The sequence below is a fragment of the Waterburya agarophytonicola KI4 genome, from assembly GCF_020640915.1.
GTDB lineage: Bacteria > Cyanobacteriota > Cyanobacteriia > Cyanobacteriales > Xenococcaceae > Waterburya > Waterburya agarophytonicola.
Genome location: NZ_JADWDC010000042.1, coordinates 1 through 41374 on the forward strand (window position 1 = coordinate 1; position 41374 = coordinate 41374).

At 40.7% G+C, this 41374-nt stretch carries 40 protein-coding genes and 5 pseudogenes; 14 read left to right on the forward strand and 31 right to left on the reverse strand.

Annotated elements, in window-relative coordinates; translation table 11 throughout:
* Positions 1-53 precede the first annotated feature (53 nt).
* From I4641_RS15455 to I4641_RS15470, 4 genes and pseudogenes are all read left to right on the forward strand, one after another.
* Positions 54-830, forward strand: a pseudogene (locus tag I4641_RS15455) (MFS transporter); the annotation flags it as partial.
* Between the two features lie 151 nt (positions 831-981).
* Positions 982-2586: an iron uptake porin gene (locus tag I4641_RS15460; protein ID WP_229641447.1), complete on the forward strand. Its 1605-nt coding sequence runs from the start codon at positions 982-984 to the stop codon at positions 2584-2586.
* A gap of 154 nt (positions 2587-2740) precedes the next feature.
* Positions 2741-4051 carry an L-fucose:H+ symporter permease gene (gene fucP / locus I4641_RS15465; protein ID WP_229641448.1) on the forward strand — a complete coding sequence of 437 codons (1311 nt, stop codon included), beginning with the start codon at positions 2741-2743 and terminating at the stop codon, positions 4049-4051.
* Positions 4052-4167: 116 nt separating this feature from the next.
* Positions 4168-4509, forward strand: a pseudogene (locus tag I4641_RS15470) (PfkB family carbohydrate kinase); the annotation flags it as partial.
* Here I4641_RS15470 and I4641_RS15475 read toward each other — a convergent pair.
* The 10 genes and pseudogenes from I4641_RS15475 to I4641_RS15515 all read right to left on the reverse strand — a co-directional run bounded on the left by I4641_RS15475 (position 4463) and on the right by I4641_RS15515 (position 11163).
* Positions 4463-4906: a hypothetical protein gene (locus I4641_RS15475; protein WP_229641451.1), complete on the reverse strand. Its 444-nt coding sequence runs from the start codon at positions 4904-4906 to the stop codon at positions 4463-4465. The pseudogene I4641_RS15470 and the gene I4641_RS15475 sit on opposite strands and share 47 nt — an antisense overlap.
* Positions 4907-5166: 260 nt before the next feature.
* Positions 5167-5520 carry a CBS domain-containing protein gene (locus I4641_RS15480; protein ID WP_229641452.1) on the reverse strand — a complete coding sequence of 118 codons (354 nt, stop codon included), beginning with the start codon at positions 5518-5520 and terminating at the stop codon, positions 5167-5169.
* Between the two features lie 161 nt (positions 5521-5681).
* Positions 5682-6101 (reverse strand): hypothetical protein, encoded by a 420-nt coding sequence (locus I4641_RS15485; protein WP_229641453.1) that lies wholly within the window; start codon positions 6099-6101, stop codon positions 5682-5684.
* A gap of 94 nt (positions 6102-6195) precedes the next feature.
* A complete protein-coding gene (locus I4641_RS15490) occupies positions 6196-7179 on the reverse strand; it encodes a DnaJ C-terminal domain-containing protein (RefSeq protein WP_369426816.1) in 984 nt (327 codons plus the stop codon).
* Between the two features lie 85 nt (positions 7180-7264).
* Complete coding sequence (locus I4641_RS15495; RefSeq protein ID WP_229641455.1) at positions 7265-7702, reverse strand: Hsp20/alpha crystallin family protein; 438 nt, start codon at positions 7700-7702, stop codon at positions 7265-7267.
* A gap of 237 nt (positions 7703-7939) precedes the next feature.
* Positions 7940-8059: pseudogene (locus I4641_RS24205) on the reverse strand (transposase); the annotation flags it as partial.
* A 55-nt stretch (positions 8060-8114) separates the two neighbouring features.
* Positions 8115-8345, reverse strand: a pseudogene (locus tag I4641_RS15500) (PIN-like domain-containing protein); the annotation flags it as partial.
* Positions 8346-8555: 210 nt separating this feature from the next.
* On the reverse strand, positions 8556-10187 hold the full coding sequence (gene groL, locus I4641_RS15505) for a chaperonin GroEL (protein ID WP_229641457.1): 1632 nt from the start codon (positions 10185-10187) through the stop codon (positions 8556-8558).
* Between the two features lie 74 nt (positions 10188-10261).
* Entirely contained in the window at positions 10262-10573 is a 312-nt protein-coding gene (gene groES, locus I4641_RS15510) for a co-chaperone GroES (protein ID WP_229641458.1), read from the reverse strand.
* 95 nt (positions 10574-10668) lie between these two features.
* Positions 10669-11163 (reverse strand): Hsp20/alpha crystallin family protein, encoded by a 495-nt coding sequence (locus I4641_RS15515; RefSeq protein ID WP_229641459.1) that lies wholly within the window; start codon positions 11161-11163, stop codon positions 10669-10671.
* Positions 11164-11384: 221 nt separating this feature from the next.
* Here I4641_RS15515 and I4641_RS15520 point away from each other — a divergent pair, with 221 nt between their 5' ends.
* Positions 11385-11588, forward strand: coding sequence for a hypothetical protein (locus I4641_RS15520; RefSeq protein ID WP_229641460.1), 204 nt, complete (start codon positions 11385-11387; stop codon positions 11586-11588).
* A gap of 6 nt (positions 11589-11594) precedes the next feature.
* Here I4641_RS15520 and I4641_RS15525 read toward each other — a convergent pair whose 3' ends face one another.
* Genes I4641_RS15525 through hemF form a run of 4 tightly spaced genes read right to left on the reverse strand, consistent with a single transcriptional unit; the run spans position 11595 to position 14628 of the window.
* Positions 11595-12587: a 2-hydroxyacid dehydrogenase gene (locus I4641_RS15525; protein WP_229641461.1), complete on the reverse strand. Its 993-nt coding sequence runs from the start codon at positions 12585-12587 to the stop codon at positions 11595-11597.
* Positions 12588-12630: 43 nt separating this feature from the next.
* Entirely contained in the window at positions 12631-13323 is a 693-nt protein-coding gene (locus tag I4641_RS15530; protein ID WP_229641462.1) for a biliverdin-producing heme oxygenase, read from the reverse strand.
* 28 nt (positions 13324-13351) lie between these two features.
* Entirely contained in the window at positions 13352-13573 is a 222-nt protein-coding gene (locus I4641_RS15535; protein WP_229641463.1) for a hypothetical protein, read from the reverse strand.
* Positions 13574-13599: 26 nt separating this feature from the next.
* On the reverse strand, positions 13600-14628 hold the full coding sequence (gene hemF / locus I4641_RS15540) for an oxygen-dependent coproporphyrinogen oxidase (RefSeq protein ID WP_229641464.1): 1029 nt from the start codon (positions 14626-14628) through the stop codon (positions 13600-13602).
* Positions 14629-14864: 236 nt separating this feature from the next.
* On the opposite strand from hemF, the pseudogene I4641_RS15545 reads away from it, so the two are divergent.
* Positions 14865-15065 (forward strand): annotated as a pseudogene (locus I4641_RS15545) (magnesium-protoporphyrin IX monomethyl ester (oxidative) cyclase); the annotation flags it as partial.
* 29 nt (positions 15066-15094) lie between these two features.
* On the opposite strand, the gene I4641_RS15550 reads toward I4641_RS15545, so the two are convergent.
* Both I4641_RS15550 and I4641_RS15555 read right to left on the reverse strand, forming a co-directional pair.
* The gene (locus I4641_RS15550) at positions 15095-17344 is read right to left on the reverse strand and encodes a sensor histidine kinase (protein ID WP_229641466.1); all 2250 of its coding nucleotides are present in this window, start codon (positions 17342-17344) and stop codon (positions 15095-15097) included.
* Between the two features lie 91 nt (positions 17345-17435).
* Positions 17436-18185: a phycobilisome rod-core linker polypeptide gene (locus tag I4641_RS15555; RefSeq protein WP_229641467.1), complete on the reverse strand. Its 750-nt coding sequence runs from the start codon at positions 18183-18185 to the stop codon at positions 17436-17438.
* Positions 18186-18450: 265 nt separating this feature from the next.
* Here I4641_RS15555 and I4641_RS15560 point away from each other — a divergent pair, with 265 nt between their 5' ends.
* Both I4641_RS15560 and I4641_RS15565 read left to right on the forward strand, forming a co-directional pair.
* A complete protein-coding gene (locus tag I4641_RS15560; protein ID WP_229641469.1) occupies positions 18451-19653 on the forward strand; it encodes an RNA-guided endonuclease InsQ/TnpB family protein in 1203 nt (400 codons plus the stop codon).
* 80 nt (positions 19654-19733) lie between these two features.
* Positions 19734-20414: a response regulator transcription factor gene (locus I4641_RS15565; protein ID WP_229641470.1), complete on the forward strand. Its 681-nt coding sequence runs from the start codon at positions 19734-19736 to the stop codon at positions 20412-20414.
* 55 nt (positions 20415-20469) lie between these two features.
* Here the strand turns inward: I4641_RS15565 and I4641_RS15570 are convergent, their stop codons facing one another.
* The 12 genes from I4641_RS15570 to I4641_RS15625 all read right to left on the reverse strand — a co-directional run bounded on the left by I4641_RS15570 (position 20470) and on the right by I4641_RS15625 (position 30291).
* Entirely contained in the window at positions 20470-21960 is a 1491-nt protein-coding gene (locus I4641_RS15570) for a GMC oxidoreductase (protein WP_229641471.1), read from the reverse strand.
* 34 nt (positions 21961-21994) lie between these two features.
* On the reverse strand, positions 21995-22255 hold the full coding sequence (locus tag I4641_RS15575) for a Txe/YoeB family addiction module toxin (RefSeq protein ID WP_229641496.1): 261 nt from the start codon (positions 22253-22255) through the stop codon (positions 21995-21997).
* On the reverse strand, positions 22252-22506 hold the full coding sequence (locus tag I4641_RS15580; protein ID WP_229641472.1) for a type II toxin-antitoxin system Phd/YefM family antitoxin: 255 nt from the start codon (positions 22504-22506) through the stop codon (positions 22252-22254). The genes I4641_RS15575 and I4641_RS15580 overlap by 4 nt, the downstream gene beginning before the upstream one ends.
* 118 nt (positions 22507-22624) lie before the next feature.
* Complete coding sequence (locus tag I4641_RS15585) at positions 22625-22999, reverse strand: hypothetical protein (protein WP_229641473.1); 375 nt, start codon at positions 22997-22999, stop codon at positions 22625-22627.
* Between the two features lie 188 nt (positions 23000-23187).
* Complete coding sequence (locus I4641_RS15590; protein WP_229641474.1) at positions 23188-23802, reverse strand: cytochrome c oxidase subunit 3; 615 nt, start codon at positions 23800-23802, stop codon at positions 23188-23190.
* Between the two features lie 72 nt (positions 23803-23874).
* On the reverse strand, positions 23875-25518 hold the full coding sequence (gene ctaD, locus I4641_RS15595; RefSeq protein WP_229641476.1) for a cytochrome c oxidase subunit I: 1644 nt from the start codon (positions 25516-25518) through the stop codon (positions 23875-23877).
* Positions 25519-25537: 19 nt separating this feature from the next.
* Positions 25538-26434, reverse strand: a complete 897-nt coding sequence (locus I4641_RS15600; RefSeq protein WP_229641477.1) for a cytochrome c oxidase subunit II — start codon at positions 26432-26434, stop codon at positions 25538-25540.
* Between the two features lie 9 nt (positions 26435-26443).
* On the reverse strand, positions 26444-27043 hold the full coding sequence (locus I4641_RS15605) for a DUF2231 domain-containing protein (RefSeq protein ID WP_229641478.1): 600 nt from the start codon (positions 27041-27043) through the stop codon (positions 26444-26446).
* A 27-nt stretch (positions 27044-27070) separates the two neighbouring features.
* Positions 27071-27571, reverse strand: a complete 501-nt coding sequence (locus I4641_RS15610; RefSeq protein WP_229641480.1) for a DUF2231 domain-containing protein — start codon at positions 27569-27571, stop codon at positions 27071-27073.
* Positions 27572-27847: 276 nt separating this feature from the next.
* Positions 27848-28567: a heterocyst differentiation pentapeptide repeat protein HetL gene (gene hetL / locus I4641_RS15615; protein WP_229641481.1), complete on the reverse strand. Its 720-nt coding sequence runs from the start codon at positions 28565-28567 to the stop codon at positions 27848-27850.
* Between the two features lie 120 nt (positions 28568-28687).
* Entirely contained in the window at positions 28688-29854 is a 1167-nt protein-coding gene (locus I4641_RS15620; RefSeq protein ID WP_229641482.1) for an LptF/LptG family permease, read from the reverse strand.
* A gap of 65 nt (positions 29855-29919) precedes the next feature.
* Positions 29920-30291 carry a winged helix-turn-helix transcriptional regulator gene (locus tag I4641_RS15625; protein WP_229641483.1) on the reverse strand — a complete coding sequence of 124 codons (372 nt, stop codon included), beginning with the start codon at positions 30289-30291 and terminating at the stop codon, positions 29920-29922.
* Positions 30292-30384: 93 nt separating this feature from the next.
* Here I4641_RS15625 and I4641_RS15630 point away from each other — a divergent pair, with 93 nt between their 5' ends.
* The 6 genes from I4641_RS15630 (at position 30385) to nblB (ending at position 39268) form a co-directional block, all read left to right on the forward strand.
* Positions 30385-31722, forward strand: a complete 1338-nt coding sequence (locus I4641_RS15630; RefSeq protein ID WP_229641484.1) for an efflux RND transporter periplasmic adaptor subunit — start codon at positions 30385-30387, stop codon at positions 31720-31722.
* A gap of 91 nt (positions 31723-31813) precedes the next feature.
* Positions 31814-35083, forward strand: a complete 3270-nt coding sequence (locus I4641_RS15635) for an efflux RND transporter permease subunit (protein WP_229641486.1) — start codon at positions 31814-31816, stop codon at positions 35081-35083.
* A gap of 80 nt (positions 35084-35163) precedes the next feature.
* A complete protein-coding gene (locus I4641_RS15640) occupies positions 35164-36933 on the forward strand; it encodes a M61 family metallopeptidase (protein WP_229641487.1) in 1770 nt (589 codons plus the stop codon).
* A 69-nt stretch (positions 36934-37002) separates the two neighbouring features.
* The gene (locus tag I4641_RS15645; protein ID WP_229641488.1) at positions 37003-37914 is read left to right on the forward strand and encodes a branched-chain amino acid transaminase; all 912 of its coding nucleotides are present in this window, start codon (positions 37003-37005) and stop codon (positions 37912-37914) included.
* 175 nt (positions 37915-38089) lie between these two features.
* Positions 38090-38548: a CBS domain-containing protein gene (locus I4641_RS15650; RefSeq protein ID WP_229641489.1), complete on the forward strand. Its 459-nt coding sequence runs from the start codon at positions 38090-38092 to the stop codon at positions 38546-38548.
* Between the two features lie 60 nt (positions 38549-38608).
* On the forward strand, positions 38609-39268 hold the full coding sequence (nblB, locus tag I4641_RS15655; protein WP_229641491.1) for a phycobilisome degradation protein NblB: 660 nt from the start codon (positions 38609-38611) through the stop codon (positions 39266-39268).
* Positions 39269-39283: 15 nt separating this feature from the next.
* Here the strand turns inward: nblB and I4641_RS15660 are convergent, their stop codons facing one another.
* The 3 genes from I4641_RS15660 to I4641_RS15670 form a co-directional block, all read right to left on the reverse strand.
* Positions 39284-39868 (reverse strand): TIGR04376 family protein, encoded by a 585-nt coding sequence (locus I4641_RS15660; protein ID WP_229641492.1) that lies wholly within the window; start codon positions 39866-39868, stop codon positions 39284-39286.
* 39 nt (positions 39869-39907) lie between these two features.
* Complete coding sequence (locus I4641_RS15665; RefSeq protein ID WP_229641493.1) at positions 39908-40945, reverse strand: hypothetical protein; 1038 nt, start codon at positions 40943-40945, stop codon at positions 39908-39910.
* Between the two features lie 107 nt (positions 40946-41052).
* The gene (locus tag I4641_RS15670) at positions 41053-41214 is read right to left on the reverse strand and encodes a hypothetical protein (RefSeq protein WP_229641494.1); all 162 of its coding nucleotides are present in this window, start codon (positions 41212-41214) and stop codon (positions 41053-41055) included.
* Positions 41215-41374: the final 160 nt, after the last annotated feature.

The following is a 41374-nucleotide window of genomic DNA, read 5'->3' on the forward strand; positions in this document are numbered from 1 at the left end:
TATCCCACTAATAACACACTCATTCTTAGTGTAATTAATTTTGCCTAAGTACTTACCTAGTCGCTCAGGGACGAGAACAAGAGGCAACTACAGTTCTCACCAAAATTTTAAAAGGTAACGTTCGGGAAAAAATCGAAGAAATTCGGCAGACGGTTTTACGCGAACGTCAACCTAAGTTTTCTGACCTTTTAACTAGAAGTGGCGGACTCCTCCCTATCGTTTGGGTCGGTATTGGCTTATCCCTACTCCAACAATTTATTGGGATTAACGTCATCTTTTACTACAGCAGTATTTTGTGGCGTGCCGTTGGTTTTTCCGAGCAGGATTCTTTAACTATTACGGTAATTACAGGAGCGGTAAATATTGTTACGACCCTGATTGCGATCGCCTTTGTCGATAAATTTGGTCGTAAACCCTTGCTGGTTTTAGGATCGATTGGCATGACCATAACCTTGGGAACATTAGCGGTGATTTTTGGTAATGCACCTGTAAATGCTGCTGGTAGTCCCACTCTGAGCGGAACTGCTGGTATTGCTGCTCTTTTGGCAGCGAATCTTTATGTGTTTTGCTTTGGATTCTCCTGGGGTCCTGTAGTCTGGGTACTGCTAGGAGAAATGTTTAATAACAAAATTCGCGGGGCTGCTCTTTCCATTGCTGCATCGATGCAATGGGTCGCCAACTTCGCCGTTTCTACTACCTTTCCACCAATACTGCAATATTTTGGACTGGGTACTGCCTATGGTCTTTACACGATTGCAGCAGCTATTTCCTTATTCTTCGTGATCTTTTTCATCAAGGAAACCAACGGCATGGAGCTAGAACATATGTAGGTATTTAACAATGAACAATTGATAATTAAAATACTAAAGATTTTTTTTTCCTGCACCATGCCCCTCTACAAACACTACCAGGCTCACTGGTATCGGTTCGTGCTGTGTCAACAGCATTATTTTCTCATCGTTTCAAATCGGATTTAAAGCAATGTTAAAAAGTTTTTTCTACAGCGTTCCTATTTTATTGTTCATCTCTACCGCCACCTCGGCAGTACCTGTTGGCGATCGCTATTTACTAGAACAGAGCGACCACAACTTGTACGGACAAGTCCCCTCGGTCAGACAACTATCGGATGTACAACCGACAGATTGGGCTTATGAAGCTCTACAATCGCTAGTACAACGTTACGGCTGCATCTCTGGTTATCCCGACTCAACCTTTCGCGGCGATCGCCCTTTGACTCGTTACGAGTTTGCTGTCAGTTTAAATTCCTGTCTCAATCAAATTGCTGACTTGGTTACTAATAATTCTGTCGAGTCAGGGGACTTATCTACAATACAAAGATTACAGTCTGACTTTGAAGCAGAATTAGCTAGCTTGGAGGGACGAGTTGATGAATTAGAGGGACGTACAGCAACCTTAGAAGACAATCAGTTTTCTACTACGACCAGACTTAGGGCTGAAATTATCACCGCCGTTACTGATAGCTTCGGTAATGGAGTTGGTAGCGACGGCGATCCCACCGAAACCTTCTTTGCCTATCGTGGTCGTCTTAACTTTGAAAGTAGCTTTACGGGAGAAGATCTGCTACGAGTCCGCCTGCAATTTGGCAACTTTTTTGATGAAGATAACAACAGTAAAATTGGTTTAGCTACGGGTACGGGAATGACCCGCCTTAATTTTGATGATAATAAAGTTAATGAGCTTAGTGTTCCTCATATCCGCTACTACTTTCCCGTAAGTGATTCTCTCTCCTTTGCAGTTGGTCCAGTCGGTATTGGCTACACCGATATAACAACTACCGTCACTCCTGCCGTAATTGCCGATGACGGAAATGGAGTTCCGTCACTGTTTGGTTCTTATAGTCCGATTTTTCGTAGAGGTGGCGGTGGTGTAGGTGCTAACTGGGAGTTTTCTGATGAATTGACCTTAACAGTCGGTTACTTGGCAGATAATCCCGATTCTCCCTTATCAGGAAACGGTTTATTTAACGGCGGTTACAATGCCCTGGCGCATTTAGTATATTTAGGCGATCGCGGAGGGGCGGGTTTGGCATACTCTCATGGTTACAGTCCCGAAGGTGGAGTTAATCTTACTGGTGGAACGGGTAGTGACTTAGCTAGTTCTCCCTTTGGAGATAATATCGCCACTTCTAACAACATTGTTGGCGCGCAGGGATTCTATCGCTTGGGCGATCGCTTCCAAATTCACGGTTGGGGTGGCTATATCTGGGCAAATGCGGAAAACTCTGGTTTGAGTGCTATTTCTGATGGTTTGGATGGCACTGATGCTCTTTTGGTTAACGCAGGCGATAATGCTAATAGTTGGTATGGGGCAATTGGTCTTTCTTTTCCCGATGTGGGAGGCGAGGGTAATCTACCAGGAATCCTCTTTGGCATACCACCCCATGTTACCTCCAGTGATGTTCGCGAAGAAGGTGATAATGCCTACCACCTCGAAGCATTTTATCGTATGAAGGTTAATGATAATATCTCAGTGACTCCAGGTGCTTGGGTAGTTTTGAATCCAGAAAACAATAGCGATAATGACACCCAGTATGTAGGAGTATTGCGTACCACCTTTAATTTTTAGCGATATACGAAGTTGAAGGAGATGTTACAAAACTTTTAAGTAACAGGATCTAGTTAATTAGAAAATAGTTGAGGTAGGAAACAAAAAACCCAAAATAGGAAATACCAGCGAATTTTATCTTGTTTTGGGTTTTTAAAAAGACGATCTAAAAACGATGAAATTTGAAAAATCTGAACGCCAACGATCGACGAAAGCCAAGTTTGTTTATTCAAACATGAGAATTACTTTCGTACTAATGCTCGCTTGTTTTGCAGCCTGGGGAGTTGCTGCGAATATGACCGATCCATTAGTCAAGGTTTTTAGCAAAATTTTCACCATGAGTACATTTCAAGCTGCTCTGGTTCAGTCTTGTTACTACGGTGCTTACTTTTGTTTGGCGTTACCTGCTGCATTCATTAGTAAAAGATATTCCTATAAAGTTGGAGTTCTTACTGGTCTTGGTTTAGCAACTATCGGTGCTTTTGCATTTTATCCAGCCAGCTTAATGATGACCTATGGCTTTTTCCTAGCAGCTTTATTTATCTTAGCAGCAGGTCTATCGATTTTAGAAACATCCGCTAATCCCTTTGTGATGTCGATGGGACCAGAGAAGAGCGCAACCCGCAGACTAAATCTGGCTCAGGCGTTTAATCCTCTTGGCACCAATTTGGGTGTTTTACTAGCTGCAACTTTAATTCTGCCTAACCTCAACCCCGCCACAGCAGCGCAGAGAGCAGCTATGTCCCCCGACGCATTATCTGCCGTTCGAGCAGCGGAACTCAAGGCGGTGATGACTCCCTATGTGGGAATGGCTTTTGCGCTACTAATTATTTGGGTAGCGATCGCCTTGATTAAAGTTCCCAGGTCTAATGAGCCGAAAGTACAGGATGCCCCAAACACCAATTTTCGTTCTACTCTAAGACGACTCCTTGCCAATCGCCACTATAGTTGGGGAGTTGTGGCTCAATTTTTTAACGTTGCAGCACAAACTTGTGTTTGGACATTCACGATTCAGTACGTCCAAGAGGCTATAGGGGGCAGCGAAGCGAATGCAGGGCAATATCTTCAATATAGCCTGCTGGTTTTTCTGGCTTCTCGTTTTGTTATGACTTGGGTAATGGGGTTTGTTCGACCAACTATTTTGTTAACAGCTCTAGCATTCTTGGGCAATATTCTCTGTGTCTATGCAATACTCAGTCCTGACATATCTGGGGTTTGGGCGGTTGTGTCTATCTCAGCTTGTTTGTCCCTAATGTTCCCCACCATTTATGGTGTAGCCCTATACGGTCTGGGGGAAGATACTAAATTTGGTGCTGCTGGATTGGTCATGGCAATTTTGGGAGGTGCGGTTATGCCACTCGTTCAGGGAGCATTAATGGATGCCTTTGGAGCTGCTTTTTCTTACATTACCCCAGCAATTTGTTTTCTGATTGTTGCTGGTTATGGTTTGTTCAACCTCAGAACTGTAAGAGCAGTAAGAATGTAAAAATGGCAAAACAGATAACGTTACCGTTACCCGAGCGGAAAAATAGACAAGGTTAAAACTGCCTATTATCTTTGATTTTTAATTCTAATACCAATTAAACGGAACTAAAATATATGATGAAAACAGCAAACCGCCCTACAAAAGTTATCTGTCTTGGGGAAGTATTATTTGATTGTCTTGCCGACCAAACTGGCAAAACAATATCGAATGTTACATCTTGGACTCCCTATCCAGGAGGCGCACCAGCAAATGTTGCCTGTGCCTTAGCAAAGCTAGGAACTCCTTCAGCGTTTATTGGTCGTGTGGGCAAAGATCGGCAGGGAGAACAATTGGTTCAACTCTTAGAATCAATTGGAGTAGATATTTCTGGAGTCCAATATGACGAACAAGCACCTACCAGAAAAGTATACGTTACTCGTTCTGTAGAAGGCGATCGCACTTTTGCAGGCTTTGGCGAGCGACTACTGGTTCACAGGCTATCCCTGCTTCTCTGATACAACGGTCAATTGTCCCAACACTAAGTTCTATCCCCAACCAATCAAAGAGAAATTCTAAGATTTTGCTTCTGCTTAATCGATAACGTACTCCCAGACTGGCGATGAAAGTGGCAAAAGCATTTCCTACCAAGACATATTCCGTCAGTTTCAAGTTACGAGTTCGACCTTTAACAGTCGAAGTAATTCCTTCTCCTGGCTGAGACTGAGATTGATGTCCACAACTGCAACTGGCTTGATAGTAGTGATGTAGCTGACAGACTATTTTCAATCCTCCTTCGGTTGTTTCTAGTTCCAGAACGTGATGTCCCATATAAGGAAGGAGTCGAGTTATTAACCAGCTTTGCCTGATTACAAGCACTACACTGACTTGGGGAATGAGAGATTATTTCATCTATCTTCAGTATTTGACTGCGCCCAAACCCCTTTGCACCTTTCTGTTTTCCTGCTTTTCTTTTCGCTATGGAATTCTTTTTCTGTTTCTCTTGAAGGCTACTTGTTCTTGAGGACTTGGCTGATTTTGCTTGATTCTGAAACGGATTATCCAGAGATGGTGGTTGAGAACTATTATTTGAATCTAAATTATTTTTCTCCCATTGTTCAACGGCATAGAGATGTAGATTATCTGCTACTTCTACCAATCTTTCCTTGGACAAAGATTGGAAGTAATCCCGATTCATTTGAGCTAAATCTTCTTTGCTTAGTCGAGCCAGGGTTGATTAGCTTACAGCAATATGAGCGCAGCAAATTACTTTTTTTTTGAGGGGGGGAGTGAACGCTTACGCCCAACCAGCGTAAATCTCGTTCGGAAACAATTCCCACGAGGCGATCGCCCTGCTTAATGGGTAGGTGACGAATTTGATGCTCGTCCATCATATTTATGATGCGAGATACTGAGGTTTCAGGATCGGCAAAATAAGGAAAGGGACGCATCACAGCCGAGACAGAAGGCATTTGCTTGTAATCTAATAGCATGGCTATCGAGCTAAATACAACAGCCCCAGTTTAAACATTTTGTAGCCGAGGATCTCAAATAAATCTTAAAAAAAGATAAATAAACAGACGAATACAGAGAGAGACAATGATAAAACTAACTACTTAAGCAAAGCGGTACTAGCAGTGAAATATTTGAGGCTCTATTTTCCCGTATGGTTATTGTTATTTCCCATTAAAATTTCCCAGGCTGCCTGGGCAGCTTCTTGTAGGCGATCGCCCAAACTAGCAATCTCATCTACAGTTTTCTGCCAATTTGTCTCAACATCTTTTTGAATCATCGTTACAGAATGTTCAATTCTTTTGGGATCAAGTAGTTGATTCTGCTCTAATGCCTCTCTCGCACTACGGACAGCATTTAGATAGGCATCTTGTGTAATGGTTTGAGCGTTTTCAATTTCCGACTGCGCTCTAGTTTTAATTGCTTCTACCAAAGCTTTTGTTTCGGCTTTAATTTTGTCATCTTGTCCCGCCATTTCTTGTTCTACTAAATCATTCGTTTCGGGACTTACGCGAACTATCTCGGTTTCTTTGTTGTTAGGATTAGGTTGCTCGACGCTCATGATTTATGCTCCGAATTATTGGGTATTGCTATTTTAATCTTAATGAATTAATTCTGGTAAAGCGATCGCTTTAAAAATACTGGTCGATAACGTTTTATAAGCGGGTATTTTCCAAACTACGACGAGGATTAAAATTACTTCCTTGACGCAGCTTCTCGTAATACTCTCGCTCTTGAGTAGTCAAGTTTTTGGGGGTGACAATTTTGAGCTTAACGATTTGGTCGCCGCGCTCGCTTTTTGCCGATTTCCAACCTTTATTTTTCAACCGTAGAGACTGTCCTGAATTTACACCTGGTGGTACTTTCATAGTGACGCTACCGTCAGGAGAGGGGACTTTAATTTCTGTTCCCAATACTGCCTCTACTGGGGTAATAGGCACTTCGCAGATAAGATTATTTCCCTCTAGGGTAAATATGGGATGGGGTTGCAAGCTGACTTTTAAATATAAATCTCCCCGTTGTTGACTATAAGGGTTAGGCTGTCCTTTACCTTTGAGACGAATCCGAGTCCCTGGTTTTGCCCCTGGGGGAATCCGCACCTTAATGGTTTCTCCATTTAATTGCAGATGTTGCTGACTGCCATGAAAAGCCTCGGAGAAAGTCAGAGTAATAGCCGCTTCACTATCGGCAACAGGCATATTGGAAAATCCACCGCCAAAAGCAGACTCGAAACCGCCAAAACCTCCAGGGCTGCCAGTGCGATAACTGTAGGTTTTACTACCCGTACCCATTCCGCCAGACATACCCCCAAAACGCCCTAGTAGTTCGTTAATAAAGTCATCAAACCCAGCGTATTGAGAAAAGTCTGCACCCATACCAGCCCCAGGAGGTGTTCCCGCAGCAGCCTGTTGCCAATATTGACCGTATTGATCGTATTTAGCTCGCTTTTCTGGGTCGGACAGCACTTCTTGGGCTTCGTTAACTTCCTTAAACCGTTGTTCGGCTTGTTTATCTCCTTGATTGAGATCGGGATGATATTTTCTGGCTAGTTTACGATAGGCTTTTTTAATTTCTTCAGGAGATGCGCTTTTGCTAACTCCTAGAATTTTGTAATAGTCTTTAAAATCCGTTGCTGGCACTTTTGCATTCACCTCCTGAATTTGTGTAATTTTTTGCTAAGGGCGAATGACTATCCGCCCCTACGAGATGTGTATCTTAATCAAATCAGCTAAGATTGACTTTGACGACTTTGTTTTTTTCTGCTTCTGCTTTGGGTAAAGTTAAGTGCAAAATACCGTCTTTATATTCAGCATTCACTTCATTATTTTTTACCCTGGCTGGTAAAGGAATTACCCGACGGAAGCTACCATAGCGAAATTCACTGCGAGTCATGCCATCTGCTTCGGTTTTAGTTTCGGATTTGCGTTCTCCACTAATAGAAATAGATTCGGCTGCCACTTGAATATCAATATCCTTGGCATCCATGCCAGGAATTTCTAGCTTTAGCTGTACTGCTTCTGGAGTTTCAGACATTTCCGCAGCAGGAGCAAAACCTGCGCTTTTGATATTAGAAGTTGTCGGAACTAAACTATCAAACAGACTGTTCATTTCCTTTTGCAAGCTGTCAATTTCAGTGAAAGGTTGCCAACGAATCAAAGACATGGTTAATACCTCCAAAACTTGGTAGATTGAATTGAATTGTGACTGATAATCAAACTGTGAGTCATTTGTTGTTATCTGTTATGTTCTTTGCTCACAGTTATAAGTATAAAAGAAGTCTTTAAAACAAAGGTTCGGTTTTATGTCCCCTATAGGTAGGGATTTTTCTATTTTCCATCGTCCGCACACCGTTCGCCCTTACTATTTTGACGGATTATTGGGATGCAATTGGTCAATTGCCTAAGACAAGGGATTATTAATAATGTATTGGCATTGGCGAATTTTGTTGAGTGCTGCTTCATTACGGATAATGTGTTCGTAATAATTTCGTTGCCATATTTTTGTTCCTGGCGCGTTGCGATGCTTGTAAACCAGTGACTAAAGCTGGTGTAGAAAGCTTATTCCAGTCAGGATTTGAAAACCGATTCAAAGATTCAATAATAACTTTTTGCCTGTTCTTTTTGTACTCCATTTCAACTTGAGAGCCTATTATCAATCGCTCTTTACAAGCGGTTAATGCTTGAAGATACTTCATACTTATGTCTGATTTCCGAATTCTATAAAAATCTAGTAGTATATTGGTATTTACAAAAAGCAGGGCATCTAATTCTTGTTCTTGACCTTGTTTTGATTTGTGGTTTAGCACACTTAAATCTGCTTATTGGGAATTTTTTTATCAGTTATATTTATACGGCACAAAAATCCACTAAGCTTGGGGTTTTATAGAACTTTTGACTAAGATTATCCTGCTAATCATAACTTGCAGTTCTTCAAACGTCATTTTAGATGCAAAAAAGCCACAACCTAGTCAAAGATTGTGGCTAAAAACTTAAGAGGGATTTAAATTGTCATCAGATTAATAATCAAAATCTCCCCCCATACCTGCGCCAGTAGGAGATGCTGACTTAGGTTCTGGTTTATCAGAAACAATACATTCAGTAGTCAAGACCATCCCTGCAATAGAAGCAGCATTTTGCACCACTGCGCGGGTAACTTTGGCAGGATCGACTACCCCCGCCTCAAACAGATCGACAAATTCGTCAGTCGCAGCGTTATAACCGACATTAAACTCTAGTTCTCTAACTCGCTCGGCAATTACCGATCCGTTTTGTCCTGCATTATCAGCAATGCGCTTGAGGGGTGCAGCTAGGGCGCGGGCAACAATACTCGCACCAATTAATTCTTCGCCCATTAAGTTATCTGCCGACCATGCTTCTAGTTCGGGAATAAGGTGCACCAGGGTAGTACCGCCTCCAGGGACAATCCCTTCTTCCACTGCTGCTTTGGTGGCGTTGATAGCATCTTCTAAGCGTAGCTTACGGTCTTTCATTTCGGTTTCGGTTGCAGCACCGACTTTGATTACTGCTACCCCACCCGCTAGTTTGGCTAAACGCTCTTGCAGTTTTTCTTTGTCATAGGAAGAGTCAGTTTCCGACATCTGACGGCGAATTTGTTCGCAACGAGCTTTTACCGCAAACTCGTTACCCTCTGCCACTATAGTTGTATGATCTTTGGTAATCGTGACGCGACGGGCTTTACCTAAGAAATCTAGCTCGACTTTTTCGAGGGTTAATCCTGCATCTTCAGTAATAACTTTACCGCCAGTGAGGGTGGCAATATCTTCCAGCATCGCTTTACGGCGATCGCCAAAACCAGGAGCTTTAACCGCAGCAATGTTTACTACTCCACGCATTCTGTTAACTACTAGAGTAGCCAAGGCTTCTTTCTCAATATCTTCAGCGATAATTAATAGGGGTTTGCCAGCGCGGGCGACTTTTTCGAGGATGGGTACGAGATCCTGAATTAAGGAGATTTTTTTATCGGTAATGAGGATACTAGGCTCATCTAATACTGCCTCCATCCTCTCTGTATCGGTGGCAAAGTAGGGAGAAATGTAGCCTTTATCAAAGCGCATCCCCTCGGTAATTTCTAATTCTGTGGTCATGGACTTACCTTCTTCTAAAGAGATAACCCCTTCTTGACCCACTTTTTCCATTGCTTCGGCGATCATCTTGCCGACTTCCTCATCATTACCTGCGGAAATTGCGCCGACTTGGGCGATCGCTTTTGAATCATTGACAGGACGAGAGCGATCGCTAATTTTATCCAGCAAATAGTTAGCAGCCTTATCAATACCTCGTTTTAGGTTAATCGGATTTGTCCCTGCTGCCACATTACGCAATCCTTCTTTCACCATCGCGTGAGCCAGCACAGTGGCGGTAGTTGTGCCATCCCCTGCTGCATCGTTAGTTTTTGCAGCAGCCTGACGAATTAAAGCCACACCAGTATTTTCGATATGGTCTTCTAGCTCAATTTCTTTAGCAATGGTTACACCATCATTGACAATTTGGGGTGCGCCATAGCTTTTCTCTAAAACTACATTGCGTCCTTTGGGTCCAATAGTGACGGCTACTGCTTCGGCTAAAGTATCAATGCCTCGCTCTAAAGCTTTACGTGCTTCATCGTTAAAACGAAGTTGTTTTGCCATGGTTCATTTACTCCTTAGATATGTGTAAAATTGAAGTTCAAAAATAAACGACTATATTTGCATGGGTGCGAAGATTAAATTACGGTGGCTAAAATATCTTTTTCTGACAGTAATACATAGTTCTCACTGCCCAACTTAATATCTGTGCCAGCGTATTTTGAGTAAAGTACCTTATCCCCTACTTTTACTTCGATAGGAGTACGACTACCATCATCATTTCTTTTACCGTCTCCAACCTCAACTACTTCACCAATTTGGGGCTTTTCTTTGGCTGAGTCGGGTAATAGAATTCCCCCCGCTGTCTTTTCTTCTGCTGCTTGAACTCTGAGAAAAATGCGATCGCCTAAAGGCTTAACTGTAGATGTTTGTAGGGCTAAAGTTGCCATGAAAAAATTCTCCTAACTATTAAATACAGGAATTAACAGAATATTTATCAATAATTTAGAGGAAATGAATTTTAAACCCACTTCCTCTAAATTATTTATGCCGAAGCTAACTCTAGATTCTCTTCAGAATCAGCTTTTGGTAAAGAACTGGCTGGGTTCGTCTGTTCGAGATTAATCTTGACTACTTTTTGCTTGGCTTCTTCTACTTTAGGTAATATTAAAGTCAAGATACCGTCTGTATAATCTGCTTTGACTTCAGTATTAACTACTGCCACGGGTAAAGAAATTTGGCGGTAGAATTTGCCGTAATTAAATTCTGAATATGAATATCGAGATGATTCTGTTTCTAAAGCACGACGTTCTCCAGAAACGGTTACAGATTTTCTCCTTGCTTCAATATCAATATTTTGGCGATCGACTCCAGCCAGAGACAGGCGCACAATCAACTTGTCATCATGGTCTAATAGTTCGACTGGGGGTTGCCAAGAATTATAATTTTGACTCCCTCCCTCCATTTCGTTAAAGACGCGATCAATTTGATTGCGTAAAGAATCCATTTGCTCAAAGGGTGAAAAGCTCACAATTTTCATAACGAAATTTCCTCCGTTGTATATGCAACTCAACAAACCGTTGAATAAATAAAATTAACTAGTGAAAAATTTCCTAAGCTTAACTAAATCACTGTTTAGAGTGTGATTAGTACTCCCGCTTGGTTATTGCTAATATAGCAAAGCTATTTTTTGGTTGACAACTATTTTCCAAGTAGGGTTTCCCGAACTAGTCTTTTATATAAATATAAAAATATACAACAATGCCTAATGTAACTAAGTCCGACCATCCATCTAAGTATCACTGCTGTTTTTGCCATCACTTTAATTTGGAAGGACATCGTTGGGGCTATTGTGAATTGCTTAATGTCTATGTCAAAGGAAATATAGATGCTTGTCAGCTTTCTGTTCCACCTTTTGTTTCCATTAAGGAATTGCCAGACAATCAGATAGCTAAATCTAAATAGTAAAAATTAAATACTAATTTGATTTGGGCAAACTTTTCCTTGCTCGATTTGGGCAATGTTGGACAGGGTGGTTTCGGCAATATTTTCTAAAGCATCGGTGGTAAAAAATGCCTGGTGTCCTGTAATAATTACATTAGGGAAGGTGAGTAGCCTTTGAAAGATATCGTCTTGAATAATTTCTGCGGATAAATCTTCAAAAAACATATTGCTTTCCCGTTCGTAAACATCTAAGGCTAAATGGCCGATCTGAGAAGATTTCAAGCCTTTGATAACTGCTTGGGTGTCTATCAAAGCACCACGACTAGTATTAATCAACATCACTCCTGGCTTCATTAGGGCGATCGCCTTATCGTCAATTAGATGATGATTTTCAGCAGTTAAAGGGCAATGAAGACTGATAATATCCGACACCGTAAGCAAGTCTTTTAAGTCCACATAGTTCCCATAGCGATCGCCAAATTCTCGATCAGGATAGGGATCGTAGGCGAGTACCTGACAGCCAAAACCGTGGAGTATTTGACCTGTAATGCGCCCGATTTTCCCCGTACCAATAATACCAACCACACGGTTATGCAGATCGAAACCTAAGAGTCCTTCCAGGGCAAAATTACCTTCCCGCACGCGGTTATAAGCTTTATGAGTCTTGCGATTGAGGGTGAGAATTAAAGCGATCGCGTGTTCTGCAACAGCATAGGGAGAATAGGCAGGAACTCTGACTACACTCAGCCCCAATTCTTGAGCTACTTTTAGATCGACGTTGTCATATCCCGCACATCGCAGGGCAATTAGTTTTACTCCTTGGTCAGCTAAAATCTCTAGTACAGGGCGATCGAGGATATCGTTAACGAAAACGCATATCGCAGGAAATTCCTTGGCTAAAGCTGCCGTGACTAAATCTAAATTTGGGGTAATGAAATAGAGATCGTGATCGTATTTCTGATTGACTTTTTCTAAAAATAGGCGATCGTAGGATTTAGAACCAAATACAGCAACTTTCATTAATGAAATTCTTCTCCCAGAAGATAGTATTTATCGTTGTTAGCTATACTAGACTAAGAATTTTTGTGTATACATCTTCCCCAATACTTGCCCGAACTGCTGGTTCTAGAGAGTGAAGTAAATCACAGTTGAGACGAAAAGCATAGTTAGCTTCATTAACGATCTCAGTAGCTAATTCTTCATCTATGGGGAGAGAGTTTAGAGCATCTCGATATTGTAACTTAAATTCTTTTATTGCACCTATAGAAAGTAGAGTATCAAATTCATAAAACCGAGTCCCTACTTCTTCGGGCAAATCGAAGGCGTTACGAATAATGTTTTTTAAGCCTTGCCCCCCAGAGAGATCCCCTAAATAGCGAACATAAGCATGGGCAACCAGCAGAATCGGTTCGGTCGCGGAAATTTGATGCAAACGGGATACATAATCTCTGGCTGCTTCTGAGGGAGAAATTTCCACGTTCCAGCGATCGCCATAGTAATATGCTAAATCTGCTTCTAAATTTTCCTTGCGGTTGAGTTGGGGAAAATAGATCGAGTTAATAACTATATGGTCGCGATGCTTTAATAGTTCCTCTTCTAAAACACTATAAACAAAATATAAATTACTTAATAGTTGGCGAAAAGGCTCTTGTTCGATCGCACCTTGCAAAAAACATTGCATATATGCCGTATCTTCTGCCAGGCGATGAGATTTCTGTGTTCCTTGTCTGAGTTGGGTGGCTAAGTTGTTTGTCATGTTAATAGGGAAGTAGGAGAATATATTGTTATTGATCTTGAGGATAAGCTTTGTAATATGCTGCCATTTCAGGTTCGGAAACTAGGCGTTTGAGTGATTCTTGGCGAGAAAGCATTAATATTTGCGCAATTTTGCCAATTTCGCCATCTGTGAGATCGGTTTGCGACAATTCGTCTAATAATTGATGGTAGGTTGCGTCTAGCTGATGATAAAGCTTAAACCGTACTGCTTGAGGTTTGGATTTGGTCATGATTTTCATTTTTTCTGTCTTCTTTATTATTTTGCGTTAACCCAGTCTTGAGGTTTAAGAAAGAAATCTGTTAATTCTGCTTCGGGGCTTCCTGGTTCGGGGGTATAGCCATACTCATAACGCACTAAGGGAGGTAAAGACATGAGAATTGATTCGGTACGTCCGTTAGTTTGTAGACCAAAAATAGTGCCGCGATCGTATACTAAATTGAACTCTACATAGCGTCCCCGTCGATATAGCTGGAAGTTTCTTTCTTTTTCTCCATATTCATTATCTTTTCTGGCTTTCACGATGGGGGCATAGGCTGGCAAGAATGAATTACCGCAACTCTGAATAAAGGCAAATATCTCAGACCAACTACGATTTACCTGACCGACTTTATTACTATGAACCGCAGCAGGGCTATCGCTTTCGGAACCGCAGTATAGATTACTTTTGCCGTCTTGATAATCAAAGAAGATTCCACCGATGCCCCTAGCTTCCTGGCGATGTTTGAGATAGAAATAGCGATCGCACCATAGTTTAAAAGTAGAGTAGTATTCTGGGTGATGCTTGTCGCAAGCTTGCTTAATGGTTTGATGAAAATGTACCGCATCTTCAGTGAAAGCATAGTAGGGAGTCAAATCTACTCCACCGCCAAACCACCAGACGTTACCCGCCTCAAAATAGCGATAATTAAGATGCACCGTTGGTACATAAGGATTGCGGGGATGCAGCACCATTGAGGTTCCCGTCGCGTAAAAACCTTGACCTGCTGCTTCAGGATGCTGTACTAAAATCGAAGGAGGAAGACTATCTCCCCATACCTCGGAAAAGTTTACTCCTCCCTGTTCAAAGACTCCCCCATCTTTAATGACGCGAGAACGTCCACCTCCCCCTTCTTCCCGCTCCCACTTGTCTTCGATGAACTTAGCTTGACCATCTAGCTGTTCTAAACCCTGACAAATATTATCTTGCAATTGCTGTAAAAACTGTTTAACTTGTTCCCGTGAATTGGCAGGAGGCAAGTTAGATGTACTAGCGACAGTGGATTTGGTGGCGGTTTGACTATTCATTGGCTGACTTGTTTCTTGTTTTTATCTCTTCTCTATACATAACTATATAGCAATATAGCTAGCCTTAATTTTTTGTTTACAAAACTCTAAATAGCAGAAGATCGCAGTCAGTATGCAATACTACGGCATTTTCAAATATTAGACAGGCTATAAATTACAAAATAATAACTACCCGATAAAGCACATTTATTTGTGTATGCTATTTATATAGCCAATTAGTCATATAGATATTTAAGATGGTTGCCACTACACCCCAGCCTACAGTCAAAACTTCTACCGAAGAAACTCTACTCTCTCCTCGTTTCTACACGACAGATTTTGATGCGATCGCTAATATGGATATTTCTGATCAGGAAGAAGAATTAAAAGCGATGATTACAGAGATGCAGACGGACTATAACCGCTATCATTTTGTTCGGGATGAAGAGTTCAATAAAGTTCAATAAGAAAAAGTCGAGGTCAAACTCTAATGCCAATTTTTCTGAGGCAAAGTAACTTTTACTGTCGTGCCAACATCTATCTCGCTGGTTAAATTAATCTGACCATGATGAAGATCAACGAACTTTTTGACGATTAGTAGTCCTAGTCCAGTACCAGGAATGCGACGGACATTTTGACCCCGATGAAAAGGCTCAAATAACTGTTTCAAATAATCTGAAGGAATACCAATACCTTGGTCTGTAATTTGTATTTGAACTTCACCTGTCAAAAATTTTAATGTAACTTTGACTTCTCCTCCTTGAGGCGAATATTTGATGGCATTAGATAATAGATTAGCCATAATAGATCGCATTAATTTTTCATCCAAATTAACTCTGACTTTTTGTTGAGAACAATCAAAAGTAATCTGATGTTTATTTTCTGCACTAAGCTGTATTTCTTCAACACATTGACGACACAGTTTTTCTAAGCAGATGAGTTGGGGATTAAATTCCAATTTGCCTGTCTCGGCTCGATTGATAGTTAAAATATCGTCGAGCAACTGCACCATATTTTTGACCGAATTTTGAATTCTACTAAGATTGCGCGATCGCTTATGAGGATTTTGCCAAACACTAGGAGAATTTTCCATTAGCTGTGCTGCTGCTAACACAGTGCTTAGAGGAGTCCGAAATTCGTGGGAAGCCATGGAGAAAAAACGAGTTTTAATGGCACTGAGTTCTTTTTCTCTTTCTAATGCCAGACTTATTTCTGACAAACGTTTGCGTTCGGTAATATCTCGCTGTACGGAAATCCAGTGAGTGTATAAACCTCGTTTATTTGCTACTGCCACAATACTAAACTCGACCCAAAATTCTGAACCATCCTTACGATAATTAATCGTCTCTACAGTGATAGGTTGCCATGTAGCTAGAGCTGCTCTAACTTTAGCTAAAGCTTGGCGGTTAGTTTTTGGTCCTTGGAGAATACGGGGGGTTTTGCCGATAACTTCTTTAAGGGTATAGCCTGTAGTGCGGGTAAATGCTTCATTGACATAAATAATTCTCGGTCCTGGTTCGTCAATAGGTTCTGCTTCGGTGATCAATACGGCATCGTTGGTATTGATTACTACGGATTGCAATAAACGTAATTGCTCTGCTTGTTCCTTTTGTTCGCTAATATCCGCCACTACCGCCACAATGCCATTAACTCGATTCTCGCTATCAGTTAAAGGTGCAGCCGAAAAAACGATATCAATTTCTGTACCATCTTTTTTTTGTCGTCTTATTTCTAAACTCGGGGGAGTAGTTCCCTGGAGTATTTTTTGTTTAATAGCATGATATTGATGAACTTCGGTAGTGTCGATCACAGGATTAGGTTGACCAAATATTTCTGCTTCTTGCCAACCAAACATCTTTTCCGCAGCAGGATTCCAGATGCTAACTCGTTCCTCTAGATCGACAGTAAAAATAGCCCGAGGAGAAGCTGCAATAAGAGACTGAAGAGTTTGATTAGTATGTCTTAAAGCCTGTTCTGTACGTTGTCGCTCTAGTATTTCATTTTTTAATGCTTGGTTAGTTTGAGCTAATTCTTGGGTACGGCATTTGACTCTATTTTCCAAATCGGTATTGAGTTGTTTTAGTCGAGTATAAAGTTCGGACTGTTGGATTGCGATCGCAACTTGAGTGGCTAATTGTTTCATTAGTTCCACTTCTAAAGGTTGCCATTGTCGAGTTTTACTACATTGGTGGGCAATTAGTAGTCCCCAGAGATAGGGACTTGCAGCTTGAGATGCTGGAGATTGAGATATATTCCTGGTTTCTTGGATTATTGGCACAACTAACTTTGCCTGGACTCCAAATTGTTTGACAAAGTCAACCAAACACTCTTCTACATCATCCTTTTCAATATTTGTAATGGTGCGAATTTTACCCTGAACATAAGCTTGATGAGATTCTCTCGGAAAAACTTCTGCGGGAAATATTTGTCCCAAAATATGAGGATAGGGAGATATTACTGTTTCGGTAATCGCACTACCTGTCCCATCTTCCCCGATACGATAAATTAAAACGCGATCGCAATCTAAAAATTCTCGAACTTTCGTCACCGTTGTGTTTAAGACATCATTCAAATTCAAAGATTTGCCAATTTGTTGAGCAATTTGATTAATTAATCTTTCTCTCTCGCTTTGTTTCCAGAGATTGATTTCTGCTTGGCGACGACGAATGATTTCTCGACAAATCAGATAATAAAACAGTAATAAAATAATTAAGAACAATATTGATAATAGTTGCATATATCAAACTAACTATCTCTAAAAAAAAGCAGGACTGTTTAGTCACGTACAGCCCTGGGGAGGAATCTAGTTGAATACTGGCTCAAAATTGTTAAATAGTAATCCAGCCAAAAGCTGCTAAAGCTACTGCCAAGGTTAATAAACCGAGTAAACCTGCACCAGCGAAAGTTAAAATTTTAGCAACCAGTAATACTGGTGCGGGGGGCAAGTATGGTTGACTACTAGACCAAGCATAATCTCCTTCTTGGTGGGCAAAATAACCCATGTCCTCTAATTTAGAACGATAATCTGCTCCATAACGGGGCATTCTCGCAAAAGGAGTTTCGCCTTCAATACGCTGAGGTAAGATACGTCTTCTTTGATAGGGAACAATATCATCACCGAAGTTATCAAGATACTCTTCACTATCTAATAGATCATCAATAAAACCTGCTAGTCCTTTGGTTGCTAACACAATTGACCAGGCAAGTTTTTCGCGATCGCTATAAACATTTCGTCCTAAAACCCGCTGAATGCACATTTCCACAAAGCGATAATTACTGTTGGGTTCGTAATTGCGTCTTCTAAAAGTATCGGAAAGCAATAAACCACGAATAAATTCCCTTACAGTAATCTGACCAGCCCGTAGCTGTGATTCTAAGCTTTTTTCGCGATTGCTAGCTAAAATCTGCTGTTCATTAAAGATTTGTCGATATGCAGCCCAAATTAACCCCTGAAACTCAGAATTAGAGAGCAGATTTTCTGCATTATAAATCCAAGATTGTTCATCGCCAGGGATTTCGTAATTCAAAACTCGCTGATTTTGACTTGAAGGTGAATATTCTAGGAGAGGAATCGCCATATTTATTACTTTATTTAAACTTTATTTGAAAATTGGAATAATAATAGCTGCAAACTATTTAAGTCCTATTCTTTATGAGATTAGTAGCTAAAAGTAAGTAAAATGGTGAGGAAAACGGAAAGAAATCGGAAAGTTTTCCACCAGATCGACTACCAACTAGGAAAAGATTTTTGTCTCAACGTCACCGAAATAATGGGTCTGAAGCCCCGTGGCTTCTAGCACGGCTTTATATTCTTTGGTATTCATGTGTGATATAACTTGTTGTATGAAGTCAATACTAACAATAGTTTGCAAGCTCAACCCATCTAAAGAAGTAGTTAAAAAGATTGATACTACTCTTGAGATGTTTGCTGCTGCTTGTAACTATGCCAACAAAGAAGTTAAGCCAGCTATAACCAGCAAAACGACTATTCAATCTTTGGTTTATCAAACAATTAGAAGTGAATATAATTTGTCGGCTAACTTAGCTGTTAGGGCTTGCGCGAGGGTTGGTGCTAATCGTAAGACCGCTAAAAAAGACAAGAAGCCAGTTAAAGAATTTAAGCCAGCTTCGGCTGATTACGATGCTCGGATTTTTGCTTTTCGCGAGGGAGATTGGTCTGTTAGCTTGACCCTCGTTGGCGGTAGAGAGCATATTCCAATAGTTACCAGTAACTATCAGATTGGTAAGCTCAAGGGCAGTAAGCCAACATCCGCACAACTTTGTAAACACAAAGATGGTAACTACTATATTCATATTCAAGTAAAGGATGAAGCACCGAAGCCGATTGACTCCGACAACGTAATCGGGGTTGATTTTGGGCGTACTGATATAGCAGTTACTTCCGACCACAACAAATGGTCTGGCAAAGAAATTCGCGATGTTAGAGACAAGCATTCTAAACAACGCGCTAATCTTCAGAAAAAAGCATCGAAAGGCACACGCAGTAGCAGACGTAGATGTCGCACACTGCTGAAACGGCTGTCGGGCAAAGAGAAAAGATTTCAACGCCATGTGAATCATGTCATAAGTAAAACCATAGTTCTGAGTGCCAAACAATCTAATAGTATTATTGCTATTGAAGATTTGACTGGCATTAGAAAAAGAACTAACCAACAGCCTAGAAGTAAAACTGAAAGAAGACGTTCTAATTCTTGGGCATTTTTCCAGCTTCGTACATTTCTTGAATACAAAGGACTGATTAATGGAATCGAGGTGTTGCCAGTTAGTCCCCGTTATACCTCTCAAACCTGTCATGCTTGTATGCACTTGGGCTTGAGAAGCGGAAAAAGATTCAAATGTACGAATAGTATCTGTGGTTGGCATGGCGACGCTGATGAAAATGCAAGTTATAACTTGTCAATTATTGGTGGGGTTGTAACTCTCCATCGAGGTTCGGATTCTTTGTCTTGTGCATTGGATTCAGGGCTACTGAAACGCCAGGATTTAGCGATGGGGCAAAAGCCTGTGCGCTTCAGCCAGAGGTGAAGTTACAACATAGATAGTTTCTTTGTAAGTTATAACTAGTCAACTAATCATTCTATTACCCCTGAACAAAACGGATTCTGATGCGAATTCTTCTGATTGAAGATGATTTTAATTTAGCAGAGACTTTGGCAGAAGCAATTACTGACCAAAGATACGTTGTTGATGTGGCTAATGATGGGGAGTCGGCATTAGATTATCTTGAAGTCCTTGATTATGATTTACTTTTGTTAGATGTGATGCTTCCCGATTTTAATGGGATCGATCTCTGTCAAAAATTGCGATCGCAAGGATATCAGATGCCAATCCTGATGATTACGGCTTTAGACACAATTAGCGATAAAATCACAGGATTAGATGCAGGAGCAGATGACTATATCATCAAACCAATAGACTTAGGGGAATTGTTTGCTCGAATTCGCGCCCTATTACGGAGAGGCAGCACTTCGGTAGCACCCATTTTAGAATGGGAAAAGTTACGATTGAATCCTAGTAGCTATGAAGTCACCTATTCCGAACAACCAATACGTTTAACTCCCAAAGAATATAGTATTTTGGAGCTTTTATTAAGAAATGGTAGACGAGTTCTCAGTCGTTCCGTAATAATTGACAGTATCTGGTCATTGGAAGCTCTTCCTGATGAAGATACGGTCAAAGTTCATATTAGAAGCTTGCGTCAAAAGTTAAGAAAAGTAGGTGCGTCAGTAGATTTTATAGAAACTGTTCACGGTATAGGATATCGGCTTAATAAGGTCAACGATTAACAATCTTGATTTTCTGCTTCAAACTTCCAAGCGATCGCCATTCCCCATCTTTTAGCTATCTCAATCTCTCAATTAATTTATCCCCCACCCGTAAAGCATTAGCAATGACGGTTAACATGGGACTCACCGCAGCACTAGAAGGAAAGAAACTACTATCAACCACATAGAGATTATCAACATCGTGGGTACGACAGTTGAGGTCGAGTACGGAAGACTGGGGATCTGATCCAAAGCGACAAGTACCACATTGATGAGCTACTACCTGGATAGGTGCATTACCATAGGGATGAATACCACGAGATTTTTTATCTGTCGCTTTCAGAACTTCTTGCCAGCGATACAATAGGCGATCATGAGCTTCTAAGTTATTGGGAGTATAGTCAAGATGTAATTTTTCTCCTTCGACATAGACTCTATTTTGGGGATCTGGTAAATCTTCCGTTTGCAACCACCAACCAATGGAGTTTTTAGCTAATTTCTTCAACCCAAACCCAGGCATTAGTTTCGCTGCGATGGATAAAATTGGGGGAGATTCCGAGAAAATCACGTCTTGCAGGATACCACCTGAGTCTTGAATGTGTCCCATGGGGTAAGGAAAATCCTCGTCCCCCCAATAGAAATCATTGATCTGCATACTACGCTGAAACAAACCAGTATTAGGCTTGGGAGACTGTTGTAAAATTACCGTCATCAGTTGTTTCATTAAGTTACGCCCGACTAAATCGGAACTATTTGCTAGTCCATTGGGATATTTCTCATTTTGCGATCGCAATAGTAAGGCAGCAGAATTAATTGCCCCGCAGGAAAGCACCACAATATGGCTCATAAAAAGATAAAATTGTCCATTTACCTCTGCTTGAACTCCTTTTACTTCTGTTCCCGTAGGATTAGTATGTAAAGCAACTACTTTTGCCGAAGTTTTGAGGGTAATATCACCCCCCGCTTTAATAGCTGGACTCACTCCTGTATCTTCCGAGTCGGTACGTCCTTCGTCACCAATACCAATGGGGAGATAAGCAGGATGTAAACCGTATTTCGTCAAGCGATCGCCTAATTCTTTAATCTGCTCAATGCGATCGACTGGAGGCAAGGGGAAATCCTGACTCCGAGGAGGTTCGGTAGGATCGTCCCCAGCTTTCCCGTGAGCCTGATAGAGCTTTTCTGCTGCGGTGTAATAAGGTTCAAAATCCTCATAGGTTAAACCCCAGGCGGGAGAAATGCCTTCTTGGTGTTGTACTTGTTCAAAATCTTTTTCCCTGAGACGTAATAAAACCCCGCTATAGATTTTAGTATTGCCCCCCACACAGTATTTAGTCTGAGGAAAAAATGGTTCACCACCGCGATCGTACCATTGCTCTGGGGCGTGATAGTCTTCTTTTTTAAATAACTCATCTTCAACTAATTCTGAGCTTTCTTTAGCGGTAAATTCACCCTGTTCTAATACTAAAATCTTCTTACCCGCATCGGCTAATTTACGGGCGATCGTGCCACCTCCCGCACCAGTGCCAACAATAATTACATCGTAAAAGCGATCGTCAATAATCATTTTTTCTCCCTTGGTTCTCGGTTATTACTTCGGTCTAATCTTGATAATGAAAACGACAAGCTACAACCAAAATGCTGTCTTTTGCGATTTGATAAACCAGTCTGTGTTCGCTATTAATACGTCGCGACCAATAACCTGAAAGATTTGCTTTCAAAGCTTCTGGTTTGCCAATTCCATTAAAAGGATTTCGTTGAATATCTTTGATTAGAGCATTAATTTTTTTAAGTAGCTTTTTATCATTTTGTTGAAACCATAAATAATCAGCCCATGCTGCTTCTGTAAATGTAAGTTTTATTCTTCAATGAGTTCTCTTTCGATGAACTTACCTTCTTGCGCCGATTTAATTGAACCGAGAAGATGGGCTGCATTGGCAGGATTTGATAGTAAATATATTGTCTCTTGCCATGCAGTAAATTCACTCAAAGGCATCACAACAACTTGACTACCGCGATCGTTTTTAATAATTGTTGGTTGAGTATCAGTAACTACCTGTTCGATTAAACTATCTAATTCTTTGGCTGCTTGTTCGGTTGTTTTAGTTTCCATGTTGTTTTTTATTGTTATGTTTAATATTTTATTTATGGCATTCCGAATCAAATATTAATTCTGGCTTACGATCGTATAAAAAAAGTCTTTACAAAACTGACAAATAATTTGATAGCAGTTACTTACCTTGTTCATTGTTAGACAACCCAGTATTATCAACAAAATCTAACTCTAAATATGTTCTACAAGTAGTGAGCAAATTTATAACGAGTAAATTAAGAATATGAGTATTTTCTCTGCTGAAGTCACCATTGCTATATTTCTTATAGAAGCCCTCTGAATCACTTTTCAAATCTTTATTAGCTTTAGTTTCAATTTTCTTTATTTTATTTTCTAGTAATGAAAAATTTCTAACTATATAAGAAAAATGTTCTTTCACTAATAAAATATCCCAAGCTAATTTTCTCGCTTGAGTAATTTTTTTATATTCATCTTCAACAATTTCTTGAAATTCTTCACCTGTAGGTAGTACAGGTCTAATTAAATATTTCACAATTATTACCTAGATTGATTTATACAAATTCTATAGATATAGCCACAGTTTATTTAATGTTCTATGAAGCCCTTTTAATTACTTTTAATAAAAACTTCGTGCTTTAATTTGCGACTTTGCGACTTCGCGTGAGGCTTAAGAAATTTACTAACTATATTTTTTTCAGAACCAATGAAACAGACTTAATATTATTGCCAAACATAAATCAAAATAAACAAAACAATCCAAATCACATCAACAAAGTGCCAAAACAGAGAAGTTGATTCTACGCCAAATTGTCCTCCTGCATAATTATTAGGCAAAAAAGAACGGATTAACATGATGGCTTGTAGCAGTACACCCGTTAAAACGTGCAAACCATGAAAGCCAGTTAATAAATAAAAAATTCCCCCAAAAACCCCAGAGGTAAAACCAAACTCTAAACCTTGCCACTCTACAGCTTGTCCATAGAGGAAATAGCTACCCATTACCATAGTTAGTAGCCAAAAGATGCGGAAGCCCCAAAGATTTTCTTTATGTAAAAATCGTTCGGCAATGTATATTACAAAGCTACTAGAAACTAGAATGACAGTATTAATAGCAGGTTCTCTAATTTCTAACCCCGATACACCAGGGGGCAACCAATCAACGGCAGTAGTTTTATAAACAATATATCCTGCGAAAAAGCTGAGGAAAATTACACTTTCAGATAGCAGGAAGATAATAAAGCCCAGCATTCTATTATCTTCTTCTTCATGCTTGTGGGCTACTTGACTGGATTGAGTTAACTTTTCTTGGTTTAAAGTTGGATCTAAACTAGTCATAATTATTATTCACTACCTATTACTTTTTACTTGCTACTCGCTACTCGCTACTTGCTACTTGTTACTTAAAAATTACCCGCCTAAATTCTCTGTCAGCTTCTCATCTTTCCCATAGCCATAGGGTTCGGCAATAACTATCGGGATTTCTTCAAAGTTTTCATGTTCGGGAGGAGAAGAAACCAGCCATTCTAAACCGATCGCTTTCCAAGGATTATTACCTGCGGGCTTACCCGAAGTCCAAGAACTAACCATGTTAAGGATAAAAGGAATTGTGGAAATGCCGAGTAAGAATCCTCCCAGACTAGCCAACACATTCCAAAAGGCAAATTCAGGATCGTAGGAAGCGACACGGCGAGGCATTCCCATTAAACCGAGGGGGTGCATCGGTAAGAAGTTGAGGGCTGTACCTGCAAAGGTTAAGTAGAAGTGGAGTTTTCCTAAACCTTCGTAGTACATTTTCCCCGTCATTTTGGGAAACCAGTGGTAAATTCCTGCAAAAATGCCAAATGCGATCGTGCCATAAAGGACATAGTGGAAGTGTCCCACTACAAAGTAGGTGTTGTTGACGTGGATATCGATGGGTACGGAAGATAGCATGATGCCCGTAATACCTGCAAAGACAAAGTTAATCAAACCGCCCAAAGCAAATAGCATAGGAGTGTCGAGACGCAACTTCCCGCCCCAAATTGTGCCAACCCAGGCAAATACTTTAATCCCTGTAGGTACAGAGATTAGCATGGTACTCGCCATAAATACGATCCGCATCCAGCCAGGAGTACCGCTAGCAAACATATGGTGTACCCAAACGATACCGCTTAAGCCAGTAATGATTAAAGAAGATACTGCGACGATTTTATAGCCAAAAAGAGGTTTACGAGCATAGACGGGAAATACTTCCGAAAAAATGCCAAATACGGGCAAAACCATGACGTACACGGCGGGATGAGAATAAAACCAGAAAAAGTGCTGAAATAATACGGGGTCGCCTCCCTGGGCGGGATCGAAAAATGCCGTACCGACGGAAAGATCGCACAATAGCATAACTGCACCAGCCGTTAAAGCAGGTAAGCCATAGAGTTGAATCAATTGGGCTGCTAATACCGTCCAGACAAAAGCGGGAGTTTTAAACCAACCCATTCCTGGCGCGCGCATTCTAACAATTGTAGTAACAATGTTTAACGCCCCCATGATGGAAGATACGCCAGAGATAGCTACTGCTAGTAGCCAGATAAATTGACCATTAATTAAATTGCCCGTAGGATTTTGTAAACTTTGGGGGGGATACGCCCACCAGCCAGATTGGGCAGGACCTCCAGGGACAAGAAAACTGAGGATCAATAAGATTCCAACGACGGGAATCATCCAAAATGCAGCAGCATTAAGACGGGGAAAAGCCATATCCCTGGCACCAATCATTAGGGGTACGAGATAGTTGGCAAATCCAGAGAGGACGGGAAAAGTCCAGCCAAACAGCATAATTGTGCCGTGCATAGTGTATAAGCCGTTATACACAGTACGGTCTAGAAGATCTGGTTCGGGGGTAATTAATTCTCCCCGCATAATCATGGCAAATACCCCAGCCAGGAGAAAGAAAAAGAATGCTGTAACTATATATTGAATACCGATTACCTTGTGGTCGGTACTAAAGCTGAAGTATTTGCGCCAGTTGGGAGGGGTTTCGGGGATGAGTTGTTCGGGATTTGAGGTGACTGTCATTTATTATTTATTACTTAAATTACGGATGATAATTAACCATTGGCGCGGGGGCAGGTACTACGGTTTGCCAACCTGCGGAATCCTCTTTTTGTTCTCTCTTGGCGTATTCGCTGGCTGCTTGATTGGGGGCAGGGGTGGGAGTTTGTTTTGCTGCTTGGTTTAACCAGCGATCGTAATCTTCTGGAGATTCTACAACCACATCTGCCTGCATCGCTGCAAAGTAAGTCCCGCTATATTGGGAATCTCTCAGACGATATTTCCCTTCCCGAATGGGAGTAAATTCAAAGTCAATAGTTTTGGCAGGGATGATATCTTGCTTAACGCGAAAGGCGGGGATATAAAAACCGTGAATCACATCTTGCGATCGCAATTTTAAATGCGCCCTTTGGTCTACGGGTAAATGTAATTCCGTACTGGTAACGTTTTTCTCTGGATAGCGAAACACCCATGCCCACTGTTTGGAATCAACTTCGATCTTAGTCATGGGTTCGGTGGTTATGCCCGTATCTGCATAAGCTGATTCCATGACTTGAGGCAAATGGGCAATTTCTGTCGCACCATGTAAATTCATTTTGTCGTAGGTTTGATAACTAGCAGCAGCCAAACCAATAACAATTAGTAGTGGAGTGACAGTCCAAAGTATTTCTAAACGTAAATTGCCTTCGATGGGAGGCCCGTCACTGGTGTCGTATCTACCAGCGCGATGAAAGATGATGTTGTAACCAATAGCTAGGGTAACGCCTAAAAAAATGAACGTACCAATAGCAGTCAGAATGCTAAAAAGATCGTCATATAAAATAGCTTCTGCTGAGGCTTGGGGGGGAAACCAAGAATAGGAAACTCTTCCCATCCAAACACTGGCTGCGATTAAAAATAAAGCGATCGCACTTAAAGTAACAGTTTTTTTGATATTCACCTACCTACCTCATTTAAGTAATACATTAGGGTCTTGTCCCATACGGAGTAGATTACCTGCGGTGTTGTGAACGCCAAATTCCGCAGCCAGTTGCGCCCCTAGAGTACCGTGGAGATACATGACAAAGAAAATTATTAAGCCCACTAATAAATATCGCCACTGCACTTGCCTACTGGTATCGTTGCGCCAGACATAGCGTTGAAAACCTCGCCAGATCGTCATGCCCACAATTGCTGCTAATAGAATCACTCCACCTACGCCATGCCACAGCATGGTTTCCATTGCCCCCAAGCCCCAAGCACTCTTAATATCTGGGGTTGAGCCGACTAGCATGATTTCATAAAAGCCAAAGGCTACGGTAAAAAAAGTAACGATCGCTGCCCCCAGCATGTTGTACCAACCTACATCAAAGAAATTAGCGCGGGTAGCAGGAATAGCCAAAAATTTGAAGACAACTTTATCAAAGGGAAATAATACCCCGACAATATCGAAGGCGATGCCAATGATAAATAAGCCCAAAGTGAGATGGACTAAATTTGGATGCATCGGGATTTTATAGGGGAGTCCATTTACCCCTAGCTGTAATTGATTGATTAATTCTGGATTCATTGATTAATTATTAATTATTAATTACTCTCAAAGAAGTCCTTCCTTGGCAGCCTCAACTACCTGGACGGTATGCAAGCCATAGACCCACACTAATTCATCGCCGAGATATACTTGATAGAAGACCAAACCTGTGAGTAAGAATCCGATGCCCAAGTAAGCGATCGGCATTTTTTTTGGGTCTTGAGAACGAATTACATAACGCCAAGCGGTAATTGCAGCAATGATTCCCGACAACGACCAACCAATAATACTGTGCAGGTTTAAAATTGGTTCGACCGCATCATAGGCGATCGCCAATCCTGCCTCAACCTGTCCAAAAACAATAGCAATAAAAATCGAAATAGTAGCAAAAAACATATTCCACCAGCTAACTTCGTAAAGTTTGTAGTTTTTGCTGAAGTAGCCCACAACATCACAGACAAAAGCAAATAACACCATCGCGATTACAAAATGAACCACAATGGGATGGATCGTATCAGGGTAGGGTAAATTGTGATCGTTGAGAGGCGGAAGTAGGTTGTCAAACATTCTTGTATCTCATAGTAATTGGCAATCAGAATTCTATTACTGAAAAATATAAATGATGTCTATACAATCAGTTGTTTTCCAGATAACCTTTTAGTTGATAACTTGGTGAGGATTTAATCATTTAATTAATCACTTAATTTAGATATAACGCATCTAACCAGCAAAAAACTATAGCTATCCGCCTATTCGCCATAATCAAGATTGTTTTAACTTTTCAACCACTACTTGTGTTGAATAAAGTTCAATTTATAAATAAATTCTAAAATTTATTTCGCCCTATTGTGGTTGATAAATATTCCCGTCGGGCATTATTGTTTGCTCAAAATTAACATCGGTTAACACCGCCCCAGTTAAATCTGCTCCCGTCAAATCTGCCCGATGTAATATTGCCCCCGTCAGGTTGGCATAACTCAAATCAGCATTTCGCAAACTCGCTTCAGTCAAATCAGTAGGGAGATTTTTTCCACTACTCCCTGTGCTTAGATTTGCTCGACATAGCCAAGCATTGTCTAATTTAGCCTGATACAAAAGAGTCATACTTAAGTTGGCATAGCTCAAATTGGCATAGCTTAAATCTGCTTGACTAAGATTAGTACGACAGTCGGAAGTTGGACTCAAATCTACCTCAATCATCAACGCATGACATAACCTAGCACTAGTAAAATTAGCTCCCTCTAAAATAGCTTTAACTAAATTAGTCTGCTCTAAATTAGCTTTGGTTAATATTGCGCCACTTAAATCGGCTTCCCTTAAGGTAGCTTGTGATAAATCTACATCGCTTAAGTCTGTACCCCAAAGTATGGACTCGCTCAAATCTGCCGAACGCAAACAGCTATGACTAAAGTTAGTTTTACCCAGTCTCGCCTGTCGCAAATCTACTGCGGTAAGATCGATATGACTGAGATCTACGTTGATTAATTCAGCTTCTCGTAAACTTGTCTGAGAAAAGTCTCTTTTCCCCAATGCATATTCTGCTAATATCCTTTCCGTTACCATCTAAAACCTAAACAGTATTCTTGTTCACTTCAAGCTTAATCATAGATTAAGATCGCTGCCGAGATAGATTGAGCTTCTTTTTTACACTGTCTCCAGGATTTTTATAGGTGTCAGGGTACATTAATCTACAGACTGAGCAAGCAGTCCACTCGCTGCTCCTAAGCCAAGAAAGTTAGGCAGCCAAGCTGCTACCCAAGGCGGGAGAACTCCTGAAATTCCTAAAGATTGACTGATAAAAGATAATAAATAATAACCAAAAATAAGTCCGATACAGATACCGAAACTTGTCGCTTTTCCAGAATTTTGCGGTTTGATTCCTAATGCCATACCAATGAGAGCAAAAACTAAACAAGCAAAAGGAATCGCCATTTTTTCTTGAATGCGAACTTGCCATTTACGAATTCTTTGTTCGTCAGCACTATGCTTGACTATTTCTAGATATTCTCGTGCTTCAAAGATATTCATTTGATTGGTGTCTTTTCCCTTTTTAGTAATATCTAAAGCAGTTTGGGGCAAAGCTAACTGTTGATGCTGAAAGCGCACTACATTATTGTAAGCACCATCAACACCTACTAAATAAATAGTTCCGTCATAAAAATCCCAGATATTTTCTAATACATTCCATTTGGCAGATCTAGCTACTACAATCTGACTGACAGATCTGCGGGAGCGATCTAATACAGTCAGGTTTCTCATTTGTTCTCCATCGAACTCTTCAGCATAAAACAATCTAGTTAATACTTCTTTTGTCTTGCCGTCTTCTGTTTCAATATTTTGATATTCATCAAACAAAATATTCTCAGTTTCAAAGTCGGGGCGAGTTTTACCCAATGCTTGTTTTAAAGTAACCTCCGCCTGATAGTTGGCAGCAGGGGCAACAAAGTTGTTAAAGAAAAAAGTAATAGTTACGATACACAAACTAAAAGCGATCGCAGGCATAATTAAACGATATACATTTACTCCAATACTCCTTAAAGCAACTAATTCACTATCGCTAGAAAGACGACTGTAAGCCATCAGAGTCGCTAATAAAATTGACATGGGAAAAGCAAAGACAATAAATTCAGGCATTCTTAGGAGTAAAACCTTAAACGCCACGCCCCAATATAGCCCTGAGTCTGTCACCTTGCGAATTAATTCAAACACCGCACCAATAGACAAACCCAAAGAGGTAAAAATTCCCATGCCAAATAAAAATGGCAAGGTTAACTCCTTGATGATATACAGATTCATCACAGACAAACCCATACTTGAGGGATCAAAGAGTTGAAATTTACCAATTTTCATATCTAAAATATCTGGAAAGAAATCTAAACGTAGCCTAACCTAATTTTAAGTAGTAAGTATTTTATCTATTTGCTTTGATTTCGGCGATCGCATATCATCTGTAATTCATCTTGATGTGCTTCTGCCCAATCAGCTAGCACACACAAGGGTTCAATTAGTTTGTCACCAAAAGTAGTCAAGTTGTATTCTGTCTTGGGAGGGACGACGGGATAAACTTTTCGCCTTAGAATTTTGTCAGACTCTAGCTTTCTTAATGTTTGAGTCAGCATTTTTTTCGATATTCCTGGTATCTCCCGTTGTAGTTCGCTATACCTTTTTGTACCTTGGGTCAAAACATACAGAACAGGCAATGTCCACTTGTCACCAATGATGTTAATCACTTGACGCAATGGACAATCTTTATTGAGTAGAGGTTCTTGATTATTTTTGGGAACCATTAGGTAACTATAGTACTATCTTGTACCTACTTGTAAAAAAGAGTCTTATTACGTCATATTAAAACAAAGTCTTAACCATTTATTTATATTTTTATGACACATAATAGTATCCAGTTTGGAAAAGCTATGGGTATATCTTTGCTTTTATTGATTGCTACTGCCTGTGGCAAACAGCCAGAAAAAGTTCAAGCTCCTCCTCCTGTGGCTGTGGAAGTAAAAGATTTGAGTGATGATAAGGTTCAGTCTAGCTCAGAATTTGTCGGTAGTATAGAAGCCAAACAAAGAGTAGCTCTTGCTCCTAGAGTAGATGGTAGAGTGATTGAGATTGCCGTACAAGAAGGCGATACGGTTAAAAAAGGTGACTTAATCCTTCAAATGCAGCTCACCAGAGAGCAAGGAGAAGTCAACGCAGCCGAGTCTGAAGTTAATATTCAAAGAGCTAATGTTAGTAATGCAGAAGCAGAATTAAGAGCCGTAGAAGCAGAAGTAGCCGAAGCCGAAGCCGAAGTAGAACAGAGTAAGGCAGATTTGAGACAGCAAGAAGCAGAATTGGAATTAGCTAAAACTAATCAGGATAGAGCTAAAATGCTAGTCGAACAGGGTGCAGAGTCCCAACAATTTTTAGACAATAGCACCAGAGATTTAAACGCAGCCAAGGCTCAAATAGATGCCCTCAAAGCAGCCCTCAATTCCAGTCAAAAAGCCCTTAATGCCAGTAAAGAGAGAGTCGCTTCGGCACAATCGGCGATCGCAGGACAGCAGGCAGCATTAAAACAGGCAGAAACTAGAGTAGGTATTGCCACAGACAACCTTGACTTTAATCGCATCACTGCACCTATAGATGGAGAAGTGGGCAATATCCAGCCCAAAGTAGGAGATTATGTTGATATTGGGGAGCAAATTACTAGTATTACCCAAGATGATGCTTTAGAACTAAGAATTGGTGTTCCTCTAGAACAAGCATCGAAATTAAAAATAGGTTTACCTGTAGAAATTATCGATCGCCAGGGAAATGCGATCGCCGAGGGGGATGTTAGTTTTATCTCTCCTAGAACAGATCGCAGCAGTCAGGCAATTCTAGTTAAAGCTGCGTTTAATAATAACGGCAAACTAAAAGACGATAGCTTTGCTAGAGCAAGAATCATTTGGTCAGAGGATTCTGGGCTACTAATACCTACCGTCGCAGTCTCTCGAATTGCTGGAAAAACTTTTGTTTTTGTAGCCAAAGAAAAAGAACAAGAAGACGGTACAAAAGCCCTGGTAGCAGAACAACGCCCCGTTGAATTAGGGGCAATTCAAGGACAGTCTTATCAGATAATCTCTGGTTTGAAACCAGGAGACAAACTAATCACCTCTGGCATTCTCAATCTAGCAGATGGTACGCCAGTTAATGCCGAAACAGTTACCAGCCAAGAAGTAACTAATGAGTAATAAACAACTACTACTACTTATTACTCATTACTCATTACTCATTACTCATTACTTAAATTAACCAACCAATCCCAACACCACAAAGTAAATCATGCTCTTGAGTATCGCCGATACGTTTATTAAAAGACCAGTCCTAACAACGGTTTGCGCTGCTATCGTCGTGCTAATTGGAGGAATAAGCATCCCGATGTTGCCTATCTCCCAGTTACCCCAGGTAGCCCCCATTCAGGTTGAAGTCTCCTCGGCTTATATTGGGGCAGATGCAGAAACCGCAGAAACCAACGTCACCAGTATTGTTGAGCGAGAAATCAACGGTGTGGAAAACATGAGCTACATCTCTTCTAATACTAGTAATGATGGTATTAGTAATATTGTGGTTTCTTTCCCTCCAGATACAGACCGCGATATTGCTCAGGTAAACGTTCAGAATAGAGTTGCCTTATCCGAACCCCAATTACCAGGAAGCGTCCAGCAAACTGGTGTCACCGTACAAAAATCTTCCCCAGACTTGTTACTGGGGATTGCTTTTTATGCCAAAAATGGCGAATATGACGACCTGTTTTTAAGTAACTACCTCGATTTATATTTACTCGACCAAGTTAAAAGAATTGAAGGGGTAGGAAGGGCTGTTATTTTTGGCGAACGCAAATACGCTATGCGTCTGTGGCTCGATCCCGATGCCTTAGCAGCTCGTAATTTAGGCTCTCAAGATGTGGTTGATGCCCTACAAGAACAAAACATTCAGGTAGGTGCGGGAAGTATCGGTAAACAGCCAACTCAAAGCGATCAAAGATTTGAATTTACTCTCCGCGCTTCGGGTCGATTAAAGAGTGCAGAAGAGTTTGATAATTTGGTTGTGGGGACGGGAGAACAAGGTAACTTAATTAAGCTCAAAGATATTGGTCGGGCTGAGTTGGGAGCAGAAAATTATGATACCTCGGCAGAGTTTAAGGGTAAACCAGCGGTAGGTATGGGGGTGTTCCAACTTCCTGGAAGTAATGCTTTAGATGTGGGGAGTGCGGTAAAAGAAACTGTCGCCGAACTTGCTCAAAACTTCCCCCCAGGGATGGAGTATGAAATTGCCTTGGATACCACCGAATTTGTCCAGGTATCTATGACAGAGGTGATTAAAACTCTTGTTCAGGCGGTATTGCTGGTAGTTTTAATTATTTTTATCTTTTTGCAAGATTGGCGGACAACAATCATTCCAGCGATCGCCATCCCCGTATCTTTGATTGGTGCGTTTACTTTCCTGAATATCTTTGGTTTCCAAATTAATACCCTAACTCTATTTGCCATGGTATTGTCTACAGGGTTAGTAGTAGATGATGGAATTGTAGTAGTAGAAGCGATCGCCACAAAAGTCGAAAAGGGAATGAAGCCTCGTATTGCGGCGATCGATACGATGAACGAACTAAGTGGGGCGGTAATTGCCACATCTTTAGTATTAGCTGCGGTATTTATTCCCGTGTCTTTCTTCCCTGGATCTACAGGCGTAATCTTTAAACAGTTTGCCTTGACGATTGTATTTGCGATCGCTCTTTCTACTTTTAACGCTTTAACCTTCTCTCCTACTATGGCGGGTATCTTATTGCGCCCAGCCAAAGAAAGAAGAGGTCTTTTAGGTAAGTTTTTCAACCTCTTTAATCGGGTATTTGACTGGATTACCGCAAGATATACTCAGGCGATTACTTTTTTGACCAAAAAATTCGTCCGTCCCTTTGTCTTAGCTGGCTTTACCGCCCTGCTTGTATTTACTTATTTCTTATATAATCTCGTACCCACAGGATTTATCCCTGAAGAGGATCAGGGCTACTTCTTTACCATTGTTCAAGCCCCCGATGGTGTATCTCTCAACTACACTCAGGAGATCATGAAACAGGTGGGAGAAAAAATTGCAGCAGTACCAGATATCCAAAGTTACTTTGCTTTAAGTGGGTTTGGCTTTGAAGGTAACGGTAGCAGTCGGGGTTTTGTTTTTGGCAAACTTAAACCTTGGTCAGACAGACCAAAAGAAGACCAGTCAATCTATTCTATTCTCGGTAGTCTCAATGGCTCATTCCAAAGTATCACGGGGGCAAGGGCTTTTGCAGTAAATGCACCTCCAGTAAGGGGTTTGAGTACCTTTGGGGGGTTTGAATTTCAATTACAGGATCGTCGTGGCTTACCCATCTCAGTATTAGTCGAAAACGCTAATAAAATGATTGGCGCAGCTAACGCCCGACCCGAAATTGGTGCAGCCTTTACCCAGTTTGCAGCCAATACGCCCCAGATAGAAGTAGAAGTAAATCGCGATCGCGCTAAAGCTATTGGAGTCGATATTGACGACATTTTTGCCACCCTCCAATCTTATTTAGGTTCCCAGTATGTCAATGATTTTGTTCTCGGACAAAGACAGTATCGAGTATACGTCCAGGCTGACGGCGATTTTCGCTCTAACCCTCAAGATATTAGCAAGCTTTATGTAACTTCAGCTAGCGGGCAACAAATATCATTGGGTACATTAGTGAACCTAAAAGAATTTACTGGGCCACAAACCATTACCCACTACAATCTTTTCCGCGCGATTAAAATCCAAGGATCTCCCGCCCCTGGCTATAGTACGGGACAGGCAATTCAAGCCATGGAAGAAGTTGCAGCCGAAATCTTACCTACTAGTTTGGGGTATGAGTGGACGGGTACAGCCCTAGAAGAAAAATCCGCAGGAGGACAGGCAGGGCTGATCTTTGGCTTGGGCTTGCTGATGGCATTCTTAGTACTAGCTGCTCAATATGAAAGCTATGTTGACCCCATCATTATTATGCTTACCGTACCTTTGGCAGTATTAGGAGCGATCGCAGCTATCTGGTTGCGGGCTAACATTCTCCAAGCTGGTAGTATTTGGCCAGTAATTAACAATGATGTCTACGTTCAAGTAGGTTTGGTAATGTTAATTGGACTGGCAAGTAAAAACGCCATTCTAATTGTAGAATATGCCAACCAGCTAAAAGAGCAAGGACTGAGTAATGCTAAAGCAGCAATTAAAGCAGGACAAGAGCGTTTTCGTCCCATTTTGATGACTGCTATTTCTAGTTTGGTTGGTTTCTATCCCCTTGTGGTGGCTACTGGTGCGGGGGCATCTAGTCGTTGGTCGTTGGGTACGGCAGTCTTCGGTGGAATGCTCTTTGCCACGGTGTTAACCCTGTTTTTAGTTCCTTCTCTTTACATTATGATTAAAGGCTTAGAATCCTACTTCAAAGGCGATAAAGGCGATAAAGGTTCGGGAGATAAAGGTAATACCAGTAATGGTAGAGAACCAAAGAACAAGGAATCAGTAGAACAGTTAACTATTAACTACAAACTAGACCCTAACAACAGTTAACTCTATTAATTTGGGTAATCGGCAAGATGTGGATAAAATATTAGTCTGCGTCCTTATATTAATTTGGTCTAGAGATTTTAATGACTGAAGCCACCGCTATTCGTCAGCCCCAACCTACCCATAAATCAGCAACTCTCTATTATCAAGTTGCTATGCCCCAACCAGCCTCTCATCTATTTGAGGTAACTTTAGAAGTTAATGATTGGCAATCAGAAGTTTTAAACTTAAAGATGCCAGTTTGGACGCCAGGCTCTTATTTGGTGAGGGAATATGCCCGACATATACAAGATTTTACGGCGCGAGATAGCAAAGGGAAAATTTTAGCCAGTCAGAAATTAAGTAAGAATCATTGGCAAGTCGCCACTGAAAGCAATTCCCAACTAAAAATTAGCTATCGCTTATATGCTAATGATTTAACTGTGAGAACCAATCATTTGGATGGTACTCATGGTTATTTCAATGGTGCAGCTATATTTTTCTTTATCCCCAATCTAGAACAAGAACCAATTAAATTAAAAGTTATTCCACCTCAAGCAGATTGGCAAGTTAGCACTACTTTACCAGCTTTAGCAGGAGAAGAGAATGTATTTATGGCGCCAGATTTTGATACTTTAGTCGATACTCCCGTAGAAATTGGCACCCAGCAAATATATGATTTTGAAGTATTGGGCAAACCTCACTCTTGGGTTGTTTGGAGTCAGGGAAATTTTCAACCTGAACAAGCAATTAAGGATACAACCAAGATAATTGAAGTCGAAGCGAAGATGTTTGGTGGTTTACCCTACGAACAATATTTATTTTTGCTTCATCTATCGGGTAGCGGTTATGGCGGTTTAGAACACAAAGATAGCTGTACTTTAAATTATCCCCGATTTGGCTTTCGCGATCGCGAGAAATACCAACGCTTTCTGCAACTAGTCGCCCACGAATTTTTTCACTTGTGGAATGTCAAACGACTTCGCCCCCAAGCTTTAGCCAAGTTTGATTACGAAAGGGAAAACTACACTACCTCGCTTTGGTTTTGTGAAGGAACAACTAGCTATTATGATATTTTAATTCCTCTGCGGGCGGGTATTTATAATCGCAAAACCTATCTTAAAAGTCTGAGCAAGGATGTTAATCGATATCTCAATATCCCTGGGCGCAACGTACAGCCTTTAGGGGAATCTAGTTATGATGCCTGGATCAAACTTTATCGTCGCGATGCTTATAGCGATAACAATCAGATTTCTTATTATCTCAAGGGACAGCTAGTTTCACTGTTGCTAGATTTACTAATTCGAGCCAAACATAATAATACCCGATCCCTTGATGATGTGATGGCTTTGATGTGGCAACGTTTTGGACGGGATGAAATTGGTTTTAGCGAAACCCAACTCAGAGACACTATTGCTGAAGTAGCAGAAGATAATTTAGATGATTTTTTCCATCGCTATATTGAAACCACAGAAGAATTGCCTTTTAATGACTATCTTGACCCTTTTGGCTTACACTTGAAAACCGTTGAGGAGTCGGACATACCTTATCTGGGTATCAGATTACAGTCAGAAAACAATCAAGAGATAATTGAATTTGTAGCAGCCCAATCTCCCGCAGCCTCAGCTGGAATTGATGCTAAGGACGAACTGTTAGCTATAAATGGTATTCGAGTAGATGCCCAGTCTTTGAATGATAGGCTGAAAGATTATCAAGTTAATGACACAATTCAAGTAACAGTTTTTCATCAAGATGAATTGAAAACCCTGGCTGTTACCCTGGCAAAATCCCCACCAAGCAGTTATAAAATAGCAATCCAAGATAATTTATCCGACCAACAAAAGCAAAATTTGACTGGATGGCTGGGGAATTAATCAACAACGATCAGAAGAGATCGGAAGAGATAAGCCGTGCCTTATTCATATAATATTAGTAGTTAAACAATGCACAATTTTTTAGATATCGCTTATTTTCAAAACAAATTTGTTCCTTTTAAAGAAGCAAATATTTCTATTGCTACCCACGCTTTACACTACGGTACGGGAGCATTTGGGGGCATGCGCGGTATTCCGAACCCAGAAAATCCCAACCAAATATTATTATTTAGACTAGACCGTCATTGTAATCGATTGAGCGATAGTGCCAAGCTGCTTAATTATGATTTACCCGCCGATAAAATTCAGCATATAATCATTGATTTTGTTAAAAAGAATAAGCCCAGTAAATCTTTTTATATTCGTCCTTTCGTCTATACTTCCGATCTGGGCATTGCACCTCGATTGCATAAAATTGAGAAAGACTTTTTTATCTATGGTTTGGAATTAGGCGACTATTTACCCCCTGAAGGTATCAGCTGTCGGATTAGTTCTTGGTATCGTCAAGAAGACCGTAGTTTGCCCCTGCGCGGTAAAATTAGTGGTGCGTATATCACTTCTTCTTTGGCTAAAACTGAAGCGGTGGAATCGGGTTTTGATGAAGCAATTTTGATGAACACCCAAGGCAAGGTTTGCGAAGCTTCGGGAATGAATATCTTTATGGTGCGTAATGGGAAATTGATTACCCCTGGGTTCAATCAAGATATTTTAGAAGGTATCACTAGAGATAGCGTGCTGACTATAGCCCAGGATATGGGTATAGAGACAGAAGAAAGAGCGATCGACAAAACTGAATTATTGATCGCTGACGAAGTATTTTTAAGCGGTACGGCAGCTAAAGTAACTCCCGTCAAACAAATAGAAAGCTATCATTTATCTACTAGTAGACCAATTACGGAAAAAATCAAACAAAAACTAATAGCAATTACGGAAAACCAAGAACCCAAATATCAAGAGTGGGTTTATACAGTAGACTGCTAAGTCAAATTGATGGATCGCAAGTTGGGAATAACATGGGGCAAAGATTGCCCTGTATTAGTTCAAACTTGTCCCATAAAAATTAATAATGGTGACAGTTTTGGTTTAAATCCAGTCAATTCGCGATAAATTGAATTAAGAAGTGGTAGCTAATTATACGATTAATTCAATATTGAAGATGAATAAAACTGTTGCAGAAATCATGACTGCCAATCCTACTACGGTATCTCCCCAAACTTCTCTACAAGAAGCGATACAGATATTAGCAGAAAAAGAAATTAGTGGTTTACCAGTTGTAGATGAAAACGGACAGTTGGTCGGAGTTATTTCCGAAACTGATTTAACCTGGCAGGCTACGGGAGTCGATGCGCCACCCTATGTGATGTTTCTCGATAGCGTGATTTATCTCCAAAATCCCCTAAAACATAACGAAGAAGTACACAAAGCTTTGGGTCAAACAGTAGAGGAGGCAATGAGTGATCGCCCGACTACAGTTAAAGGTAGTCAGTTGGTTAGAGAAGCAGCCAGGATCATGCACGACAAGAAGGTACGACGTTTGCCTGTGGTAGATAATGACTCGAAGTTAATCGGCATTATTACCCAGGGAGATGTCATCAAGATGATGGCAGCAGAGTAAGGATTTCTTGATTAGAGCGATAAATTTTAAACCAATTTTTTAACTATCAATTTTTTAACTATGGGTATTACACCAGAATCAATCAAAGAGTTACTTGATTCAGAAGACTTTGGTATGCGTATTCGAGGTTTGAATCAACTGCGTGAAATTGAGCCAGAAACAGCTTTTGCTATGGTCAAATCATTAATAACCGATGATAATACTCGCGTGCGTTATGCAGCGGTAAGTCAGTTAGATACTTTGGGAGTCAAAAATAAAGACCAGTCTCTTATTATATTACGTGATCGCCTATTTAACGATCCAGAGCCAGATGTCCAAGCAGCAGCAGCAGATGCTATTGGCGGATTAAAACTGGTAGAAGCTTTTGAAGATTTAGCTAATGTCTACCACGATACATCAGAATGGCTAGTACAGTTCAGTATTGTTGCTGCTTTAGGAGAGTTGGGTGATCCTCGCGGTTTCGATCTTTTGTCAGAAGCTCTCAATTCTAATAATAATCTCCTACAAACTGCCGCCATCGGCTCGATGGGGGAATTGGGAGATACCCGCGCGATTCCTTTATTATCTAGCTTTGTAGACCATGAAGACTGGCAAATACGCTATCGTTTGGCTCAAGCGTTGGGTAGACTGGGGGGCGATGAAGCTCAAGCTGTGATTGCTAAGTTGGCAGATGATGAATCTGAACAGGTAGCCCACGAAGCCAAGAATAATCTTAAATAAGTAACCTTAACATTATTACGACGTTTTACTATTCATATTTCTTTTAATTCTTTCTAATTCTTCATCTACTTCCCATTGTTGAAATTCTGCTTCTAAAGGATCTCCATTGCGACTATTAGAAGCAGAATTTGCTCCCCGATCCCAACCTACGGTATCGCTAGAATATTGACTGCTAGTTTGAGAAGTTTTGGCTTGTGTAGATTGAGTTTTGACTTCCTCTCGTTTTTGCTTAATCTGTACCAACAATTCCTTGGCTTTCGTGGTGCGTTGTTTCACTCCTTCCATCTGTCCCCAAATTTGATTTCCTTGTCTGAGTAATTCTGCTTCTCTTTCTCTTGCAGCACCAGCTAAATCGGGTCTTTTGGCTGTTTCTGCCTTGCCTATTCTACCGTGCCAAGTTTGAATGCTAGTGGCAATTTCTAATATCCGATCTTGAAGACTTTTTTCTTCTAGTTGTAATTTAGCAATCAGTTTTTTAGTATCCTGTTCTTGTTCTAGTAACTGTTCTTCAATTGCTTGTAATTCCAAATGAGGATTATTACGCAAAAATTCGTCCAATCTCTCTTCTAGAAAGTTATTGATGTCATCAAATAAGCCCATATTACTGCTGTTTAGATCTTAGATTCGTTCTTTAATATCTTAGAACGTTTCTCCCACTGCAATAGAACGAACTTCTCCTTGATAGTTGATTTTGGCAGTTTGATTGGTAATAGATTCTAAAGTCCAACCACTACTACTTATCTCTTCTCCCAACCAAAATCGTCTAGTTTGACCATTGACTTTAATCAATGCAGCAGATTTACCACCACCAAGCTCTAAGATACCAATTAAAGTATGTTTGACTGTTGGTTTACTAGCAATTGCTGCTATTTTTGCCGATTCTTGGGGGGTAGACGTTTCTGCTGAAGGAGTGGGGGTAGGGGCGGGTAGTGGTGGTGGTGCGGGGATTTTGAGAGCTTCTGGAGAGGGGGAAAGTTTCTCTTGAAAGGTTGCTGAGGATTGAGTCTGAGGGATAGTTGCGGGAGCAGAAATTGTAGGTGTATTATTGCTGGGAGTATACACGGGAATATAGACAACTTTGTCTTCCTCCTCAGAACTAGATTTCTGCGCTTCCAACTGGCGATCTATGGTATCGAGAGATCGCTCCAGACGATCGATAAATTCAACATCAGATTGGGATAAGGTAATATGTTTTCCTCCCATCATGCGAGTAATAAATTTGCTACCCTGATGTCCAAATAACCACCATAAAACAAACAGACAGTAGCTAACAGCGATCGCAAATAAGATTTTTCCTAAGTAATTGGGGTTTTTTGGATGATACTCCTGGGATCGATAATTCAAATCAGAATATTTGATTATTTCGGCGATGCCAGGATAAGAATTATCAGAGTGGGGTAGATCTGAATTATGAGCCAGGTTAGCGGTTTTGACCGCAGCTATAATAGCAGCATCTTCTTGGCTTAGAGTTGCTTTAGTAGCTTCTCTTGGAGTCGATCCAGAAGATTTAAGGCTTGATGGAGGTAAGAAATTAAAAGCCTGATTAACATTAATGTCTTGGGGGACTCGATCGCCTGATTTCAATTTTTGAGATAAATTTAAACTCTCAATAAATGAAAATTTCTGAATTACTTGCTTTTGACTAGCATCCCTGAGCATGGAGTGTTCTGCCAGCAACTAAATTAACTCATCCAAGATAAGCGGGTTGTTGCGACTTTGCCATAGTGTTTACCCACAGATTTGATAACTGTTTAATTTTATATAGCGGTGTTAATACGGATTTCTTAATTAAATATGCTGACAAGATGACTTGATGGTAATTGACTTACGGGGGCGGGAATCATCTCACCGCGAAAATCAAGCAACTGAACGATTACTAAATAAGCGATCGCGATTAGAATTGAAATTGCACCTGTCAATACAGCGACAAATTTGCCTCGATCCATAAATCCTTGACTCCAACTTAATTTTTGTTAATATTTCTATTCTTTCATCAAAAGCTTTAAGCTACAAGTTCGTAAAGTTCGTAACCGTATCGGAAATATAATCTCCTTGACATCCTCCCACCGCTAAACGCGCTTTGCGCTATAGCGGGGGATTCCAAAG

Excerpts from the sequence above, each read along its gene's own strand:
- I4641_RS15660 (WP_229641492.1), bottom strand. The coding sequence starts at position 39,868 with ATGGGCTTATTTGATGACATCAATAACTTTCTAGAAGAGAGATTGGAC.
- fucP (WP_229641448.1), top strand. The coding sequence starts at position 2,741 with ATGAAATTTGAAAAATCTGAACGCCAACGATCGACGAAAGCCAAGTTT.
- hemF (WP_229641464.1), bottom strand. The coding sequence starts at position 14,628 with ATGAATAGTCAAACCGCCACCAAATCCACTGTCGCTAGTACATCTAAC.
- I4641_RS15535 (WP_229641463.1), bottom strand. The coding sequence starts at position 13,573 with ATGACCAAATCCAAACCTCAAGCAGTACGGTTTAAGCTTTATCATCAG.
- I4641_RS15650 (WP_229641489.1), top strand. The coding sequence starts at position 38,090 with ATGAATAAAACTGTTGCAGAAATCATGACTGCCAATCCTACTACGGTA.
- I4641_RS15570 (WP_229641471.1), bottom strand. The coding sequence starts at position 21,960 with ATGATTATTGACGATCGCTTTTACGATGTAATTATTGTTGGCACTGGT.
- I4641_RS15565 (WP_229641470.1), top strand. The coding sequence starts at position 19,734 with ATGCGAATTCTTCTGATTGAAGATGATTTTAATTTAGCAGAGACTTTG.
- I4641_RS15520 (WP_229641460.1), top strand. The coding sequence starts at position 11,385 with ATGCCTAATGTAACTAAGTCCGACCATCCATCTAAGTATCACTGCTGT.
- I4641_RS15610 (WP_229641480.1), bottom strand. The coding sequence starts at position 27,571 with ATGTTTGACAACCTACTTCCGCCTCTCAACGATCACAATTTACCCTAC.
- I4641_RS15580 (WP_229641472.1), bottom strand. The coding sequence starts at position 22,506 with ATGGAAACTAAAACAACCGAACAAGCAGCCAAAGAATTAGATAGTTTA.
- I4641_RS15550 (WP_229641466.1), bottom strand. The coding sequence starts at position 17,344 with ATGCAACTATTATCAATATTGTTCTTAATTATTTTATTACTGTTTTAT.
- I4641_RS15495 (WP_229641455.1), bottom strand. The coding sequence starts at position 7,702 with ATGTCTTTGATTCGTTGGCAACCTTTCACTGAAATTGACAGCTTGCAA.
- I4641_RS15645 (WP_229641488.1), top strand. The coding sequence starts at position 37,003 with ATGCACAATTTTTTAGATATCGCTTATTTTCAAAACAAATTTGTTCCT.
- I4641_RS15635 (WP_229641486.1), top strand. The coding sequence starts at position 31,814 with ATGCTCTTGAGTATCGCCGATACGTTTATTAAAAGACCAGTCCTAACA.
- I4641_RS15460 (WP_229641447.1), top strand. The coding sequence starts at position 982 with ATGTTAAAAAGTTTTTTCTACAGCGTTCCTATTTTATTGTTCATCTCT.
- groES (WP_229641458.1), bottom strand. The coding sequence starts at position 10,573 with ATGGCAACTTTAGCCCTACAAACATCTACAGTTAAGCCTTTAGGCGAT.
- ctaD (WP_229641476.1), bottom strand. The coding sequence starts at position 25,518 with ATGACAGTCACCTCAAATCCCGAACAACTCATCCCCGAAACCCCTCCC.
- I4641_RS15605 (WP_229641478.1), bottom strand. The coding sequence starts at position 27,043 with ATGAATCCAGAATTAATCAATCAATTACAGCTAGGGGTAAATGGACTC.
- hetL (WP_229641481.1), bottom strand. The coding sequence starts at position 28,567 with ATGGTAACGGAAAGGATATTAGCAGAATATGCATTGGGGAAAAGAGAC.
- groL (WP_229641457.1), bottom strand. The coding sequence starts at position 10,187 with ATGGCAAAACAACTTCGTTTTAACGATGAAGCACGTAAAGCTTTAGAG.
- I4641_RS15485 (WP_229641453.1), bottom strand. The coding sequence starts at position 6,101 with ATGAGCGTCGAGCAACCTAATCCTAACAACAAAGAAACCGAGATAGTT.
- I4641_RS15560 (WP_229641469.1), top strand. The coding sequence starts at position 18,451 with ATGAAGTCAATACTAACAATAGTTTGCAAGCTCAACCCATCTAAAGAA.
- I4641_RS15630 (WP_229641484.1), top strand. The coding sequence starts at position 30,385 with ATGACACATAATAGTATCCAGTTTGGAAAAGCTATGGGTATATCTTTG.
- I4641_RS15555 (WP_229641467.1), bottom strand. The coding sequence starts at position 18,185 with ATGGCGATTCCTCTCCTAGAATATTCACCTTCAAGTCAAAATCAGCGA.
- I4641_RS15670 (WP_229641494.1), bottom strand. The coding sequence starts at position 41,214 with ATGGATCGAGGCAAATTTGTCGCTGTATTGACAGGTGCAATTTCAATT.
- nblB (WP_229641491.1), top strand. The coding sequence starts at position 38,609 with ATGGGTATTACACCAGAATCAATCAAAGAGTTACTTGATTCAGAAGAC.
- I4641_RS15525 (WP_229641461.1), bottom strand. The coding sequence starts at position 12,587 with ATGAAAGTTGCTGTATTTGGTTCTAAATCCTACGATCGCCTATTTTTA.
- I4641_RS15590 (WP_229641474.1), bottom strand. The coding sequence starts at position 23,802 with ATGACTAGTTTAGATCCAACTTTAAACCAAGAAAAGTTAACTCAATCC.
- I4641_RS15530 (WP_229641462.1), bottom strand. The coding sequence starts at position 13,323 with ATGACAAACAACTTAGCCACCCAACTCAGACAAGGAACACAGAAATCT.
- I4641_RS15515 (WP_229641459.1), bottom strand. The coding sequence starts at position 11,163 with ATGAAAATTGTGAGCTTTTCACCCTTTGAGCAAATGGATTCTTTACGC.
- I4641_RS15480 (WP_229641452.1), bottom strand. The coding sequence starts at position 5,520 with ATGCTATTAGATTACAAGCAAATGCCTTCTGTCTCGGCTGTGATGCGT.
- I4641_RS15640 (WP_229641487.1), top strand. The coding sequence starts at position 35,164 with ATGACTGAAGCCACCGCTATTCGTCAGCCCCAACCTACCCATAAATCA.
- I4641_RS15620 (WP_229641482.1), bottom strand. The coding sequence starts at position 29,854 with ATGAAAATTGGTAAATTTCAACTCTTTGATCCCTCAAGTATGGGTTTG.
- I4641_RS15625 (WP_229641483.1), bottom strand. The coding sequence starts at position 30,291 with ATGGTTCCCAAAAATAATCAAGAACCTCTACTCAATAAAGATTGTCCA.